Annotated in this window: 44 protein-coding genes, 2 tRNA genes, 1 rRNA gene, 1 riboswitch and 1 other annotated feature; of the genes, 37 read left to right on the top strand and 10 right to left on the bottom strand. The window is 49.4% G+C overall.

Going from position 1 to position 42,931, the window contains the following annotated elements; all coding sequences use genetic code 11:
* The 3 genes from GJ688_RS09235 to GJ688_RS09225 form a co-directional block, all read left to right on the top strand.
* Positions 1–200, top strand: a 16S ribosomal RNA gene (locus GJ688_RS09235); the annotation flags it as partial.
* 189 nt (positions 201–389) lie between these two features.
* Positions 390–476, top strand: a tRNA-Leu gene (locus tag GJ688_RS09230).
* A 1-nt stretch (position 477) separates the two neighbouring features.
* Positions 478–552: transfer RNA gene (locus GJ688_RS09225), tRNA-Gly, on the top strand.
* Positions 553–958: 406 nt separating this feature from the next.
* Here GJ688_RS09225 and GJ688_RS09220 read toward each other — a convergent pair.
* A complete protein-coding gene (locus GJ688_RS09220; RefSeq protein WP_155476257.1) occupies positions 959–1,345 on the bottom strand; it encodes a DUF1540 domain-containing protein in 387 nt (128 codons plus the stop codon).
* 160 nt (positions 1,346–1,505) lie between these two features.
* On the opposite strand from GJ688_RS09220, the gene GJ688_RS09215 reads away from it, so the two are divergent.
* The 17 genes from GJ688_RS09215 (at position 1,506) to GJ688_RS09135 (ending at position 19,302) form a co-directional block, all read left to right on the top strand.
* Positions 1,506–2,714 carry an ABC transporter substrate-binding protein gene (locus tag GJ688_RS09215; protein WP_155476256.1) on the top strand — a complete coding sequence of 403 codons (1,209 nt, stop codon included), beginning with the start codon at positions 1,506–1,508 and terminating at the stop codon, positions 2,712–2,714.
* Between the two features lie 98 nt (positions 2,715–2,812).
* Positions 2,813–3,520, top strand: coding sequence for an endonuclease III domain-containing protein (locus GJ688_RS09210; protein WP_207708789.1), 708 nt, complete (start codon positions 2,813–2,815; stop codon positions 3,518–3,520).
* The gene (thiE, locus tag GJ688_RS09205) at positions 3,477–4,766 is read left to right on the top strand and encodes a thiamine phosphate synthase (RefSeq protein ID WP_155476255.1); all 1,290 of its coding nucleotides are present in this window, start codon (positions 3,477–3,479) and stop codon (positions 4,764–4,766) included. The genes GJ688_RS09210 and thiE overlap by 44 nt, the downstream gene beginning before the upstream one ends.
* 89 nt (positions 4,767–4,855) lie before the next feature.
* Entirely contained in the window at positions 4,856–5,686 is an 831-nt protein-coding gene (locus GJ688_RS09200; RefSeq protein ID WP_155476254.1) for a deoxyribonuclease IV, read from the top strand.
* Between the two features lie 88 nt (positions 5,687–5,774).
* A complete protein-coding gene (locus GJ688_RS09195) occupies positions 5,775–6,230 on the top strand; it encodes an N-acetyltransferase (RefSeq protein WP_155476253.1) in 456 nt (151 codons plus the stop codon).
* 50 nt (positions 6,231–6,280) lie between these two features.
* A complete protein-coding gene (gene glgA / locus GJ688_RS09190; protein WP_170291826.1) occupies positions 6,281–7,747 on the top strand; it encodes a glycogen synthase GlgA in 1,467 nt (488 codons plus the stop codon).
* Between the two features lie 70 nt (positions 7,748–7,817).
* Positions 7,818–8,543: a TIGR00266 family protein gene (locus GJ688_RS09185; RefSeq protein ID WP_170291825.1), complete on the top strand. Its 726-nt coding sequence runs from the start codon at positions 7,818–7,820 to the stop codon at positions 8,541–8,543.
* Between the two features lie 61 nt (positions 8,544–8,604).
* A complete protein-coding gene (locus GJ688_RS09180; protein ID WP_170291824.1) occupies positions 8,605–9,474 on the top strand; it encodes a PRC-barrel domain-containing protein in 870 nt (289 codons plus the stop codon).
* Positions 9,475–9,676: 202 nt separating this feature from the next.
* Entirely contained in the window at positions 9,677–9,958 is a 282-nt protein-coding gene (locus GJ688_RS09175) for a DUF503 domain-containing protein (RefSeq protein ID WP_155476251.1), read from the top strand.
* 114 nt (positions 9,959–10,072) lie between these two features.
* Positions 10,073–11,644, top strand: a complete 1,572-nt coding sequence (locus tag GJ688_RS09170) for an ABC transporter substrate-binding protein (protein WP_155476250.1) — start codon at positions 10,073–10,075, stop codon at positions 11,642–11,644.
* 69 nt (positions 11,645–11,713) lie between these two features.
* Positions 11,714–12,718 carry an ABC transporter permease gene (locus GJ688_RS09165; RefSeq protein ID WP_170291823.1) on the top strand — a complete coding sequence of 335 codons (1,005 nt, stop codon included), beginning with the start codon at positions 11,714–11,716 and terminating at the stop codon, positions 12,716–12,718.
* A gap of 12 nt (positions 12,719–12,730) precedes the next feature.
* Positions 12,731–13,624, top strand: a complete 894-nt coding sequence (locus tag GJ688_RS09160; RefSeq protein WP_155476248.1) for an ABC transporter permease — start codon at positions 12,731–12,733, stop codon at positions 13,622–13,624.
* Between the two features lie 10 nt (positions 13,625–13,634).
* Entirely contained in the window at positions 13,635–14,636 is a 1,002-nt protein-coding gene (locus GJ688_RS09155) for an ABC transporter ATP-binding protein (protein WP_155476247.1), read from the top strand.
* The gene (locus tag GJ688_RS09150) at positions 14,633–15,604 is read left to right on the top strand and encodes an ABC transporter ATP-binding protein (protein WP_155476246.1); all 972 of its coding nucleotides are present in this window, start codon (positions 14,633–14,635) and stop codon (positions 15,602–15,604) included. The genes GJ688_RS09155 and GJ688_RS09150 overlap by 4 nt, the downstream gene beginning before the upstream one ends.
* A gap of 281 nt (positions 15,605–15,885) precedes the next feature.
* Positions 15,886–16,554 carry a cysteine peptidase family C39 domain-containing protein gene (locus tag GJ688_RS09145; protein ID WP_207708788.1) on the top strand — a complete coding sequence of 223 codons (669 nt, stop codon included), beginning with the start codon at positions 15,886–15,888 and terminating at the stop codon, positions 16,552–16,554.
* Positions 16,555–16,692: 138 nt separating this feature from the next.
* Positions 16,693–17,205, top strand: a complete 513-nt coding sequence (locus GJ688_RS09140) for a GNAT family N-acetyltransferase (RefSeq protein WP_155476244.1) — start codon at positions 16,693–16,695, stop codon at positions 17,203–17,205.
* Positions 17,206–17,325: 120 nt separating this feature from the next.
* The gene (locus GJ688_RS09135; RefSeq protein ID WP_155476243.1) at positions 17,326–19,302 is read left to right on the top strand and encodes a methyl-accepting chemotaxis protein; all 1,977 of its coding nucleotides are present in this window, start codon (positions 17,326–17,328) and stop codon (positions 19,300–19,302) included.
* Between the two features lie 104 nt (positions 19,303–19,406).
* On the opposite strand, the gene GJ688_RS09130 is transcribed toward GJ688_RS09135, so the two are convergent.
* Positions 19,407–21,332: an aconitate hydratase gene (locus tag GJ688_RS09130; RefSeq protein ID WP_170291822.1), complete on the bottom strand. Its 1,926-nt coding sequence runs from the start codon at positions 21,330–21,332 to the stop codon at positions 19,407–19,409.
* A 238-nt stretch (positions 21,333–21,570) separates the two neighbouring features.
* Here GJ688_RS09130 and trmL point away from each other — a divergent pair, with 238 nt between their 5' ends.
* From trmL to GJ688_RS09115, 3 genes are all read left to right on the top strand, one after another.
* Positions 21,571–22,032 carry a tRNA (uridine(34)/cytosine(34)/5-carboxymethylaminomethyluridine(34)-2'-O)-methyltransferase TrmL gene (gene trmL / locus GJ688_RS09125; RefSeq protein ID WP_155476242.1) on the top strand — a complete coding sequence of 154 codons (462 nt, stop codon included), beginning with the start codon at positions 21,571–21,573 and terminating at the stop codon, positions 22,030–22,032.
* Positions 22,033–22,069: 37 nt separating this feature from the next.
* Positions 22,070–23,164, top strand: coding sequence for a 6-phosphofructokinase (locus GJ688_RS09120; protein ID WP_155476241.1), 1,095 nt, complete (start codon positions 22,070–22,072; stop codon positions 23,162–23,164).
* An 88-nt stretch (positions 23,165–23,252) separates the two neighbouring features.
* Positions 23,253–24,107, top strand: a complete 855-nt coding sequence (locus tag GJ688_RS09115; protein ID WP_155476240.1) for an MTAP family purine nucleoside phosphorylase — start codon at positions 23,253–23,255, stop codon at positions 24,105–24,107.
* Between the two features lie 393 nt (positions 24,108–24,500).
* Here the strand turns inward: GJ688_RS09115 and GJ688_RS09110 are convergent, their stop codons facing one another.
* A complete protein-coding gene (locus GJ688_RS09110) occupies positions 24,501–24,713 on the bottom strand; it encodes a transcriptional regulator (RefSeq protein ID WP_155476239.1) in 213 nt (70 codons plus the stop codon).
* Positions 24,714–25,207: 494 nt separating this feature from the next.
* On the opposite strand from GJ688_RS09110, the gene GJ688_RS09105 reads away from it, so the two are divergent.
* The 5 genes from GJ688_RS09105 (at position 25,208) to thpR (ending at position 27,862) form a co-directional block, all read left to right on the top strand.
* Positions 25,208–25,597: an anaerobic ribonucleoside-triphosphate reductase gene (locus GJ688_RS09105; RefSeq protein ID WP_155476238.1), complete on the top strand. Its 390-nt coding sequence runs from the start codon at positions 25,208–25,210 to the stop codon at positions 25,595–25,597.
* Between the two features lie 175 nt (positions 25,598–25,772).
* Positions 25,773–25,958: a hypothetical protein gene (locus GJ688_RS09100; protein ID WP_155476237.1), complete on the top strand. Its 186-nt coding sequence runs from the start codon at positions 25,773–25,775 to the stop codon at positions 25,956–25,958.
* Positions 25,959–26,195: 237 nt separating this feature from the next.
* Entirely contained in the window at positions 26,196–26,777 is a 582-nt protein-coding gene (locus GJ688_RS09095) for an HD domain-containing protein (RefSeq protein ID WP_155476236.1), read from the top strand.
* Position 26,778: 1 nt separating this feature from the next.
* Positions 26,779–27,279: an L-2-amino-thiazoline-4-carboxylic acid hydrolase gene (locus GJ688_RS09090; protein WP_155476235.1), complete on the top strand. Its 501-nt coding sequence runs from the start codon at positions 26,779–26,781 to the stop codon at positions 27,277–27,279.
* A gap of 22 nt (positions 27,280–27,301) precedes the next feature.
* A complete protein-coding gene (thpR, locus tag GJ688_RS09085; RefSeq protein WP_170291821.1) occupies positions 27,302–27,862 on the top strand; it encodes an RNA 2',3'-cyclic phosphodiesterase in 561 nt (186 codons plus the stop codon).
* 26 nt (positions 27,863–27,888) lie between these two features.
* Here the strand turns inward: thpR and GJ688_RS09080 are convergent, their stop codons facing one another.
* The gene (locus GJ688_RS09080) at positions 27,889–28,572 is read right to left on the bottom strand and encodes an SOS response-associated peptidase (RefSeq protein ID WP_155476233.1); all 684 of its coding nucleotides are present in this window, start codon (positions 28,570–28,572) and stop codon (positions 27,889–27,891) included.
* Between the two features lie 113 nt (positions 28,573–28,685).
* Between GJ688_RS09080 and GJ688_RS09075 the strand changes: the two genes are divergently transcribed.
* The 5 genes from GJ688_RS09075 (at position 28,686) to GJ688_RS09055 (ending at position 34,529) form a co-directional block, all read left to right on the top strand.
* Positions 28,686–28,961 carry a hypothetical protein gene (locus GJ688_RS09075; protein ID WP_155476232.1) on the top strand — a complete coding sequence of 92 codons (276 nt, stop codon included), beginning with the start codon at positions 28,686–28,688 and terminating at the stop codon, positions 28,959–28,961.
* A 173-nt stretch (positions 28,962–29,134) separates the two neighbouring features.
* The gene (locus GJ688_RS09070) at positions 29,135–29,386 is read left to right on the top strand and encodes a hypothetical protein (RefSeq protein WP_155476231.1); all 252 of its coding nucleotides are present in this window, start codon (positions 29,135–29,137) and stop codon (positions 29,384–29,386) included.
* 1,103 nt (positions 29,387–30,489) lie between these two features.
* Positions 30,490–30,610: riboswitch (SAM riboswitch) on the top strand.
* An 83-nt stretch (positions 30,611–30,693) separates the two neighbouring features.
* Positions 30,694–31,869, top strand: coding sequence for a homoserine O-acetyltransferase MetX (gene metX, locus GJ688_RS09065; protein WP_155476230.1), 1,176 nt, complete (start codon positions 30,694–30,696; stop codon positions 31,867–31,869).
* Positions 31,870–32,036: 167 nt separating this feature from the next.
* The gene (locus tag GJ688_RS09060) at positions 32,037–32,342 is read left to right on the top strand and encodes a hypothetical protein (RefSeq protein WP_155476229.1); all 306 of its coding nucleotides are present in this window, start codon (positions 32,037–32,039) and stop codon (positions 32,340–32,342) included.
* Between the two features lie 183 nt (positions 32,343–32,525).
* Positions 32,526–32,790 (top strand) — a binding site (T-box leader).
* 62 nt (positions 32,791–32,852) lie between these two features.
* Positions 32,853–34,529: an AMP-binding protein gene (locus GJ688_RS09055; protein ID WP_207708787.1), complete on the top strand. Its 1,677-nt coding sequence runs from the start codon at positions 32,853–32,855 to the stop codon at positions 34,527–34,529.
* A 442-nt stretch (positions 34,530–34,971) separates the two neighbouring features.
* Here the strand turns inward: GJ688_RS09055 and GJ688_RS09050 are convergent, their stop codons facing one another.
* From GJ688_RS09050 to GJ688_RS09040, 3 genes are read right to left on the bottom strand one after another with little or no spacing between them, the layout of a single operon-like run.
* Entirely contained in the window at positions 34,972–36,357 is a 1,386-nt protein-coding gene (locus tag GJ688_RS09050; RefSeq protein ID WP_155476228.1) for a nucleoside recognition domain-containing protein, read from the bottom strand.
* Positions 36,345–37,154 carry a FeoB small GTPase domain-containing protein gene (locus GJ688_RS09045; RefSeq protein ID WP_155476227.1) on the bottom strand — a complete coding sequence of 270 codons (810 nt, stop codon included), beginning with the start codon at positions 37,152–37,154 and terminating at the stop codon, positions 36,345–36,347. Before GJ688_RS09045 ends, GJ688_RS09050 begins: the two co-directional genes overlap by 13 nt.
* Positions 37,155–37,169: 15 nt before the next feature.
* Entirely contained in the window at positions 37,170–37,406 is a 237-nt protein-coding gene (locus GJ688_RS09040) for a FeoA family protein (protein ID WP_155476226.1), read from the bottom strand.
* 332 nt (positions 37,407–37,738) lie between these two features.
* Here GJ688_RS09040 and mntR point away from each other — a divergent pair, with 332 nt between their 5' ends.
* A complete protein-coding gene (mntR, locus tag GJ688_RS09035; protein ID WP_155476265.1) occupies positions 37,739–38,224 on the top strand; it encodes a transcriptional regulator MntR in 486 nt (161 codons plus the stop codon).
* Positions 38,225–38,357: 133 nt separating this feature from the next.
* On the opposite strand, the gene GJ688_RS09030 is transcribed toward mntR, so the two are convergent.
* From GJ688_RS09030 to tatA, 3 genes are all read right to left on the bottom strand, one after another.
* Entirely contained in the window at positions 38,358–38,534 is a 177-nt protein-coding gene (locus tag GJ688_RS09030) for a hypothetical protein (protein ID WP_155476225.1), read from the bottom strand.
* A 121-nt stretch (positions 38,535–38,655) separates the two neighbouring features.
* Positions 38,656–39,150 (bottom strand): GNAT family N-acetyltransferase, encoded by a 495-nt coding sequence (locus GJ688_RS09025; RefSeq protein ID WP_155476224.1) that lies wholly within the window; start codon positions 39,148–39,150, stop codon positions 38,656–38,658.
* A 42-nt stretch (positions 39,151–39,192) separates the two neighbouring features.
* Positions 39,193–39,372 (bottom strand): twin-arginine translocase TatA/TatE family subunit, encoded by a 180-nt coding sequence (tatA, locus tag GJ688_RS09020; RefSeq protein WP_155476223.1) that lies wholly within the window; start codon positions 39,370–39,372, stop codon positions 39,193–39,195.
* Between the two features lie 295 nt (positions 39,373–39,667).
* Here tatA and GJ688_RS09015 point away from each other — a divergent pair, with 295 nt between their 5' ends.
* The 3 genes from GJ688_RS09015 to GJ688_RS09005 all read left to right on the top strand — a co-directional run bounded on the left by GJ688_RS09015 (position 39,668) and on the right by GJ688_RS09005 (position 42,931).
* Positions 39,668–41,095 (top strand): aspartate ammonia-lyase, encoded by a 1,428-nt coding sequence (locus tag GJ688_RS09015; protein ID WP_155476222.1) that lies wholly within the window; start codon positions 39,668–39,670, stop codon positions 41,093–41,095.
* Positions 41,095–42,321, top strand: a complete 1,227-nt coding sequence (gene hydF, locus GJ688_RS09010; protein WP_155476221.1) for a [FeFe] hydrogenase H-cluster maturation GTPase HydF — start codon at positions 41,095–41,097, stop codon at positions 42,319–42,321. The genes GJ688_RS09015 and hydF overlap by 1 nt, the downstream gene beginning before the upstream one ends.
* Before the next feature lie 73 nt (positions 42,322–42,394).
* On the top strand, positions 42,395–42,931 hold the full coding sequence (locus tag GJ688_RS09005) for a hypothetical protein (RefSeq protein ID WP_155476220.1): 537 nt from the start codon (positions 42,395–42,397) through the stop codon (positions 42,929–42,931).

Genomic DNA, 42,931 nt, shown 5'->3' with positions numbered 1-42,931 from the left:
CTAGTAATCGCGGGTCAGCATACCGCGGTGAATACGTTCCCGGGCCTTGTACACACCGCCCGTCACACCACGAAAGTCGGCAACACCCGAAGTCGGTGAGGTAACCTTTCAGGAGCCAGCCGCCGAAGGTGGGGTCGATGATTGGGGTGAAGTCGTAACAAGGTAGCCGTATCGGAAGGTGCGGCTGGATCACCTCCTTTCTATGGAGACTTGTCACGGTAGAGGATGAACCTTGCTAGTTTTCTAGTGAAGGGATGAAACCTCTACGCAGTGAGATGTCGAGGTCGAACCGGACGGAGACCACTTGCCTAGCAGGTAAGGTCCGGACGGAAAGGTACGCACGCAATGGTAGACAACTGTTTGATTTTGAGGGACTCAACCCTCTATATGCGGTCGTGGCGGAATTGGCAGACGCGCTAGATTCAGGTTCTAGTGGTCGCAAGGCTGTGGAGGTTCAAGTCCTCTCGACCGCACCATGCGGAAGTAGCTCAGCGGTAGAGCATCGCCTTGCCAAGGCGAGGGTCGCGAGTTCGAATCTCGTCTTCCGCTCCATTCGGTAATCATTGGTGTTACCCGCATCAAAGACTATATAGACAGACCTAAGACAATGGAGCTGGTGCTAGAAAGGACCGTGGCATCCCTTCTGTCAGTTTCGATACTGACCCATTGAATAAATCCTGCTAACAGGCCTGACGGAGACGTTTTGATAGCGAAAAGTTGGATTTGAAACAGGAATCCTTATTAGCGATTGTCTACATGATAGGTCGATAGGATTATCCCTTTTCATGCGTCTGAGATTTAATTCTTCAGACACGTGAAAAGGGATTTTTTTATGGAACGATCCTGTTACGATGAGATTGCTGCAAAAAAATTAAATTATAAGGAACCTTGCCGACAACGGTCTTGAGGTTCCTTAATCTTACTCAGAAACTGTACCCTAAAGAGAAGGGAACGTGATTCATCGGTTCCCTCGTTGGACGAAGGTGTGGCAATCAGTTTCCTGAGCGTTATTTGCGCCTGATCCAGTGACATAAATCCCTGTCGCATTGCATATATTTCCTGAGCCCCAGAAATTGCAGTTCTGAACGGTGCAGGTGATCGTCGGAACAGATTGTTTCCCTGGTAAAACAGCTTCAGTGATAACCCCGGTCCAGTTCACATTATCCAGAGAAGAAATCATGGTACCGAGTCCGCGTTTAGAAAAGGTCTTGCATTTTGTCTTTTCCGAACTGTGAGGCATGTCCCCTTGCTCGTTAAGGATGTCAATATTGGCAGCACCGCAAAGCTTCCCTGGCAACCAGTGGTTGCATGTGGAAACTTCGCAAACAACATCGGGTTTTCCCATAATCTCGGATACACCTCCTAGCCTTAATATGGTTAGGTGATGGACATTATATGTGTCGAAAATAATCGTATTTAATCGAAGATAAGCGAAGAATATCGTGGAATTGAAGGTGAGAATCTGTTAACATAGTCCATGATATCGATAAAAAGGAGGATATTCCATGTTGTCGAAAAAGAAAAGATGGAGTCTACCGCTGGCTATGGCGCTGACTGTCAGCATGCTGACGACGGGCCTGCTGGCTGGATGTGGACCGGCAAGCGAAAAGGGCGCAGGTCCTCAAAATACGTCCAATGAGATTCTGATCGGTGGGAACTATGAGCTTTCTGGTGGTAACGCCACATACGGCGCAGCCGCTGTGAACGGCGTCAAGCTCTACATCGATGAAGTGAATGCAAAGGGCGGAGTTCTGGGTAAACAAATCAAATTTGTTTCTTTAGATAACAAATCGGAAGCCGGCGAAGCGAGTAACGTTGCGGCCCGGCTGATCAATCAGGAAAAAGTATCGGCCATTCTCGGTGGTGCCGCATCGAGTGCCACAGTGGCCTTCGTAAAACAAGCCAATGACCGGAAGATACCTGTTATCTCGTCCTCAGCGGTCGCTTCGGAAGTTACCGTGGACGAATCGGGTAAAACTCGAGATTATATCTTCCGAGCCTGCTTTACAGCACCCTTCCAGGGCGAAGTGATGGCGGTATTTGCCCAGAAGAATTTAAAACTGAACAAAGCGGCCATACTGGTAGACAACCAGTCCCCCTACAGCAAAGGATCAGCCAAAGCGTTTAAAGACCTCTTTGTAGAAAAAGGCGGTCAGGTCGTTGCTGAAGAAGGCTACGTGACCGGTGATAAGGACTTCCGTTCCGTGCTCACTCGCATAAAAGGCTCTGGTGCTGAACTCATCTACGTGCCCGGCTATTACGAAGAAGCTGGCTTCATCGTCAAGCAAGCCCGAGAATTAGGTTTAAATGTTCCTGTTTTAGGCGGTGACGGCTGGGACTCTCCGACGCTGGTTAAGATCGCTGGTGCCGATGCACTCAACAACACCTACTTCAGCACCCATTACTCGGAAGAAGAAAAGTCACCCAAAGTACAAGAATTTATCACCGCCTATAAAAACAAATACGGTGAAGCTCCCGAAGCCCTCGGTGCCCTCGGTTATGATGCTGCTGTGATTATGGTTGATGCGATTAAGCGTGCTAACTCGGCCGAGCCGGAGAAGATTCGCGAAGCCCTGGCGAGCACGAAGGACTTGGAAGCTGTCACAGGGACCATCAGCTTTGACGGACAACATAACCCGGTTAAATCGGCGGTTATTGTGGAAGTGAACAACGGCAAGTTTACCTTTAAGGATAAAATTTCTCCCAAATCATAGACAAAAATCGAGTACAATAACAGCGGGGAACTCCGGTTGATTCTGGAGCCCCGCCCTTTTATTTTTTGTTATAATTTATTGGCAACGAGGTGACATTTTTGGACACCCGTACTCTGTTGTTGGAAATCTACCAAAGATTATTGAACAGTTATGGACCGCGTCATTGGTGGCCTGCCGAGACGATTTTTGAGGTCGTCATCGGCGCAATCCTCACCCAAAATGTAGCTTGGAAAAATGTCGAGACGGCCATAGAAAACTTAAAAAGGGAAAATCGAATGAGTTTTGAGGCCTTAGCGTCCATATCCCATCAGGAATTGGCCGATCTGATCCGGTCTACCCGCTATTACAACCAAAAAGCGGCTCGATTGCAAGAGTTTGCCCGGTTGATCCTGGTTGAATACGATGGTAAGCTGGAAAACCTTTTTCAACCGGGCGTCCCGGAACTGCGAAAACGACTCCTAGACATCCGGGGAATCGGTAAAGAAACAGCCGATAGCATCATTCTTTACGCGGCTCAAAAACCGATATTCGTCGTAGATGCCTATACCCGGAGGACTTTTTCTCGAATCGGACTGTTACCGATGGATGCGACCTATGAGGCCATGCAGGATTTGTTCGCAAACCACCTGGATGAGGACTTGTACATGTTCCAGGAATATCACGCCCAGATCGTCGGTCATGGCAATCGGGTTTGCTTAGCCCGCCGTCCTCGTTGTTTTGAATGCCCACTCGGTGAGTACTGCCGCAAGGAAGGTGATCTGATTGGCTCTCTTTGTTGTGACGAACCGTCATCTCTGCCAGACTGATATCATCCGCGTTCTCTCTGCCGCCGTCGAAGGCGGAGTTCATGCCGTTATCCTGCGCGAAAAGGATTTGTCGAGCAGCGAGTTGTCGCCGTTAGCCCGTCAAGTTAAAGATAAAACTTCGCCAGCTCAAGTTCCGTTGATCATCAATGGAAATATTGCGGTAGCTCTAGCTGTCGAAGCGGACGGGATCCACCTGACCGAAAATGATTTAACGCCATCAGAGGTGCGTAAAATTGCCGGTCCGGCGATGATCCTCGGTCGATCCGTCCATAACTTGGCTGAAGTGGAACAGTTGATTATGTCCGAAGAGATAGCTCATCTCAACTACCTGCTCTTTGGCAATGTCTATGAGACGGAATGCAAGCCCGGTAAACCGGCCCAAGGGATCGAACGGTTAGGAGAAATCGTTCGGCGTTCTCCTTTACCGGTTATCGCCATCGGAGGTATCCAAGCGGACCGGATGGAGGAAGTCCTCCAAAGCGGAGCCGCCGGAGTGGCTGTCATGACATCGATGATGAGATCGGAAAATCCTCGAAATACGGCGAAAAACTTGGTATCTTCCTTACAAGCGAATAAATTGATTGTGAAGGAAAAGAGTCTGTTTGGGCGGTGCCATAATCTATGGAAGCAAGCCGAAAAGCCCCTCTTATACGGAATCATCGGCAGCGGCCAAGCCCCTGATGATATCGGCTTATGTACAAAGGTCAGGGAGGCGCTGGAAGGCGGTTGTGACATTCTTCAGATCCGGGAAAAGAATATGTCTACCGGTGAATTCCTCCGCCGAGCTCGCCTTGTCCGCTCACTGACAGCCGAATACGGAAAAATCCTGATCATCAATGACCGCGTCGATATTGCCATGGCTTGCGGCGCCGACGGTGTCCATGTGGGGCAAGAGGATATGCCGGCAGGAGAGGTTCGACGCATATGGCCTCAGGGGATACTAGGAGTAACCGTACGAAACAAAGAACAAGCCAAAGCAGCTGAAGAAGCCGGGGCCGATTATGTGGGAGCCGGACCGGTTTTTCCGACGACGTCGAAGAGCCTTGAGGTCCCATCCCTAGGATTTTCAGGGCTCCAGCAGATCTGTCAATCGATCGATCTGCCTGTCGTGGCCATTGGTGGTCTCGATGCTGAGCGAATTCAAGGGATTTCTCAGACCGGCTGCCGGGCGGTCGCCATGATTTCAGCCATCTTTAACGAGGATGACCCGAAAAAAGCCGCTCACAGTCTGAAAGAAAATCTATGATAAATATTTTATTTCGTGGCAGGAACGACAGGCAGACTTGTCCAAAGGAGTAATTGTCGATCTCAGTCACAGGAAAGTAGGTTTAGAAGATGTACTTTGGCGCACACCTATCGATTTCGAAAGGGTTCACGTCGGCTACGAAAGAAGCCATTTCTATAGGCGCTAAAACCTTTCAGTTTTTTACCCGCAATCCTCGGGGCGGAGCGGCAAAAGCCCTCGACCCTCATGATATCGCCAAGTCTGTGGAATTGCGTAAAGAACATGGCTTTGGTCCTCTAGTCGCCCACGCACCTTACACGATCAATTTATCGGCCCCAAAGGAAGACACATGGAGCTTTGCCAAGACAACCTTAGCTGCAGATATTGAGCGGATGACGGAAGCCCAAGTGCCCTACATTGTGGTACATCCCGGCAGTCATGTCGGTCAGGGCATCGACCAAGGCATCGAAAAAATCACCCAAGCCTTAAATGAAATCCTCAAGCCCGATCAAGCCGTCATGGTGCTGCTTGAAGGGATGGCCGGAGCGGGAACGGAAGTGGGAGGCCGCTTCGAAGAGCTGGCCGCTATCATCGGAGGCTTAGTCTTTCCGGATAAAGTGGGCGTTTGCCTTGACTCCTGTCATTTACTCGGAGCTGGATATAATGTCAAAGAAGATTTTGCCGGTGTATTGGCTGAGTTTGATCGCATTGTCGGCGTAAGCCGGCTGAAAGCGATGCACCTGAATGATAGCCAGCAGCCCTTAGGTTCTCACAAAGATCGTCACGCTCTGCTCGGGCAAGGATTGATCGGCATTGACGGATTGTCGGCTATCTTAAAGCACCCAGTTCTGGCAGAAATCCCGATCAATTTAGAGACACCGGGAGAAATCGAAGATTATCGTCGAGAAATCGCTTGGATGAATACTGTGGTTTCGTCATGATGACCCGCTCTGACTATCCATGGTGAGAGCTTTTACGAGTCGATGTTGAGATTGATAAGCAATATGAAGGATAAAGGTGGAGTCGGCGATGATATTGAGAAAAGCAAAAATGTCCGATGTAGAAGATGTCCACGCATTGATCGGTGAGAGCGCGGAAGAAGGGCTGATGCTAGCTCGCTCCCGCAGCCTGCTCTACGAAAATCTGCGCGACATGATTGTAGCGGAAGTGGAAGGGGTCATCGTAGGTACGGGAGCTCTCCATATTCTTTGGGAAGATTTAGCTGAAATTCGAGCTCTAGCGATTCAAAAAGAGGCCCGAGGTAAAGGGATCGGAAGGGATATCGTAGAGAAGCTCTTGGAAGAGGCCAAAAGTCTAGGGATTGCCAAGGTATTTGCACTCACCTACCAGGAAGGTTTTTTCAAGAAGTGCGGATTTGAAGTCGTCGGTAAAGATAAACTGCCTCATAAAGTATGGAAAGAATGCATCGACTGTCCCAAATTCCCCAACTGTGACGAAGTGGCCATGCTCATTCAGGTGGACTAAAAGGGGCATACATAGTAAGAAACAAAGCCAGTAAAGGAAGGGATAATTGGGTGAACGGTCAAGCATTGAAGGTGTTGTATGTGTCGGCCGAGGTGGCGCCTTTTGCGAAAACCGGAGGCCTCGCTGATGTAGCTGGTTCGCTGCCGCGAGCCTTGGCCGCATTAGGGGTCGATGTCCGCGTCGTGATGCCCCGTCACAAGAGTATCCCCCAGGGACCCTATGTCTGCGACTATCCGGTGAAGATCGACAACCGGACCGAAACGGCTGTTGTCCGGGAGGGTAAGATCGATAAACTGTCCACTCCCGGTGGAAGACCGGTGCCAGTCTATTTTATCGATAATTACCAGTATTTCAGCCGTGATGAGGTATATGGTTATGCTGATGACGGTGAGCGCTGGGCCTTTTTCTGCCGCGCCTTCCTTGCTTTGACCGACAAAATCAAATTCTATCCCGACGTAATCCATCTCAACGATTGGCAATGCGGACCTGCTGCGGTCATGTTAAAGAAGGAATATCGCCGTTCTGCTTTCTATCGTCATACCGCTTCGCTGATCACCATTCACAACTTAGAGTATCAAGGCCATTTTGGCCGTGATATGCTCCCCTTTATGGGTCTGTCTGATGATCTCTTTCATCCCAATGCAATGGAGTTTTTTGGTCGAGTCAACTTCCTCAAAGGGGGCCTCCTCTTTGCCGACCTGATTAACACAGTCAGCCGGACCTACGCTAAAGAGATCCAGACAGCGGAACACGGCTGGGGCTTAGAAGGGGTATTGAGAAATCGCCGTGATGACCTCTTCGGCATTGTCAACGGAATCGATGATGAGCATTTCAACCCCTCGACGGACCCCTATATTGAACATCATTATTCGGCCAAAGACATTGAACCGAAGAAAAAAGATAAAGAAAACCTGCAGAGGGAGTTTCATCTGCCTGTCAAGGATGTTCCGCTTTTCGGACTGGTATCCCGTCTCGTCGATCAAAAGGGATTGAATCTGTTTAATGAAATTGGTGAAGAACTGCTCAAAGAAGACCTGCAGTTGGTTGTCGTAGGCCAGGGCGATCCACGCTATGAAAACATGTTTCGTTCCTTCCATCAAAAGTACCCTGAAAAAGTGGGACTATATACCGGCTTTAACGCGCCTCTCGCTCAGCGGGTCTATGCCGGGAGTGATTTCTTCCTCATGCCCTCTCGGTTTGAGCCTTGCGGCCTGGGGCAGTTGATCAGTTTTCGCTATGGAACCATCCCGATTGTACGGGCTACAGGAGGCCTGGCTGATACGGTGATCGATATCGACCAGCCAATAGGAAGCGGTTTTGTCTTTGAGGAATACGATCCGGAAAAACTGCTCGAAGCGATTCGTCGAGCTCTGCGACATTACCGGGAAAAGGAAGCACATCGGCAACTGGTAAAACAGGTGATGGAATTGGATTTCTCCTGGCATCACTCGGCCCAGGAGTACATGAATCTTTACGAAAAAGCGATACAAAAGGTCTCTATCGCCCACAGCCTGTAACCTTGTGTGGATATAAGCAGCTACGGTATACTGGAATTAGCCGAAAGATTTCCAGAGGGAGGGATATACCGTGCGCTATCAGGTTCTCGGGACAACGATGCAAGCGTTGAACATCGACTTGGAGCCTGGCGAACAGATCTACACCGAGTCCGGTGCAATGACTTGGATGTCATCAAACGTAAAAATGGACACCAACTTCAAAGGCGGTTTTTTTAAGTCCATCGGTCGCGCCCTCACCGGTGAATCGCTCACATTCACCTTCTTTCAAGCTGTCGGCGGTCCGGCCAATATCGGCTTTACGCCTACAGTACCGGGTAAAGTTATCCCTGTGAAACTTGAGCGAGGCTATGAATTGATTTGCCAGAAAGAAGCCTTCCTTTGTGCGCAAGAGTCCGTCGATTTAAGCATCTTTTTCCAGCGAAAACTGGGAGCCGGTTTTTTCGGCGGTGAAGGGTTTATCATGGAAAAACTGTCCGGCGAAGGCATGGCTTTTGTGGAGATTGACGGGGAAGTCGTTGAGAAAAACTTAGGACACGGGGAACGGATTCTGGTTGACACAAGCCATGTGGCCATGATTGAGTCCTCTGTAAAGATGGATATTCAAATGGTCAAAGGGTTTAAAAACGTCATTTTCGGCGGAGAGGGACTTTTCCTGACCACACTGACCGGTCCCGGGCGAGTATGGATTCAAACGCTGACGCTCGCCAATTTGGCTGGTAAAATTTTGGCCCACGCTGGGGCAACCAAAAGTGATGGTGGCGCCATCAATAGCCTGGGCAACCTTTTTTCCGATTAGGAAAGAGGTTGCCTGTTCCTTTATACCGTAAATTAAAATGGCACTGGACTGGGGGACGACCATGATCAAGAGTCAACAGATAATCGGACTGGCCATCATCAGTATCGGCGATGGCCGGGAATTAGGAACGGTGCGCGATGTCGTCGTCAACCCTGACCGGGGATGCCTAGAGTACCTGATGGTTGAGGATGACACTTGGTATCTCGGTGCGCAAATTCTTCCCTTCGAAAAACTGCGAGGTCTTGGAGAGCACGCAGTAACCATAGAAAGCGATGAAGCTTTGCAACGGTTGACTGAATTGCCGGAAGTGCTGGCGCTGTTTCAACGAAACATAAAGATTAACGGTACGAAGGTCCTAACCAAGAGAGGACGCCTTCTTGGTATGGTCGATGAATACCTGATCGATGAAACCACTGGAAAAATTACCGGTTCCATCATAAGACCGCTACAAGAAGGACGTCATATCCCAGTTATTCCTGCAGAGAGTGTGGTCACTTATGGTCGTGATGTGCTCATCGTAAACGATGAACTTGATGCAGTGCCTTCCACGACAGAACGTCCCATCCTGCCAGAACCATCTTCTAAACAAGACGAAAAAGAAGCATATGATCAGCCTCTCTTTATCCCATTTCGACCGCTACACATGGATTCGCAAATAACTGAACCGATGGCTAAGGGAGAATACGCTGATCCGGTGAATCCGAACGATTCGGAAGTCAGGGACAACGAAGAGAGTAAAGCTCAAGAACGGGTCCCTCTTTTTGGGGAACAGCAACACAAATTCTTTATCGGTAAAATCGTAACGAAAACCATCACCAATAATCTGGGTGATGTACTCGCAGAGGCAGGCTCAGTCATCACGGAGGAACTGATTGGAAGGATAAAGCAGGCGGGTAAGTATTTAGAGCTGATCATGAATGTGAGAGAGTAGCTTTAAAAGAACAATGAGAACGTCATAACCAGTCCGAAAAGTAACCTTCAGGGCCCTTTTCGGACATTTTTCATCCAATTTTTTAGGAGTTTTACCTAGAGAAAGGAATATTTCTTTTTTCAACTTCGAATTATAATAGGAATCAAGAGGAGTATCCAACGGGAGAAGCATCCCTACTGGATGATAAAAGAGGAGACGAACGATGTCGGTCGGTTATAGTGAAGTCAGTGTACATATTCATGGTGTCGATTCCCTAAAAGGAAAGCGCCGTGTGATCAAAAGTGTGATTGAACGATTAAGAGGAAAGTTCAATATCTCTGTTTCCGAAGTGGATCAACATGACCTCTGGCAAGCCTCAGTCATCGGGCTAGCTGTCGTCAGCAGCGACCGGACCCACATTCGGCAGGTGCTCGATGCAGCCGTTCGGCAGATCGAAGGAACGGGCGAAGTGGAAGTGATCGATGTCACCACTGATGTCCTATAAATAATCCTCAGTGGATGGACATTGTCCTTGCGATTACTTGCTGTATTATGTATAATTTTCTTACGTGTTGAGAATGAAACATCATTCTCAAACTTATACAAGGAGTGAATAGGGTTGTACAAAAAAGGATGGGCCGCATTGGTATCGATGGTGCTGGTCACCGGCTTAGTCGTCACTGGATGTGGCGGTGGCGCGAAGACAGGCGGAAGCAGCAGCACCGGAAAAGCTCTTGTCTATGCTCAAGGCTCCGACCCTCGGGGATTGGATCCGGCTTTTGTTGACGACGGTGAATCCGCAAAAATCATCACCCAGATCTACGAAGGTCTCGTACGGTTCAAGCCGGGAAGTACGGAGATTCAACCTCTGCTGGCCACCGAATGGACCGTCAGTCCTGACGGAAAAGAGTGGACATTCAAGCTCCGCCAGGGCGTAAAGTTCCACGATGGAACCCCCTTCAATGCCCATGCGGTCAAATTCAATATCGAGCGGCAGTTGCCACCTAATGCTAACGCCGATATGCCTTACGCTGAATTTACATATGACGGTGTAAAGAAGGTTGACGCTGTCGACGATTACACCGTAAAAATCACCTTGGATAAACCTTCGGCCGCTTTTTTAGCCAACCTGGCCATGCCCATCGCGGCGCCTCTCGTCAGCCCGGAAGCGGCGAAAAAGTATGGCGATAAATTGATGGAAAACCCCGTCGGCACCGGACCATATAAGTTTGTCAAGTGGGAAAAGGGTCAGATGATCGAGCTGGCCGCCTTTGACGAGTACTGGGGCGAAAAAGCAAAAACCAAAAATGTAGTCTACAAATTCACTAAGGAAAACTCCGTTCGTGCCTCTGACCTGATGACTGGTTCTGTAGACATCATGGACGGTGTCGATACGAACGATGTGAAAACCCTGGAAGAAAAGGGCATGAAACTGATCAAGACCCCAGGGATGAACATCAACTACATGGGCTTCTACACAAGCAAAGCACCATTTAACAATTTAGAGCTTCGCAAAGCCATCGCAATGGCGATTAACCGCAAAAACTTGGTAGACTTCCTCTATCAAGGCAACGCCCAGCTTCCGAACTCCGTTCTACCGGATTTCATCCCCGGGTACAGCAAAGATGCGAAATATCTCGACTACAATGTGGAAGAAGCTAAAAAACAACTAGCTAAAGCTGGCTATCCCAATGGATTCTCTTTTAATGCGATCACCTACTCTAACCCGCGTCCCTATAATCCTGTGAACGGCGAAAAACTGGCCGCTGCCATTCAAGCCGACTTGGCCAAGATCGGCGTCACGATGAACATCAAGTCCTACCCCTGGAAAGAGTACAAAGAAGTCTTGAAAAACGGCGAAGGCGATGCTTACTTCTACGGTTGGATCGGGGACAACGGCGATGCCGACAACTTCCTCATGCTCCTCGACACAGCCCAGATCAAAGGCAGCCTTAACTCTTCCAAGTACTCCAACCCGAAGCTGGATCAGATGCTGGAAGAAGGCCGGACAACGATGGATCCAGCTAAACGGGCTCAGATTTATGCCCAAGCCCAGCAACTGATCAATGATGATGTTCCTTGGGTGCCCATCAGCCACAGTGTGGACATGGCCGCCGTTCGTCCCAATGTGAAAGGTTTTGACTTGCACCCGACGGGGGTTCACTGGCTAGATATCGTAACCAAAGAGTAGTCACTACGGTTTTTAAGCAGAAGGTGGTTTCACAACGAAATCACCTTCTTTCTTCTGGGAGGAATGAATGTGGCAAAATATATCGTCCGTAGGATCCTGCTGTTGTTCCCTGTTTTGTTCGGCGTATCGCTGGCCACGTTCATGGTCATGCACCTATTTACGACAGACCCAGCCGAGATTATTCTGGGCCAGCACGCAACGACGGAACGGGTAGCAGCCCTGCGGGAAGAGTTGGGATTAAATAAGCCGATCTATGTACAGTATGCTGATTACTTGTCTGATGCCGTCCGGGGAGACTTTGGCAAATCGGTCATCACCAAGACCTCCATCAGCGACGAACTGATGAAGCGTTTTCCGGCCACGTTGGAACTGGCCTTGGCAGCTATTTTCATCGCCTCAGTGGCAGGGATTACTGCCGGCGTGATTTCTGCGGTCAAACAAAACTCCATCTTCGACTACGGTAGTATGGTGGCGGCGCTGATGGGCGTCAGCATGCCGATCTTCTGGCTCGGATTAATGATGATCATCGTCTTCTCCGTTACCTTAGGATGGCTTCCTTCGTCAGGAAGGATCTCCATTGGCATGACTCCTGAACACGTAACAGGACTCTATCTGTTGGATTCGTTGATTACCGGCGATATGGAAGCCTTCTCCGATGCCTTGAAGCATCTGATCCTTCCGGCGGTTGCGCTTGGTTCCTATTCTACCGCTATCATCGCCCGTATGACCCGGGCGACGATGCTGGAGACGATTCGTCAGGACTATATTCGAACGGCACGCGCGAAAGGGCTTAGCGAAAAAGTGGTCATTATCAAACACGCTTTACGGAACGCGCTGATTCCTATCGTAACCGTCATCGGACTGCAGATGGGTTCGTTGCTCGGTGGAGCGGTGCTTACAGAAACGGTTTTTTCTTGGCCCGGTATCGGTTCCTATGTCGTCGAAGGTATCATGGCTTCCGACTATCCCCGGGTTCAAGGCGCTGTGTTGCTTATCGGCACGATCTTTGTGCTGGTGAACTTGGTCGTCGACATTCTCTACAGCGTCTTAGATCCGCGGATTCAGCACTCCTAAGGTGGTGGCAATATGGAAATACAGCTAAAAGATTCAAATACATCGGATGCAGCCTCGCTAGCGGTACATAAAAGCCCAGTCGTTGAATTTCTCGAGCGATTTTTTCGTTCGAACTCGGCCGTTATCGGACTTGTCCTCTTGCTGATCCTCGTCGCAGCAGCCCTCTTCGCGCCTGTTTTCGCGCCCTACGACCCGTATGAGAGCAACATGCCTAATGCGCTCACCGCACCGAACAGCGCTCATTTGATGGGGACTGATGAGTTGGGACGAGATATTTTTTCCCGCATTCTCTATGGTGCGCGGATCTCCCTTGTTGTCGGTGTGCAAGCCGTGTCGCTGGCTTTAATCTGTGGTGTCGTGCTCGGTGCCGTGGCAGGCTATTACGGCGGTAAGGTAGACACGGTGATCATGGGTTTCATGGATGTGATGCTTTCTTTTCCCAGCATCCTCTTGGCGATTGCTTTTATGACTGTATTAGGACGGGGCATCGATAAGGCGGTCATCGCCATCGGTATCGTTTCTATCCCGCAGTATGCCCGCATCGTCCGAAGCAGCGTCTTGTCAGTCAAAGAAAACGTCTACGTCACGGCGGCTCGGGCCATTGGAAACGGGGACGGACGGCTGATTTTTGTCCATATCTTGCCGAACGTTCTCGCTCCCATCATCGTTCGGGCCACGATCGGTATCTCCGATGCCATCTTGGAAGCGGCGGCTCTCGGCTTTTTAGGACTCGGTGTAGCGCCGCCGACGGCGGAATGGGGTACCATGCTCGGTTCGGGACGGCAAACGATCTTTAACGCGCCTCATATCGTCACTTTCCCCGGTCTAGCCATCACGATGACCGTTATGGCCTTCAACTTGCTAGGGGATGGTCTGCGGGACGTTCTCGATCCCCGGCTAAAGTAGGAGGATAAGGATGACTGCACTACTGGAAATCAAGAACTTACAGACCCATTTTCATATAGGCAAGCGGGTCATCAAGGCCGTTGACGGAGTGACCATCTCCGTTCAACCCGGGGAGATCTTGGCCATAGTCGGCGAATCAGGTTGTGGCAAAAGTGTAACGGCCATGTCCATCATGCGCTTGCTTCCTTCTCCGCCGGCAAAACATTCTGGACAAGTTCTTTTCGAAGGTCACGATATCTTGAACATGCCCATGGAAGATGTTCAGAATATCCGGGGAAAAGAGATCTCCATGATCTTTCAGGAGCCCATGACCTCCTTGAATCCGGCTTATAAAATCGGCGACCAAATCGCCGAAACGGTCCGTGTACACCACCGGGACGGAGGGAAAGTATCGAAAAAAGCAGCCTGGGATCGGGCCGTAGAGATGTTGGAAAAAGTGGGTATTCCCGGCGCGGCCCAGCGGGCCCGGCAGTACCCTCATCAGATGAGCGGCGGTATGCGACAGAGGGTCATGATCGCTATGGCCTTGGCTTGTAACCCGAAATTGCTCCTTGCCGATGAACCCACAACCGCTCTTGACGTGACAATACAAGCTCAGATCTTGGATCTTATTCGTGATCTGGCCCAAGAATTCAACACGGCTCTAGTGCTGATCACTCATGACTTGGGCGTCGTGGCCGAGATGGCCCAAAACATGGCCGTCATGTACGCCGGAAGAGTGGTGGAGCAGGGAGCCGTAGCCGATGTCTTTGATCGTCCTCATCATCCCTACACGGCGGGACTGCTCGATTCGATTCCGCGCCTCGACGGCACGAAAAAACAGCGTCTACACACCATCGAGGGCATGGTCCCCGATCTGGCTCATCTACCGCAAGGCTGTACCTTTGCCGATCGTTGCGAATACGGACAGCCCCTCTGCCGGCAGAAAAAACCGGAACTGCAGGCCGTTGACGGCGATCGCCAAGTAGCCTGTCACTACCCGCTGAACCTGACGGGAGGTGTCCACCCATGAGCAGCCGGGACTCGAATTTGTTGATGGTTAATGATCTTCGGAAATACTTTCCGATCAAAGGCGGTTTCTTTGGAAGTACTGTCGGTACCGTCAAGGCCGTCGACGGGGTTTCCTTTTCCATCAAACGGGGGGAGACGCTGGGTTTAGTCGGTGAATCCGGTTGCGGGAAGTCTACGACAGGCATGATGGTCCTGTGCTTGCTGGAACCAACGAGCGGCGAGATCCTCTTTGAAGGGGAGAATGTGGCTCAATTTAACAAAAGTCGACTGAAAGACTTTCGCCGCCAAGCTCAGATCGTCTTTCAAGACCCTTACGCATCGTTAAATCCGCGCATGTCTGTGGGAGACATCATCGCTGAGCCCATGATCCTCCACGGCATCGCCAAGGGCCCCGATTTGACGAAACGGGTGGAAAAGCTGCTTCGCCTCGTCGGTTTAGGACCGCACCATGGCCGCCGTTATCCCCATGAATTTTCCGGCGGCCAACGGCAGCGAGTTGGCATCGCCCGGGCACTGGCTGTAGATCCGAAGTTGATCGTCTGTGATGAACCGGTCTCCGCATTAGATGTATCCATTCAATCGCAGATATTGAACCTTCTCGTGGAACTACAGCAGGAGATGGGTTTAACCTATCTCTTTATCGCTCACGGTCTGAACGTGATTAAACACATCTCCGATCGCATCGGCGTCATGTATCTTGGCAAGATGGTCGAACTGGCCGGAGGCGACGAATTGATCACAGATCCCTGGCATCCTTACACGCGGACACTGATTTCGGCGATCCCCAAACCGCAACCGGGCCAGAAGAGCAACCGCATCGTCTTGCAGGGTGACGTGCCGAGCCCGGCCAATCCGCCCAATGGATGCCGTTTTCATACCCGCTGCCCTGAGTGCACAGAGATTTGTACATTGACCGAACCGGAGTTTAAGCAGCGAAACGGCCGTTTTGTCGCTTGTCACCATGTGTGAAGGTCTTCGAACTGTCAAGCTTATCACCGTTAACAGCGAATTCTAGAATATAAAATAGATACTCTTGATGCTAAAGGAAGCCCGATCTTTCACATTTACGTGAAAGGTCGGGTTTTTGATGCTATATGGTTTTTATGGATAGCTATGTTCCAAAAGTTCAAGAACATCTTATCTTCACTTGATGTTACATTTTTACTCGGCAACGAAAGGAAATCGGGAGGGGGGCTATCGAATGTCACTATGAAAAAAATGAATAAATACACAGCGGAAAAGGAGCTACCATGAACCTTATAATGAAGAAAAAAGTATTCCGAGTCCTAATCACAGCTTTAGCCGTAAGCGCAAGCTTCTTAATTGGAGCGACTGTTTATCTGTTGAGCCCGTTTCCTACACCAGATTCGATCTTAGAACGTAACCCATCGATAACGCGAGGCAATCCGTCTCTTAAGGAACAACATCCCTCCAGTTATCATGTTCCCAGGGAAGCCAGCTTTGAAGTGCAAGGACATAACCAATGTTCCGCTTTTTCAACGGCCTATTTTCTGCGTAGTCTCGGTAAGGAGGTTAAGGGAGCAGAAGTCTATCGTGATTTCAACTTCAAAATTCCTTTTTCAGGTTATGTTTTGCCCAAGGGGATTATGACCTATCTCGAACAAGAAGGACTGCAACCATCCATATTCCAGGGGACGATAGATACATTAAAAGAAAGACTAAGGCTTGGCTATCCGGTGATTGTCCTTGTCGGTAATGGATTGCTCTGGCAGCATTACATGACGATCCTTGGGTACGACGATGAAAAGGGAGAACTCTATTTTTTTGATTCCAAAAAAGAAACGGACGAAAACGGCTCCATGCCTGGAAACCGGACGTTACAAGAAGACTATTTTTTGTCCCTGTGGGATAACGGGCTGCCTTGGTTTCACCACATGTACATAAAAGCAGCTTCGTAACCGGAGGTAATACCCGTTATTTCAATCGAAACGATTTGAATCGCCAATTAGGGAAAGACATTAGAAACTTGACATACCTTTGGGGACGAATCGCTGGGAACTGACAAGGAAAAAAGATAAATATGGAGGGGTCATATTATGCGAGTCGACTTGTCAAAGTGTACGATTCGGAGTTGGGATCTAAACGATAATGCGGGTTTGTTAGTACAGGCGAATAACTGGAATGTAGCCAAAACCCTACGAGACCATTTTCCCTATCCCTACACAGAAACGGATGGGGACAACTGGTTAAACTGGGTTGTACGAAGCAAACCGGAAACGAATTTTGCGATCACAAGTGACGGCAGTATCGTCGGGGGAATTGGATTCAATCTGCAGCCCGATGTTTATTGGCGATCCGCAGAAATTGGCTATTGGCTCGGCGAAGATTATTGGGGACAAGGAATAATGACTGAGGCTGTCCCGGCTATGACTGCCTATGCTTTTAAGCATTTTGACGTATGCCGGATTTTTGCCAGCGTTTTTGAGACGAATCCTGCTTCGATGAGGGTTCTCGAGAAAAGCGGATATACTTTTGAAGCCCGGTTGCGAAAAAGCGTGACCAAAAACGGTGTTACTTTTGACGAACTGATTTATAGTACTGTCATTTAAAGCGAATCAGAGATAAAACGACTTGTTCTAACTATTGCTTGATGGCCCTAAAGATGTAATAATTTAATTAAATTGTAAACATAAACCCAGACGAAAGATCGAGTCTGCGGGAGGGATAGCATGAGCAATAGAATTGGAAGGATGGGGATCCGTCAGAAATTGCTAATCAGCTTTTCTGTTGTCGGAATCTTGCCACTCCTTTTGTATTCCATCCTGACCAGTCAATTCAGCACAAGCGAACTGGAGAAAGAGGTTTATCTCAACAACCAACTGATCTCAGCCGGAGTGTCCCGAGAAGTGGATCTTCTGTTGAATGATCGCCTGAAAACACTGAACGTATTGGCCAAATCATCGGAAATCCAGATGATGAATCCGAGTTCGATCCTGCCGGTGTTGAACCAAATTAACGAGCAGTTTCCTGATTTTTTATCGGTCATCGTCACCGATAGTCAAGGCAAACAGATTCTTCGCAACAAAGGGACCTTGAGCGATGTTTCCGATCGGGATTATTTTAAGCGAATCAAGTCCGGTGCCCAGTATGCGGTCAGTGAGGTCGTCACCGCCAAAGGAACAGGCAAATCGACGACGGTGCTAGCCGTGCCCATCCGGAACGGCGAGGGTGTACTCATTGGTTCACTCTGTGCTTCTCTCGATTTACAAGTGATCAGTGAACTTCTTAGCCATGTGAAAATTGGCCGCACTGGTTATGTATGGATGACAGACAACATGGGACGGACCTTGGCTCATCCCGATAGCGATTATGTAAAAGAACAAAAAGATATGCATCAAGTTCCCGTCGTCATGGAGGCCATGAAAGGCGGTACAGGTGCCATGGCTTATAGCTACGAAGGGGAGAAAAAGCTGGCTGGTTATTCTTTTGTTCCCCTAACCGGTTGGTCTGTGTACGCTTCACTGCCTGAGGCGGAGGCGTTAGAAGGCGTCGCCAAGATCAAAAATCTGGCTTGGTTATCAGTCGTTGCAGCTATTGCAATCGCGGGAATAGCGGGATCAATTCTTGCCCGGGCTTTTAGTCATCCATTGAACGAAATGATCACTGCCTTGCAAGCCGTAGCCGCTGGTGACTTGTCCCAGCGTATAGAGGGGAAGCGTAAGGATGAATTGGGCCGATTGATAGACACGTTCAATCAAATGATAGAACACTTACGCCACATCATTGGCACTGCCGCCGGTTCTTCGGTGCATTTGGCTGCAGCAGCCAATGAGATTGCTTCCGCCAGTGAAGAAGTAACTTCAGCGTCGACGCAAGTATCCGGCAATATTCAGCAGGTTGCAGAAGATGTCATTAAAGGCAGTGACGCTGTGAAGGAGACTTTTAACGTCGTTGTCGACCTGTCCAAACTGATCAAAACCGCCCAGAATCAAGCGGCCGATGGGGTAAAGAATTCGGAAATCACCCGGAAGGTAGTCAAAGAAGGTTACCAGACTGTGAATGAAACGGTAACGTACATGCAGCAAATCCGCTCAAAAATGGTTGAGACAGAGGAGATCATCACCACACTCAGCAAGTATTCCGAACAAATTGGCTCAGTGACGAACACTATCGCCAATATTGCAGCCCAGACAAACTTATTAGCACTGAACGCAGCCATCGAAGCGGCTCGCGCCGGGGAAGCTGGGCGAGGATTTGCCGTAGTGGCCGAAGAAGTGCGCAAACTGGCCGAACAGTCGAATCAAGGTGCCGCAGAAGTAGCGGCGTTAACCCAAAAGGTGTCTGAAGAAACTGCCTTGGCTGTGGCTGCGACTCGCGGCAGCCGAAATGAGGTGGAAGAGGGAACGGCCATCGTAGGCAAGGCTGGGAAGGCTCTTGAAAATATATTGGCGGCAGTGGAACAGACGGCATCGGATGTCTATGACATGGTCAAAATCAACCGCGATGTGGCCAACGATTCCGATCAGGTTGTTCGCTTGATGGAGTCGTTGAAATCAATCATGGATGATGTGGCCATTCAAGCGAAAGAAGTGGCAGCAGCCACCGATGAAACGCTGTACTCCATGAGAAACGTTGTCACCGGTGTAGGCGAGGTCAATGGCATGGCCACAGAATTAAAGAGGACTGTTGAACAGTTTCAGGTGTAAAATAAAAACACACCCCCGGGCCGTCACGGCATCAACAGGGGTGTGTTTTATTTTACTTTATATCAAGGGTGCTCAAATCATTCTATCGAGTTCTGAAGATAGAATTAGCCTTGTAAACGGGTATAGTTCAGCAGGCCTCCTGCTTTGATGATCGCCACTTGACGTGCCGTAAGGTCAGGTCGTACCCAAAAGGCTTCCCCAGTCGTCACATTGCGCACTTCCAAGGTCTCGCTGTTGCCCAGTTTGGCCGACAAATCGGCGATCTCGAGGATGTCTCCTTGGCTTACCTTGGCGGCATCGGCTTCACTAGCGAAGGTGAGAGGCAGAATACCGAAGTTGACCAGGTTGGCCCGGTGAATACGGGCAAAAGACTGGGTGATGACAGCTTTGATGCCTAAATACATAGGCGCAAGGGCGGCATGTTCCCGAGACGAGCCTTGACCGTAGTTTTGTCCGCCGACGATGATCCCGCATCCGGCTGCTTTCGCCCGGTCGGCAAAGGTGCTGTCGACACCGGCGAAGACGTGCTGGCTGATGGCGGGGATATTGGAACGCAGGGGGAGGATCTTCGCGCCTGCAGGCATGATGTGGTCGGTGGTGATGTTATCTCCCACTTTGAGGATGACTTCCGCCTTGAGGCTCTCGGGCAGAGGCTGATTGATCGGCAGCGCCTTGATGTTCGGTCCACGGAGAACTTCCACCGTCGAAGGATCTTCGGCAGGAGCCAGAACCATCCGATCATCGATGAGGAATTCTTCCGGCATGACGACATCGATCGCTTCGCCCAGTTCACGAGGATCGGTGAGTAAACCGGTCAATGCGGCAGCGGCAGCGATTTCCGGACTGGACAGGTATACCTTGGCATCGGCAGTACCGCTGCGGCCTTCAAAGTTCCGGTTGAAGGTCCGGATCGAAACAGCGCCGGAGTTCGGTGACTGACCCATGCCGATACAGGGGCCGCAAGCCGATTCAAGGATCCGTGCTCCTGCAGCGATCAGGTCGGCCAGGGCGCCGTTACGGGCAAGCATTTCAAAGACTTGCCGGCTGCCGGGAGCGATCCCTAAGCTGACTGTCGGGTGAACGGTCTTCCCTTTGAGGATGCCTGCCACCTTCATCAGGTCAGCGTAGGAAGAGTTGGTACAGGAACCGATCAGGACCTGATCCACTTTGATGGAACCCACTTCACGGACAGTTTTGACGGCATCGGGGGAGTGGGGGCAGGCGACCATCGGTTCCAGGGAGGAAAGGTCAACAGTGATCATTTCTTCGTAGGTGGCATCTTCGTCGGGCTTTAGTTTGCTCCAGACTTGTTCGCGGCCTTGGGCTTTCAGGAAAGCCAGGGTGACTTCGTCGGACGGGAAGATGGATGTTGTCGCACCGAGTTCGGCCCCCATGTTCGTAATGGTCGCCCGTTCGGGAACGGATAAGGTTGCTACGCCAGGGCCGCAGTATTCGACGATTTTGCCGACGCCGCCTTTGACGGTCAATTGGCGCAGCACTTCGAGAATGACATCCTTCGCCGATACCCAGGGGGAGAGTTGTCCAAGCAGGTTGACTCCGACAACTTTCGGGCAGGTTAAGTAGAAGGGACCGCCGCCCATAGCTACGGCTACATCAAGTCCGCCAGCACCGATAGCGATCATGCCGATACCGCCGCCCGTCGGGGTATGAGAGTCGGAACCAAGCATCGTCTTCCCAGGTACGCCGAAGCGCTCCAGGTGGACTTGGTGACAGATGCCGTTGCCGGGACGAGAGAAGTGGATGCCGTGCTTGGCGGCGACCGTTTGCAGGAAGCGATGGTCGTCAGCGTTCTCAAAACCGCTTTGTAGAGTGTTATGATCAACGTACGAGACGGATAGCTCGGTTTTTACTTTAGGTACGCCCATGGCTTCGAATTGAAGATAAGCCATGGTCCCCGTTGCATCTTGCGTCAATGTCTGATCGATGCGAATCGCGATTTCCTTACCGGGAACCAACTCACCTTCTAACAGGTGTGCTCCCAAGATCTTTTGTACAAGGTTTTTGCCCACAGTTTCCCCTCCTATGGTTAATCACTTGTTCAATGTAACAAATATTCCAGAGGGCGTCAATTTAAATGATGACACTGTCGAGAAGTATACTGCACACAGTGAAGTGCAGAAAAATTAGCAGGATTTTATGGTTGCCAAAGAGAACAAACAACCGGATACGTTTCCCAAACTTTTTTGCGAATTGAAAAACGGTCTGCAGCGATCACCATGCTCAGGCTCGATATGGAGTGTATGCATCATGTTTCATATTGTACTTGTTGAGCCAGAAATTCCACCGAATACGGGAAATGTAGCCCGTCTCTGTGCCGGCACCGGTTGTGTGCTCCATCTGATCAAACCGCTCGGCTTTTCTGTGGACGACAAACAACTGAAACGGGCTGGTCTTGATTATTGGCACCTCGTTGAGATCCACTACCATGACAACTGGGAAGCTTTTCGAAAGGCCTATCCGGAAGCAAATTTGTACTTATTGAGCACGAAAGGTCATAAACGCTATAGTGATGTCGCCTACCAGCCTGGAGATTTCTTTGTCTTCGGCAAAGAAACGAAAGGCCTGCCGCCAGCGATTTTGGAGGCTCATCCAGAACAGGTGGTTCGCATCCCTTTGGTCGGCGATGCTCGATCGCTCAATTTGTCCAACGCCGTATCGGTTGTCCTATTCGAGGGGCTGCGACAAACGGGGTTTACCGATCTGGTCTGATCTTCAAGGAGTTTTAATGTAGAAGGAGGACGAAGAGATGGAGGGACAGATCAAGCGGATCGGAGTGTTAACAGGAGGCGGCGACTGTCCGGGATTGAACGCCGTCATTCGTGCCGTCGTGAAGACGGCCATTCGTCGTTACAACTTGGAGGTCATCGGAATTATCGATGGATTTTATGGCCTGGTCAATGACATTATGGAACCGATGACTGAAGAAAAGGTCGCCGGGATCCTTCACCGCGGTGGAACGATCCTGGGCACGACGAACCGGGACAATCCATTTCGCTATGCCGTCGAAAAAGAGGGACAGCTTACTTTTGAGGATCGCTCGGAACAGTGTATTGAGAACCTGCGCCGCCGGGGGATCGATGGGTTGGTCGTCATCGGCGGTGACGGAAGTCTTTCTATCGGTTTAGAGTTTCATAAAAAGGGAATCCCTGTCGTCGGGGTGCCGAAAACTATCGATAACGACTTGTCCGCCACGGATGTGACCTTCGGCTTTGACTCGGCCGTTACTACGGCTACAGAAGCCTTAGACCGGCTCCATACGACGGCTGAATCACACCACCGGATCATGATTTTGGAGGTCATGGGCCGTTATGCCGGCTGGATCGCCCTTTATTCCGGGGTGGCTGGCGGGGCTGACGTGATCCTGATTCCGGAAATACCCTTTGATTTAGCCAAGGTTTGTGACCATATTCGTGCTCGAGCTGAAAAGGGACGCAAGTTCTCCATCGTCGTCATCGCCGAAGGAGCCAAAGAGATGGGCGGCGAAATGGTCGTACAGAAAATGGTCGCCCAGAGTCACGATCCGGTCCGCCTCGGCGGCATCGGTCAGTCGATCGGACAAAAGCTGGAAATGTGCACCGGAATGGAAACGCGGGTCACTGTTTTAGGTCACGTACAGCGGGGCGGTTCGCCGACGGCGCAAGACCGCATTCTAAGCACTCGCTATGGTTCAGCGGCGGTAGATGCGGTGATGGAGGGGAAATTTGGCCACATGGTGGCCCTGCGGACTCCGAAGATCCTAGCCGTTCCTTTACAAGAGGCGGTAGGTACGGCCAAACAGGTCAATCCTGATGGGCAGATTGTCAAAGCGGCCAAATCGGTGGGCATATCTTTCGGCGATTAGTGCCATAATTCTGCTGATATGAAGCCGATGAAACAGGGATTGACGCTGCTTCAATTATCTATTGAATGACTGTGGAGGTCGATCATTTTTGTACGCACCGAACAACATACCGTCTGCCGATTTCGCCATCATCGGCGGTTCCAGCACGAACTCATTGCGTTTTCCGGAAGCTATCGATTTCCCCGGTGTGACGGTGCTTGAAACTTATCCCGGTTGGGAAACTCCTTTTGGTCCCAGTCCTGCATTTGTTCTCTTTGATTTAAATGGCCGTCGAACCTTAACTTGTGTGATGCACGGTTGGCGGCCTGGCGTTAAGAGAGCTGATGCGTCTCGGCAAATCTTCTGGGTCTTTCAACAAGCGGGCGTAAAAAAAGTCCTTTCTGAAGGCGGCGTGGGGGCGATCAACGAATTGCTTCGGCCCCGCGATTTAGTCATCCCTCATGACTATTTGGACTTTTCCATGCGCAAAGATGTGGATTTGGGAACAGGTTATCTGCTTATCATGCGCCAACCTTTTTGTCCGGAGCTGCGGCGCGCTTTTTTGAAGGCATCGGAAGAATTACCTGGTCAAGGGCGGGTTTTTGATCGGTCAAAGTATGTCGTTACGGATGGACGCCACTTTGAGAGCCCTGCAGAAGTGCAGTATTACCGCATGGCCGGAGGCGATGTGATCGGGCAGAGTGTGGCGCCGGAAGTCTACTTAGCCCGAGAAATCGGAGCTTGCTATGCCCGCTTAGAACTGGTTGTCAATTACGCCGAAGGCATCATTACAGACTGGTCCCACCAGGAGCTGAAAGATATCTTCTTCGAAGAATCAGCTTTGGCAGGACGGCGACTGCTCATGGCCTTAGCAGCACTTCCGGAAAAGCCGCCGGCAGTGGGAGAATGCGGATGTGCTGAACTGCGCAAAACGACGCTTTTGCGAGAGCGGACTGGAGAGTAACCGGAAAAAATAAAATGTGCAAAAAAAGTGCTCACGCTTTATGAATAGCCCCAGCTGTGTGGAGTCCATAGCTGGGGCTTCCTTTATCCCAGGTTGAATTGTTGTCGAGAGGAGATTTTTCCCGAAGATTTACGAAGCACCATAAACGTAAAGAGTTCTACTAAAAAAATAATCGTTACATAACATTCGCCAAGGAGATTCGTGGTATAACTGTATTAGAGATATATGACATAAAAAGGCAGAGACAGAAGGAGGCAGACTTGATGTTATTGACAATTGGTGCGTGCAGTCTAATCACTCTTTGTTGTGGATTTTTTTATTTTCTCGGATACCGTGAAGGGAGCAATCAGTGTAGGAATATGATCAATGACCGATTCCAATAGGGTATACGATTTACAACCAGAGTATTTTATCTGTTTCATCACCCCGCAGGATCGGGGTGATTTTTGATTTTAATGGCTCTGGAACATCTTTTAGTTTGACCTCTTCGATCCGGAGGATTTCGATCGTGTCCACTTTTAGTCGTTGGGCCAGTTCCTTTGCTGTCAAGCAACGGTTTTTACGCAATTCCTTTACGGTCTTGTTCATCACGCCGAATCCGAACATGGGATGATCTCTCCTTAATACTGGTTCTGGGAAAAACCCTTGATGAGAACATATCATAAATCAGGGAAACGGGATAGGAGGGATGAACCAGATGAATGGTAAAGGAAGCATCCTGTGGTTTACCTTACTCGTCGTGTTTTACACCACCTACCGGGAGATCGTTAAAGGAACGGACATGTAAGGATTTTCGATGAAAAAATCCACCCCTTGCGGAGTGGACCTTTTTTTAGCGATCTTGGTTCTGCGGATGATTGCGAACTTCCGGTTCGCCGGGGCTTTGAACTTTTGTCTGCGGGTTTTCGGTCCCCTGGGTTTGAGATTTCTTGCTGTCCTTACCTTTACCCATTGTGCTCACCTCCACGCCTAGTATGCCCCAAGAACACTGTAAAATTTAATAGTAGTAATTACTATCAGATATTGATTATCGGGAGCAACTGTTTTATCATCATAGACGAGAATACTTATAAGAATCGATGAAAGGTTGGTCGTGAGCTATGCGAATCATAACTGATCTATTGTTTACTGATGAACAACAGGATAGCATCCTCGCTCAAGCGAGAGAAATTGCTAGTGAAGAGAACGTCCATGAACCTCAAGCTGTTCGGGTTTTTCAAGAAAAGGGAGAACTATGCCTGCAAGTTTTAGGTCAAAATCCGATTACCCGGGTTCGGCGAATTACGGGATATCTAAGCACTACAGATCGCTTCAATGATGCCAAGTTAGCTGAACTCGCCAATCGTACACCCCATATGGGACAAGGTTCTTGTTCCTGTGACGGCGAGTTAGATGCCGTAGATTTGCTTTGTAAGCAAAAAAAGACTACTGATGATTTGTCCCAGGAAGAGAAACAGAGCGTATTGGCTGATTTCAGCAAAGCGGTGTAGGAACGAACATAGCCATACAGAGAGATACAGTGCGTTAGATAAGTACCCCTATTTTTGGGGGTGCTTTCTTTTTTCTCTTGTTCGGTAAATTATTTGATTACTCAAGGAAAGTATTAATTTTTTAGACATTTTTCATCGTATAATAAATGTAGAAGGGTGGGGGGAGGCGGAGAAAATGAAAACACGAGTTGTCGTCTATGAACTCCAACTGGAAGGCAGTGAAAAGCTAAAAGATGGCGTAAAGGAGTTTCTGGACGAACAAAGGAACGAAGGTGCAGTTCAAGTCATTATCAACCGGATCGAATCATTCGGGAAAAAACAGTTTGTTATCGAAGCCGAGGTCAGCTTCTTTTCTAACTGAACTGCCTTTGAACTACCAATGAACCACCTGAGAATAGAGACATATGTAAAACCTCGCCGATTGGCGGGGTTCTGTTTTTTATCCGGTTGACAAACAATGCTATAAGGATCCTTGTCGTCTGGTTGATTTAAATTAAAAGGCGTATAATATAATGTACTAACTATATAAAGTTGTATTGTTTACTTTTCCCATGCTTTTTCACCAGTAATCATCACAGGACCGAAAGGAAGCGACGATATGGAGAAAATAGGGCCTACCCAAGCACAAGCAGATGCGTTACTACGGGAGTTTAATAAAAATGACAGCCTCATCAAGCACGCTTATGCTGTTGAGGCTGTCATGAGACATTTTGCAGAGCTTTTCAACGAAAGCGAGCCAGATAAGTGGGCCATCATAGGGTTGTTGCACGATATAGATTATGAGATGTACCCTGAGCAGCATTGTGTGAAGGCGAAGGAAATTTTATCGGCAAACGATTACCCCGAAGATTATATTCACGCTGTCCAAAGCCACGGATGGGGTATCTGTGTCGATGTTGAACCGATTGAGAAAATGGAAAAAGTACTCTATACGATCGACGAACTGACGGGATTGATCGCTGCCACGGCGATGCTTCGTCCGAACAAGAGTGTCCTTGACTTGGAAGTTAAGTCAGTGAAAAAGAAGTGGAAGCAAAAAAGCTTTGCCGCCGGTGTGAATCGCGAGGTCATCGAAAAGGGTGCCCAAATGCTGGGTATGGACCTGGAGACCGTCATCGGAGAGACGATCAAAGGGATGCAAGCGGTTGCCGATAGGATCGGCTTAAAAGGAGATATGTGAGATGAATGGAGATTCGCCTGTTGTTCCAGTAGAGGTGGCGAAAGGGCAAGTGCGTCAGATGGGCATGATGATGGCGTCGCTCTACCGTCATTTGGCCCAATCCATTGTCGATGAATTAGGAGAAGAGCGCGGAAAAGAGGTCCTTGTTCGTGCGATCGAAAACTACGGCGCCGAGCGAGGGGAGAAGCAGCGACAACGAGTGCTTGCTGCCGGACATGCTCATGAACCACAGAACTACGGCAAAGTGCCTGACTTACCGTCGTACGGGTGGGATGTAGAATCAGTGGAAGGGGAAGATCCGACTCACATTCGCATAACCTATTGTCCCTTTGCCGCTGAATGGCGAGACCATGGCTTTGAAAAGCTAGGTCGTTTGTACTGTGCCATCGACCAGGTAAAGTATGAAGCATTCCACCCCGATAGCGACTTGGTCCATCTCAAAAATGTTCTTGATGGGGATCATTTTTGTGAGATGCGCTGCCGGCGGAAAGAAAAACCGTAGGAGACAGAAGGCAGGGATTTACATGCGTCTTTTCACGGCGATTCTATTTCCTAGCGAAGCGATTACCGAACTGGGACGAATTCAGCAGTCGATTGAAAAGAGAGTCCAAAAAGCCCGTATGGTGCCCTCATCGAATCTTCACCTGACCCTGCAGTTTCTCGGCGAGGTAACCCCAGATAAGCTCCCTTCGATCAAAGCCACATTAAGGGAAGCTGGTGAAGCATCTGTACCTTTTTCCTTGCGTTGGGAACAGAGGCTAGGCCATTTTGGGCCCCTTCAGGCGATGAGAGTCTTATGGCTGGGTTTGCAGGAGGAGCGGGCGGGGCTAAGGCAACTCCAGAGCCAAGTTGCACGGAAGTTGACCGCAGTCGGGTTCCCACCTGAACAGAGACGTTACGAACCTCACGTTACACTTGCTCGAGACGTTATCTGGAGAGAACCGGAGAACTGGCAGAGTATTTCTGTTCCTTTGATTGCACCTTTTACGGTGACCGAATTAGTTCTTATGGATAGCCGCATCGAGCGGGGGAAAGCGCCTGTCTATGAGAAGTTGGACTCATATCCACTTTGTGGGGAACCTTAAGTTCACTTTTTAAGGTAAGAAGAGCCTCAAAACAGCGTCAGTTGCGTGATTGGTTCGGCCATTTCCGGTCGATCCTCTCGGGATGAGTTCACCATCGTCGATACTTCAACCATCTCCATCTCGCCGGCGGGGAAGGGCCCCCATAGGTTGGAAAAGGGATAGTCTTTCGGCAGCCCCGGATCCAGCCAGATTGGGCATTTTTCTATGGGCAGTATGACAGGCATTCGGTCGTGGACGGATGAGACCAACTCATTCGGTTTTGTGGTGATAATCGTACAAGAGTGGATGGTTTCACCAGTAGGTGACCACCATGAAGACCAGAGTCCGGCAAAGGCAAAGACGTTCCGACTTTGAAGGGAAAAATGATAAGGGATTTTGCTTTTACCGGCTTGTCTCCACTCGTAGAAACCATCTGCCGGGATGAGACAGCGCTGTGACAAGAGCAAGTCTTTAAAGGCGGGCTTTTCACGAAGCGTTTCCGCTCTGGCATTGATCATGCTATAACCGATACGGATATCCTTGGCCCAGCGCGGCAGGAGACCCCAATGAGCCATTCTCACTGTGGGACCCTTTTCCTGAACGATCATCAGGATGTCTTGACCGGGTGAGACATTGAATCGTGGAGTAAACTCCTGCGCTGTCGCAGAAGGAACACCGAGGACCTCTAACAACTCTGCCGGGCTGACGGTGAGGGTGAAACGGCCGCACATGGAGCATCATCCTTTCTTGACGATCCAAGCTTAAACCAGTGGGAATTTGACGAGTAAAAACGCGAATATAACCTCCTGACTCGCCCTATGATGGGAAAGGGAGGTTGTTTTCAATGGATTGGAAAGAGCAATTAGTAAAAAAACATAACGGTTTTCAGGAAGAGCAAAACAACATTGAAAATGCGGTTAGGGATTTGATTAACGAGCTCAAAGAAGAAGATATATCATTGACGGCTATCCCTTCTGGGGATTACTGGACCTTCCAAATCAAACACGCTAAAGTGAGTATCTCGATGAAAGAAATTCGAGAAGAAAGAAAGTCAAATGTAAGTCTGAAAGATGTCATTGGAAAAATGATAACCGAAAAAATAAAGTTTATAAATCTATAGAATATTTTTAAGGTCACGCTGGGCTTTTGCTCAGCTTTTTTGTGTTTTAAAACCATTTCCAAGCTGGGTACTTGTCCGAATTGCAATACAACTGTTTGGGACTTATGCCCTAGTATTTTATTGGATAGAATGGGGCCGAAAGTAGGTGAGCTTCTGTATCAGGAGGTCTTCCGATGGAACCGAAACTAATTGAGTTGAAGAACGGTCCAGAAGATAGGTTTAAAAAAGAATTAGAACTGCGAAAGAACCAATATTATGCGACTCTATACCGGTTAGCCTATTTGACGATTTGGACAGAGGAGGAACCGTCAAGTGAGGTGTTTGAAAAGGAATATCGCAGATCCTTCTGGCGGTTGATGGAGATAGAATCTGATTTGGAAAGCGTAGGTGTTTTGTTTACAGAAAACCCCCGTTCCTTAGAGTGAGAACGGGGGTTTGGCGTTTTTAGGTTACGGGACATGTTCATGGGGGGATCCCGCGTTTTCACCGAAAGTTACAAGCTTTCCAATTTTGACTTTGAATCACCTAGACTTCTCCATATGTACATTACAGATAAAATGTCGCCTGTATCCACTCTGCTTGCTTCTTCTGTCGGGTTACCAATGAATTCGACAACAGGGGTTGCTGGGGATAACGATGACGAAGGAATATTTGAACTCGATTTCTCCTCACTGCCACCAAAGACCCCGATACACATGATAAAGACGAAGAACCCACCTACGCCAACGATTATCTTTTTGACCCATCTCCATCGAAGAGCAGACCCGCAATGGGGACAGTTTTTCTCCTCCTTAGCAATGTCTCGGTGGCATATCTTACAAGAAGTTAGTCCTTTTAATACCATAGTCATCATCTCCTTAAAATCCATTCAGTGAATTTGCTGTTATCTAGTGTTTACTTGCTTAAAGAATAATTTCGATTTATTCCCTTTACTCCTTTAGCGTCATCTCCTTAGTCGCTGCTTTTGCCTCATCCATGGCAGCGCAAGTGCTTTTGACCGACCTAGCCAAGGGCAAGTTTTTATATTTTTCCAAATGAGGATTCATTTCCATTTATATGCCCCACAGGTTAGATTGATATCTATAGAAGGTGTCATATACGCGGGAAGTCGACACCATCGATATCACGACAACTACGCTAAAGGTCAGTCTCGACAATGAGCTTTCGCCGATTTCAAGACTAGATTTCAGCCAGCTAAATTTCACGCGTATGTTAAAGACCCAGAATATAATAAGCAAAGTGAGGATGGGGATAGCGGAGGGAAGGATAATGCTGGTTTTTGTTAAAGAGATTGAGGATGGTTACGAAAAGGTAAAAAATGAGGAGAGCCGGTAAAGACTCTCAAAAAATATCTTGCAGGGTGCAAAAATTGATGTAAAATATAACGCATAGCTTTTGCATGTTTTTGACCTCAACGCTGACCCCAACCCCTATTCAGTTCTTGTACATCGAAAAATTACCCGTCAGCCTAAACCGTTGATACGCAAGGGTTTTGAGGGTTACAAGGAATTTTTCTTACAACAAAATATGCTCATCCAGAGAGGTGGAGGGAAAGGGCCCGATGAAACCCGGCAACCCGTCTTCTCGTCGGCAAGGACAGGAGACATGGTGCCAATTCCTTCAGGACGTTTTGTCCTGGCAGATGAGAGGTGGAAAGAAAGTACCCCTGCGTCTGTGCAGAGGTTTTTTTGTTTTCATGGATAAGCAAGGTTGATGAAAAGGCGGTTGAAGAATGAGTAACAAGTCGCCATACAGCCCAGGGACCGGAACATACGGGGAAGTGATCACCCAACCCCGGATCTTTACTTTCGGGCAACCCCCTAATGAATTTGTGCTGGAGTCGGGACAGCGGCTTGGGCCGATTGATATCGTCTATGAAACTTACGGCACCTTAAACGCCGACCGATCCAACGCGATCCTCATCGTCCATGCATTGACCATGGACCACCACGCGGCGGGAAAAAACGCTCCCGCTGACAAAGCTCCCGGCTGGTGGGACGACCTCATCGGCCCTGGGAAGCCCTTTGATACGAACCGATTTTATATGATCTGTTCTAACGTATTGGGCGGCTGCCGGGGAACAACGGGTCCGACCAGCCTTAATCCTACTACGGGAAAGCCTTTTGGAATGGATTTTCCCGTCTACACCATCAAGGACATGGTCCGGGTGCAACGTGAATTGATACGCCATTTGGGCATCGATCATCTCCTACTGGTCGCGGGTGGATCGATGGGTGGGATGCAGGTCTTGGAATGGGGCGTAACATTTCCGGAGATGATGGACGGACTCATGCCGATCGCTACATCAGGACGTATGACCGCCCAGAATATTGCCTTTAACGAGATTATGCGCCAGACGATCATGCTCGATCCTGCCTGGAATCGGGGTGACTACTACCCAGGAACCGGACCAGCGGCGGGTCTCAGCATTGCCCGTATGCTGGGTATGGTCACCTATCGGAGTGATGAATTGTTCACGGCCCGATTTGGGCGGCGCATGACGAACCATTACCCGGAAGCTTACTATAACTTTGAAAACCGCTTTGAGATTGAAAGCTATCTCCATTATCAAGGAGAAAAGCTAGTTGAACGCTTTGATGCGAACACCTATATCCTCTTATGTAAGGCGATGGATCTCCACGATATCGGCCGAGGTCATGGCGGTTATGAAGCCGCTTTAGCGTCGATCCAAGCCCAAACATACTTCATCGGAGTAGACTCGGACTGGCTCTATCCGCCTCTGTACATGGTAGAGATGGCCGAAATCATGAAAAAAGCAAAGGGTCAAGCGGAATACTGGGAGTTGAAAAGCCCTCACGGTCATGATGCCTTCTTGATTGAATTTGAAAAGATGCGTCCTGTAGTGGCATCCTATGTTCAGGAGCTGGCGCGTAAAAGAGGACTTTAACCTATCTAGTTTTTCTAGGCTCGAAACACGCGCCGGGATGGTAAATAGTATTGAGAAATGACGCCCTTTTTGGGGCGTTATTTTTTGGTAAATTTTTTCCAAATATCGTACTATCTACGAGGTTCGGATAATATTCTATTTTAAAGAAGATAAATCGTACTGGGGGGGTGGCAGCGATAAAGGTCAATATCCTGCTCCCACTGTTGAATATGGCCTTTTTCTTTGCATGGGGGCACGTCATCTGGTGGAAGGGGAAGCTCGAGTGGATCGCTGGTTCTGCTGAGGCCAAGGATCGGGCGGGACTCGCCCGTTGGGTGGGGCTGCATTTTCTCACCATGAGCGCTGCCTCTTTGGCTATTGCCGTGGCAGGATTATGGATTCCCGATCGCTACGGAATGGCCTATTTCTTCGGATACTTGCTCGTTATCGGGTTGTGGTTGCATTGGGTAGGTTCCGGCGCCCGAAAGTTCTGAGCTAAAGGGACCAATTCCTCGGAAAACCTTCTTGACAAGTCACAGAGTTTAGATTATACATATTTGAGTAACCATTGTTTAATTAAAATCTAATCACTGAAAGTTTTCGAGAAATTATGATTTCCTGTGATTTCATGGATTGACATCCCTTTTTGCGGTTGCTAGTATATTCAATAATATGTGAAAATAACGATGATAGGGAATAGTAAGTGTTCTTGCTGGAATCAGAGAATCGCTGGATGGTGTGAAGCGGTCGATGCAGAAACTGAACTCTCCCTTGAGTTGCCGACCGAACTCGCGTGACGACAGTAGGCTCGGACGGAGACTTCCACCGTTACAAGGAAGGGGATATCGGAACGAATCTAGTTCCCGTATCCTATGGAGTGAACGGCATAACTGTGTCGTTAATTTGAGTGGTACCACGGAGGCAACCCCCTTCGTCTCATTTCGTTGAGGCGAAGGGGGTTTTTTGTTTAATTATGCTATGGTCGGATGAAGGAGTGAAGACCCTTGACGGAATTGCTGAAGATCACCATCGGGGACCTGCTGGATGAGAAGGCCGATCTTTACCCTGACAAAGACGCCCTTGTGTACACCGACTACCGCAATCTCCGGCTGAGCTATAGCCAGTTTCGGGAGAAAGCAAACCAGGTCGCCAAGGGTCTCATGGCCTTAGGGATTGATAAAGGTGAGCATATCGCGATCTGGGCGACAAACTACCCCGAATGGATTGAAACGCAGTTCGGCAGCGCCAAAATGGGGGCGGTTTTGGTCACCGTCAACACGAACTATCGGTCCTTTGAATTGGAGTACCTGCTGCGCCAATCTGATTCGACGACCCTGCTGTTGATCGAGGGCTTTCGGGAGAATAACTTTGTCGAAACCGTATATGAACTGTTCCCGGGATTGAAAGACGTTGAACCGGGAAAGTTTCATTGTTCCTGGATGCCCAAATTAAAAAACGTCATCTTCATCGGCCGTAATCCTGAGGAAAAACACCCCGGTATGTTCAGTTGGCAAGACCTGCTGAACATGGGCGAGAGCATCTCCGATGAGGCCTTGGCCGATCGACAACGATCTTTGCATTATGATGACGTCATCAACATGCAATATACCTCAGGTACGACAGGCTTTCCCAAAGGTGTTATGCTCACTCACTACAATATCATCAATAACGCGAATATGGTCTCAGACTGCCAGCGCTGGACCGCTGATGACCGGCTCTGCTTCCCGGTCCCGCTCTTTCACTGCTTTGGTTGTGTGATGAGTACGCTCGCTTGTGTCACCAAGGGGGCGACGATGGTTCCTTTAGAATACTTTTCGGCTCAGGCTGTTTTGGAGGCGATTGAACGCGAAAAGTGCACCGCCCTCTATGGCGTTCCAACCATGTTCATCGCTGAACTGGATCATCCTGACTTTGACAAGTATGATCTCTCATCGCTGCGCACGGGCATCATGGCGGGCTCACCTTGTCCCATCGAGGTCATGCGCAAAGTGGTCAATCGGATGGGCATCCGGGAAATTACCATCGCTTATGGACAGACAGAGTCTGCACCGGTGCTCACCCAGACGACCCCGGAAGACAGTTTAGAGCGTCGGGTCTGTACGGTGGGTAGGCAACTTCCCCATGTGGAAGTGAAAATCGTCCAACCGGATACAGGTCTGGAAGTTCCCAGAGGGGTACAGGGCGAACTGTGGGCCCGAGGCTTTGGTGTTATGAAGGGGTATTACAAAAACGAAGAAGCCACGGCTGCAGCCATCGACGATGAAGGCTGGCTCCACACGGGGGACTTGGCGACGATGGACGAGCAAGGCTATTGTCGCATCACAGGCCGCGCGAAAGATATGATCATCCGAGGCGGAGAAAACATCTACCCTCGCGAAGTGGAGGAATTCCTCTACACCCATCCGAAAGTAAAAGATGTACAAATCATCGGCGTGCCTGACCCTAAGTATGGAGAAGAAGCCTTAGCCTGCGTCATCGTGAAAGAAAACGAGACAGTGACCGAAGAAGAGCTCCGCACGTACTGCCGAGGAAAAATCGCTCGCTACAAGATTCCGAAGTATTTCCGGTTCGTCGACAGTTTTCCGATGACCGCTTCTGGGAAGATTCAGAAGTTTAAGCTGCAGGAGACCTATATCCGTGAACTCGGATTGGAGGATGCGGCAAATATAGAGACGGCATAACCTATTGTATTGTTGAACATTCTTTCGTAAGTTTCGACATTTTTCTCGGGCCTTTTTCCTTAATATTAGGGAAAAGGCCTTTTTCATCGAGCTATAAGGCATTGCCGAGCAGTTAATCCGATAATGCCTGGTAATTGGCTAACGAGATAGCGTTCATGCTTGGGGAGCACCGTTTCTACGAAATAGCATAAGGTAGTATGAGATAAACAAAGGGGAGTAGCTGCCGGAAAACCGGACATAAGATCGATATACTGGCCAAAGGCCCGGCTTAGCCAGGCGGATGCTTTGGAAGCGAGACCTTGTGTTCAACCTGCAGTATCTTCGATCGCGTAAGATGCTGTTTGCTGATCCAAGATCTCGCTTTCCGTATTTTACGAAAAGAAAAACGGCGGCATTCTATATGCCTCCGATTCGCAATAATGATATATGATTAATGGTTTGATTAAACCAGGTTCAAGAAGTAGGCTCCTTGGGCCACGATAAAACAGACGACTCCAGCGAGCACGGTGTTCATGACGGCTGAAAGGATGGGCCAGCGCCAGGTCCCTGTTTCTTTGCGCATCGTCAGCAGCGTCGTCCCACAAGGAAAGTGAAGCAGAGAGAAGAGCATGACGTTTACGGCTGTCAGCCAGGTCCAGCCGTGGCTGGTGAACAGTTGAGCCAGTTCTTCGATGCTGTCTAACTCGATCAGGCTGCCTCCGGCTAAATAGCTCATGATCAAGATGGGCAGGACGATCTCATTGGCCGGCAATCCCAGGATGAATGCGAGCAGGATATACCCATCCATACCTAATGCCACGCCGAGTGGATGGAGATAACCGGCCATCACGGCCAGAATGCTCTGTTCACCGATAGAGATATTGGCCAGCAGCCAGATGATGCCGCCGGCAGGTGCGGCGACGATGACGGCCCGCCACAGTACGAAAAGGGTACGGTCAAAGATCGAGGTAACGATGATTCGGCTGATTTGAGGTCGGCGCAGGGGCGGCATTTCTAAGGTAAATGATGATGGCTGCCCTTTCAACAGGGTTTTAGACAGAGCCCAGGAGACGAAAAGGGTGACAGCGACGCCGCCGACGACGAGTGACGATACGACCGGTGCGGCCATACCAGTGCCCCAGGTTACCCCAAGGAATCCGCCTGTCAGGATCGAAGCGATGGCAATGAGGGTGGGGAAGCGGCCGTTGCAGGGAACAAAGTTGTTCGTTAAGGCGGCGATCAGCTTTTCCCGCGGTGAATCGATAATCCGGCAGGCGACGACACCGGCTGCGTTACAGCCAAAGCCCATACTCATGGTGAGCGCTTGTTTTCCGTGGGCTCCCGCCAAACGGAACAGGCGGTCTAAGTTGAAGGCGACCCTTGGCAGGTATCCCAAGTCTTCGAGCATTGTAAAGAGCGGGAAAAAGATCGCCATCGGCGGCAGCATAACGGACACGACCCAAGCCAAACTGCGGTAGACTCCTTCCACCAGAAAACCATGAAGCCAGGCGGGAGAGCCGGCAGCAAGGAACAAGGCTGACAATCGATCCTGCCCCCAAAAGAGCCCATCGGCGATGATGGCCGAAGGAACATTGGCTCCTTCAATGGTGAGCCAGAAGATGACGCTCAGCACTCCCAGCATAATCGGGTAGCCAAGCCAGCGGGAGGTGAGCAGATCATCGACCCACCGGTCCCACTTGCGTCCCTTTTGGGAATCGACATGAACCGTTTCCTGGGCGATGAGTTCCGCCTGCCGGTAAATGTTTTCTACCATCCGGTCCGCCAGTTTAGAGTCCATTTGCTGGCGGGCTTCCTGAGCGAGCGAGTGAAAGGGTGTCATTGTGGACATAGGGCCATGTCTCCTTCTTGCCAGAGCTCTCCCCGTTGGGTGTACCGGGTCAGGCTTTGTAAGAACGATTCATCTCCATCGAGTAGACGCATCGCCACCCAGTAGGGGTTAAGGTTTAACCCATAGAGCAGAGGCCTCACTTTGGGCAGCAATTGCTGTACCACTTCATCTACTTCTGGATCATAGACGACGGAAATCGGCTTTGTTTCTTCGTATCCATGGGCAATCTGGAAGACTTTTTCTTTCAATTCATCTAAGCCGGCGCCGGTGCGGGCTGTTGTTCCCACGACAGGGACACCTAGTTTCCGTGATAAGGTGTCCAAATCGACATGGATTCCTTTACTTTTGGCTTCATCCATTAAATTGACAGAGAGAACAGCCTTTGGTGTGATTTCTAAAACTTGCAAGACGAGATTCAAATTACGGGCTAAACAGGTGGCATCGACGACGACGATCGTGGCGTCCGGTTGACCAAAACAGATAAAGTCGCGGGCCACCTCCTCATCGAGGGAGTTCGACAGCAAGGAGTAAGTCCCCGGCAAGTCGACAAGGATGAAATTCCGTCCTCGATGCTGAAAGTTACCTTGTGCTTGTGTAACCGTTTTCCCAGGCCAGTTGCCTGTATGCTGCCGCAGTCCTGTCAAGGTGTTGAAAATGGTACTTTTCCCGACATTGGGGTTGCCCGCTAAGGCGATGACTAGGTCATTCTCTGAATTTTTATGAACGTTGTATTGTGTTCGTAGAGAACGGGCTTTCGTTATCCCGCAAGCAGTGCAAGTATGGCAGACATCTCCCATTGAAAACACCTCTTTTTATTGATTCTCCACGATGATACGGGAGGCTTCTTCTTTACGCAGGCCGATGACAGATCCCCGGATGCGATACGCCGTCGGATCGCCTAAAGGGCTCCGGCGAAGCACTTCCACTACTGTACCGGGGATGAGTCCCATGTCAAGGATGCGGCGACGTGAAAAACCGTCGAGCATAAGGGTTACGACCCGGGCCTTATGGCCGACAGGCATCTGAGAAAGAGGCAGAGCACTGTTCATGATGTTCCTCCTTATCCAAGCCTCCCGGTGCAGTGTTGGCAGCCAGCAGGCCCTTTTGTTGGTGATAACAGGATCGGCAAAGGCCGCTTTCAATTTTATCCCATTCCGCCGATCTCCTCGGGGTGGAGCAGCCGGTCATAAGCCTGAATGAAAATGTAGATTTCTTGACGGGCCTGGTAAATGCTGCGAACCGTTACCCTCCCCTAAGGGTTTTAGCTCGCTATAACATATGGGGATATATATCAGAGGTGCTTGTCAGCGAGCATCTTTTCAACGGGCGAAAATAAACTGAAGTAAAAGGTTTTTCTTGTGAGGGAAGGGAGGTGGATCTCTTGTCAGGCGATGAGTTCTATACCTTTCGAGAATACATGAAAAAAGAAGAGACCTCCCTGACGGCGTCCATGGAAGATTATTTAGAGATGATTTACCGGCTTTGCCAGGACCAACAAGGTTTCACTCGGATCAACGACCTCGCCGCCGCTTTAAATGTGCAGCCGCCGTCGGCCACGAAAATGGTACAAAAGCTTTCAGAGGCCGGTTGGGTGAACTACGAGCGCTATGGAATTATCGTGCTCAGTGAGAAAGGTCGGGAAGCGGGACGATTTTTGATTAAGCGCCATAATATGATTGAAGATTTTTTGCGGACGATCGGCCTGCCTGACGATGTCCTGCAGGAAACGGAAAAGATTGAACATACGGTCAGTGAGAAGACACTAGCCTGTCTCGCTGATTTCTTGCATTTTTTCAAAGCCCGCCCGGAGATTCTTCGGGAGTATGAGGAGTATCGTAGAAAAAAGTATCCCTGTAGTTCGGCCTAAATCAGAGTCATAAAATGAAGAGGACGAAACACAGGCTGTTCGGAGTAAAGCCTGTGTTTCGTCCTGCTCTTTATCGTCTTTTTTAAAATTTGAGAATGGCAACATTAGCGATAAAAATTACCCGGAGTGGTTTTTAGTCTGTATCTCTTTCCCTTTTCTCATCAGGTACGGCGGGGTAAAGGGGAGTCGGGAGAACTCCCATATTGGAACGGACCACCATATCGATATGAGCCTTTGGGAGCTGAGCGGCTGATTCCATAAATTCTCTGCGATCATCATCGGAAGTCAAAGGTTTTTCCTCGTCCTTCATTTCATCACCTCCAGCTTTAGTATGAGACGATAGACGACAAAAAAAGACCCGCCTCTTTATAAGAGAGACGGGTCTTTCTAATCATTCTCTATTTTATAATTCTAGTGCTTCCCGGTAAGTTTCACGGGCATATTCGTAACCCGTAAATCAATAAGTCTCGTTCAACGCCGTCCAGTTCGGCCACTTTGGGAAGATGACCCCACTGTTGAAAGCCATAGGCTTGGAAAAGTTGAACACTAGGTTGGTTGTGGGCGAAGATAAAACCCAATAAGGTGCGCAGTCCTAACCGGGGAGCTTCCTCCATCGCTTGTTGGATGAGGTAACGGCCGAACCCATGCCGGCGGTACCTTTCGTCGATATAGATGCTCAACTCCGCTGTAGCGCTGTAGGCGGGACGTCCATAAAAGGGTTGGAAACTGAGCCAACCAGCGATGGTCTCCTCTTTTTCAACGACCCAGAGGGGATGCTTATGGGGGCCATGTTCATGGAACCACTGGAGACGGCTCTCTAGGGAAACGGGCTCTGTATCAGCCGTGACCATCCGTCCAGGTACGGTAGAATTGTAAATCTCGATAATCGCAGGAAGATCAGAGATCAAAGCATCACGATGCTGCAACAGGGTTGGCCTCCCAGTAAGAACGTTTCGTCATGAAGTGAATTAGGCATCTTTTTTCGTGTCGAGCTCTTGTAAGGTTGACTTGACGTCGGAAGTAGCTTTTTTAAACTCATTGATGGACTTACCGAGGCTGCGGCCTAGTTCGGGCAGTTTGCCAGGACCAAAGACGATAAGTGCAACGAAAAGGATGAGCAACATTTCGGGTACACCGATATTGAACATTTTTCATACCCCCCTAGTATTTCGGCCGGTTCTGTTTCTTCATATATTCCTATAAGCTTACAGCCTTCACCGGAAATTTTCACATCTAAGGCAAGAATAGTTTTTGGATAGACATTTGTCAACGAAAAAAAGATGGGGCTTTTGTCACATGGGGATAGAGACGATAATTCAAGGCCGGTTCAGGGAAGCCTAAGTCAGACACAAAGGCAACAGTTGCGATGAATTATCAAAGAACGGTATACTGAATGTAATGACCCCTTTGCCAAGGGGTTGCTTTCTTTTTGGGGGATGGGAAATGTATCGCCGTGAAAAAGATGCTATTGGGGAGAAGGAAATTCCCAATAAAGCCTATTATGGAATTCATACGGCCAGAGCGGCCGAAAATTTTCATGTCTCCGGACAGTCAGTCCATCCTGAATTGATCAAAGCGATGGCCTTGGTGAAACAAGCGGCCGCAGAGACGAACTTACAACTCGGTTTTCTCGATGAACGCCGGGGCAATGGGATCATCCAGGCTGCCGCTGAAGTGGCCGAAGGGGAATGGACCGATCAGTTTATCGTTGACGCCTTACAGGGCGGTGCCGGCACGTCTACCAATATGAATCTGAATGAGGTTATCGCCAATCGGGCTATCGAGATTCTCGGGGGTGAGAAAGGCGATTACGATCTGGTTCACCCGCTGAATCATGTCAACATGTCACAGTCGACGAACGACGTCTACCCGACAGCCCTGCGTATCGCTGCGATCCGGTTGCTCACTCCCTTGTCGGAAATGTGTGCGACCTTGCAGGGAGCGCTACAGGAAAAGGAGTCCCAATTCGCTGGTGTCTTAAAAGTAGGGCGGACAGAACTGCAAGATGCCGTACCGGTGACGTTAGGACAAGAGTTTTCTGCCTGGGCCGAAGCGATCGCTCGAGATCGCTGGCGCTTATATAAAATGGAAGAGCGCCTGCGGCAAGTCAACTTAGGCGGAACTGCTGTCGGTACCGGTGTTAACGCTGACCGCCGTTATATATACATGGTCATCGAACGTCTTCGTGCCTTGACAGGCCTAGGGCTGGCTCGAAATGAGAATATGATTGACGGGACACAAAATGCTGATGTTTTTGTAGAAACTTCAGGCCTGCTCAAAGCCCATGCGGTAACCTTAGCGAAGCTATCATCGGACTTACGTCTGCTTGCTTCTGGTCCACGAGCGGGACTCGGGGAAATTCGACTCCCGCCGTTACAGGCCGGGTCGTCCATTATGCCGGGAAAAGTCAATCCGGTCATGCCGGAGATGGTCAATCAAGTCGCCTATCAGGTGATGGCCCATGATTTGGCCATCACCTTGGCAGCCCAGGCAGGACAACTGGAACTGAACGCCTTCCTGCCGATGGTGGCTTTCAACCTACTGCCTGCTATGAAGATGCTGACCCGAGCCTTGAAGCTTCTGGTGGAACGATGCATCCGAGGTATTGAAGCGGATGAAAACCGTTGTCTCGAATATTTACATCATAGCGTAAGTCTGATTACGGCGTTGGCTCCGTTGCTAGGTTATGATCGTGCTGCTTCCCTGGCAAAAAAAGCCCTCGCCGAAAACCGTCCTGTACGAGAGGTGGTCCTCGAATCGGGAGTCTTTGAAGCGGAAGAATTGGAACGGTTGCTTCGGGCTGCCGAGCTGTGCCGGCCAGGTGTAGTCGGAAATCGGAAAAATCAAGGGAGAAAGGACGGAACAAAATAATGAATGAAACGCCGCGAGCGAATCGGCTTCACATCGCAATTTTCGGGCGCCGCAATGCCGGAAAGTCGAGCTTAATCAACGCCCTGACCAACCAGGACATCGCCGTCGTCTCTGATGTACCGGGGACGACGACCGATCCAGTCTATAAAGCCATGGAACTGCTGCCCTTAGGACCAGTCGTATTTATCGATACCGCTGGCATCGATGATGAGGGAGAACTCGGAGCCTTGCGGGTTCAGCGTTCCATTGATGTGCTCAACAAAGCGGACATGGTTTTGCTGGTCATGGATAGCGGAACTGGTATCAGTGAATATGAAATGGATTTGGCCCGCCGTTGCCGCGAGAAAAAATTACCGCTGCTGGTCGTACTCAACAAAGCGGATGCTCATCCAGTACCCACGTCTTTTCTGGAAGAGGTTATAACTCGTCTTGAGACCGACCCTGTTCTTGTCAGTGCAAAAACGCACCAGGGAATTGGTGATTTAAAGATCGCCATCGTCCGAAACGCACCGTCTCAGTGGGATGATCAGACTTTGGTAGGCGATCTGGTCAGAGAGGGAGATACTGTCGTACTGGTGGTACCTGTCGATTTGGCCGCTCCGAAAGGAAGGCTCATCTTGCCGCAGGTTCAAACCATCCGGGACATCCTAGATCATGACGCTATGGCTTATGTCGTCAAGGAGCGAGAGCTGAAAGCGTCCATCAGTACCCTGAATAAAAAGCCCGACTTAGTCATCACCGATTCTCAAGCTTTTTTGAAGGCCGATGCCGACACGCCACTCGATGTGCCCCTCACATCATTCTCGATTCTTTTCGCCCGCAATAAAGGAGACTTGGCGACGCTTGTCGCCGGTGCCAAAGCTATCGACGAGCTTAAACCGGGAGACAAGGTGCTGCTCGCTGAGGCTTGCTCCCATCACCGCATGGAAGATGATATCGGCAAAGTGAAAATCCCTCGCTGGCTCCGACAAAGCGTAGGCGGTGATCTCGATTTTCAATGGTGCAGCGGTCCCCGCTTTCCTGAGAACATAGAAGAATTCAAGCTGATCGTTCACTGCGGTGCCTGTACGATCAACCGTAGGGAAATGTTGTCACGAATCATGCGGGCTCAGGAAGCAGGGGTACCGATCGTCAATTATGGCGTTTGTATCGCTCACATTCATGGCATCTTACAGCGAGCTTTGTCACCGTTTCCGGAACTACAAGAAGTGCTAAAGGATAATTGATTTACAAATATTTACACCTTATAATTCTTATAAGGTTAATTTTGCTTGGATAGACGTAAAAGGGGGGATGCTTGTGAACCAAGACCGTCTAGAAAGATTAGAGACCTTAATGGTTGATCTTATCCGAATTGTTGGTAATACAAATACGATGGTAGCTGATATGCAAAAAGATCTGTTTGATGTAAAGAAAGAAGTTTTTGACATCAGAAAAGAGGTTTCCGACGTTAAGAAAGAGCTTTCTGACACTAAGAAAGAGGTCTCTGACGTTAAGAAAGAAGTTTCTGACGTTAAGAAAGAGGTTTCTGACGTCAAAAAAGAACTTTCTGACCTCAAGGTAGATGTAAAAAGGGAATTTTCCCAGGTCAAAATAGATGTCTCCGCTGTTAATAACGAAGTTTCGAACATAAAGAAGGATCTTTTTGTTTTAAAGAAAGAAATGTCTGATATGGGAGAAAATGTTGGTAGAGTGCAGAACGAAACAAAAGAAATAAAACAGGAGATAAATCGACTAGCAGAAAATTATGGTCGTTTAGTTCGGATTAGCGAAAGACTGTCTATTCGGTCCATTGAGCAAGAAATCCAGTTGGAGGATGTAAGGCGAGCAAGATAG

Origin of the sequence: Heliobacterium mobile (assembly GCF_009720735.1) — a bacterium.
In the GTDB taxonomy this organism is placed as follows: Bacteria; Bacillota; Desulfitobacteriia; order Heliobacteriales; family Heliobacteriaceae; genus Heliobacterium; species Heliobacterium mobile.
The sequence above is the reverse complement of the archived record's forward strand: the minus strand, read 5'-3'. Positions and strand labels throughout refer to the sequence as shown.

What these genes read in the sequence shown, in the direction of transcription:
- GJ688_RS09220 (WP_155476257.1), bottom strand. Translation starts at nt 1,345, where the DNA reads ATGGGAAAACCCGATGTTGTTTGCGAAGTTTCCACATGCAACCACTGG.
- GJ688_RS09215 (WP_155476256.1), top strand. Translation starts at nt 1,506, where the DNA reads ATGTTGTCGAAAAAGAAAAGATGGAGTCTACCGCTGGCTATGGCGCTG.
- GJ688_RS09200 (WP_155476254.1), top strand. Translation starts at nt 4,856, where the DNA reads ATGTACTTTGGCGCACACCTATCGATTTCGAAAGGGTTCACGTCGGCT.
- GJ688_RS09195 (WP_155476253.1), top strand. Translation starts at nt 5,775, where the DNA reads ATGATATTGAGAAAAGCAAAAATGTCCGATGTAGAAGATGTCCACGCA.
- GJ688_RS09180 (WP_170291824.1), top strand. Translation starts at nt 8,605, where the DNA reads ATGATCAAGAGTCAACAGATAATCGGACTGGCCATCATCAGTATCGGC.
- GJ688_RS09175 (WP_155476251.1), top strand. Translation starts at nt 9,677, where the DNA reads ATGTCGGTCGGTTATAGTGAAGTCAGTGTACATATTCATGGTGTCGAT.
- GJ688_RS09160 (WP_155476248.1), top strand. Translation starts at nt 12,731, where the DNA reads ATGGAAATACAGCTAAAAGATTCAAATACATCGGATGCAGCCTCGCTA.
- GJ688_RS09155 (WP_155476247.1), top strand. Translation starts at nt 13,635, where the DNA reads ATGACTGCACTACTGGAAATCAAGAACTTACAGACCCATTTTCATATA.
- GJ688_RS09150 (WP_155476246.1), top strand. Translation starts at nt 14,633, where the DNA reads ATGAGCAGCCGGGACTCGAATTTGTTGATGGTTAATGATCTTCGGAAA.
- GJ688_RS09145 (WP_207708788.1), top strand. Translation starts at nt 15,886, where the DNA reads ATGAACCTTATAATGAAGAAAAAAGTATTCCGAGTCCTAATCACAGCT.
- GJ688_RS09140 (WP_155476244.1), top strand. Translation starts at nt 16,693, where the DNA reads ATGCGAGTCGACTTGTCAAAGTGTACGATTCGGAGTTGGGATCTAAAC.
- GJ688_RS09135 (WP_155476243.1), top strand. Translation starts at nt 17,326, where the DNA reads ATGAGCAATAGAATTGGAAGGATGGGGATCCGTCAGAAATTGCTAATC.
- trmL (WP_155476242.1), top strand. Translation starts at nt 21,571, where the DNA reads ATGTTTCATATTGTACTTGTTGAGCCAGAAATTCCACCGAATACGGGA.
- GJ688_RS09120 (WP_155476241.1), top strand. Translation starts at nt 22,070, where the DNA reads ATGGAGGGACAGATCAAGCGGATCGGAGTGTTAACAGGAGGCGGCGAC.
- GJ688_RS09110 (WP_155476239.1), bottom strand. Translation starts at nt 24,713, where the DNA reads ATGTTCGGATTCGGCGTGATGAACAAGACCGTAAAGGAATTGCGTAAA.
- GJ688_RS09105 (WP_155476238.1), top strand. Translation starts at nt 25,208, where the DNA reads ATGCGAATCATAACTGATCTATTGTTTACTGATGAACAACAGGATAGC.
- GJ688_RS09100 (WP_155476237.1), top strand. Translation starts at nt 25,773, where the DNA reads ATGAAAACACGAGTTGTCGTCTATGAACTCCAACTGGAAGGCAGTGAA.
- GJ688_RS09095 (WP_155476236.1), top strand. Translation starts at nt 26,196, where the DNA reads ATGGAGAAAATAGGGCCTACCCAAGCACAAGCAGATGCGTTACTACGG.
- GJ688_RS09090 (WP_155476235.1), top strand. Translation starts at nt 26,779, where the DNA reads ATGAATGGAGATTCGCCTGTTGTTCCAGTAGAGGTGGCGAAAGGGCAA.
- thpR (WP_170291821.1), top strand. Translation starts at nt 27,302, where the DNA reads ATGCGTCTTTTCACGGCGATTCTATTTCCTAGCGAAGCGATTACCGAA.
- GJ688_RS09080 (WP_155476233.1), bottom strand. Translation starts at nt 28,572, where the DNA reads ATGTGCGGCCGTTTCACCCTCACCGTCAGCCCGGCAGAGTTGTTAGAG.
- GJ688_RS09075 (WP_155476232.1), top strand. Translation starts at nt 28,686, where the DNA reads ATGGATTGGAAAGAGCAATTAGTAAAAAAACATAACGGTTTTCAGGAA.
- GJ688_RS09070 (WP_155476231.1), top strand. Translation starts at nt 29,135, where the DNA reads ATGGAACCGAAACTAATTGAGTTGAAGAACGGTCCAGAAGATAGGTTT.
- metX (WP_155476230.1), top strand. Translation starts at nt 30,694, where the DNA reads ATGAGTAACAAGTCGCCATACAGCCCAGGGACCGGAACATACGGGGAA.
- GJ688_RS09050 (WP_155476228.1), bottom strand. Translation starts at nt 36,357, where the DNA reads ATGTCCACAATGACACCCTTTCACTCGCTCGCTCAGGAAGCCCGCCAG.
- GJ688_RS09045 (WP_155476227.1), bottom strand. Translation starts at nt 37,154, where the DNA reads ATGGGAGATGTCTGCCATACTTGCACTGCTTGCGGGATAACGAAAGCC.
- GJ688_RS09040 (WP_155476226.1), bottom strand. Translation starts at nt 37,406, where the DNA reads ATGAACAGTGCTCTGCCTCTTTCTCAGATGCCTGTCGGCCATAAGGCC.
- GJ688_RS09030 (WP_155476225.1), bottom strand. Translation starts at nt 38,534, where the DNA reads ATGAAGGACGAGGAAAAACCTTTGACTTCCGATGATGATCGCAGAGAA.
- tatA (WP_155476223.1), bottom strand. Translation starts at nt 39,372, where the DNA reads ATGTTCAATATCGGTGTACCCGAAATGTTGCTCATCCTTTTCGTTGCA.
- GJ688_RS09015 (WP_155476222.1), top strand. Translation starts at nt 39,668, where the DNA reads ATGTATCGCCGTGAAAAAGATGCTATTGGGGAGAAGGAAATTCCCAAT.
- hydF (WP_155476221.1), top strand. Translation starts at nt 41,095, where the DNA reads ATGAATGAAACGCCGCGAGCGAATCGGCTTCACATCGCAATTTTCGGG.